The sequence below is a fragment of the Mycetocola sp. TRD_SC_2 genome (genome assembly GCF_055361225.1).
Genome location: NZ_CM143954.1, coordinates 565857 through 621649, shown reverse-complemented (window position 1 = coordinate 621649; position 55793 = coordinate 565857). Strand labels below are relative to the sequence as shown.

Genomic DNA, 55793 nt, shown 5'->3' with positions numbered 1-55793 from the left:
GACTCGAACAGCCCGGTCAGCTTCGATGCGGGCGGGACCTGTGCGTCGCCCTGCCCGCCGGAGCGGAGGAAATACCAGAATTCGCGTGTGACGGTCACCCAGCCGCCGAACCCGAGGGCGACGACCTTCCACAGTTCGACGAGAACGATGGGAACGAGCGCGAACATCCCGCAGAGCAGCACCCGCCAGAACCGGCGCCAGAGCGCGGAGCCGCGAACGGTGAAGAACACTCCGACCGCGATGGCCGGCACGGCGAGAAGCCCGATCGCCTTCGACTCGAGCGCGAGACCGACGAAGAGTCCGGCGAGCCACGGCCTGGACCGGTGGACGTACAGCGCCCAGACGATGAACGCCGCCGTCGGGACCTCGCCGAGGATGTCGATCGGTGTCTGGACCGGCGATGCCGAATCCCATGTATTCAGCCCGAGAGGAACGATGACGGCGGCGAGACCCGCCCAGCGCCCGCCGATCCGGCGGCCGAGCAGCCACAATCCCACGAGGAGCGCCGCATAGAAGAGCAGCATCACGGCTCGTCCCCCGGTCACCGGGTCGACGCCGAGCGCGAGCACAGCGGCGATCGGCAGGAGCACGACGGGACCTGTCGAGATCCGCGGGTCGAACGGAGCGAGCTGGCTGCCCGAGAGGGTGCCGTCGCTCGTGTAGCCGAGTCCGTGAAGCAGATTGATCGGCACGGTGAGGTTGAAGGCCTCGTCTTCCCACAGCCGCATCACCGTGAAACCAGGAACGATCACCCAGAGCTGGGCGACGACGACGAGGCCGAACACGACCCAGAAGAGGGCGGATGCCGCGATTCCGCTCCGCGAAGATCGGCCCACGTCCGCCGTCGCGGTTGCGGGTGCATCCGGGGCCGTCACGACGGTGCCGCTCATGGCCGCGCGCGACCGGGCTTGAGGCTCACCCGCCACACTTCTGCGATCGCGCGCCGGCTGAATTCGCGCAGTCGCTTCGGCGGGAGTTTCGGGATGGCGAGCGCCTCGCCCCACATGGTTCCGGCTGCGGTGGATCCACGGCGGGGAATGCTGAGCACCTTCACATAGCGCACGACGAAACCGAGCCGGCGTTCGGCGAGCGAGAAGTGCACATGGGGAACGAGGGCGTCCTCGGGGACGACGTTGAGAAGTTGCGCGATCGCAGCCGGCCGGTATGCGCGCAGCGGGGTGTTGACGTCCGGAATCCGGGAGCCGACGACCAGGGCGGCGAGGGCGCCGACACATCCGGTCAGCGCCGCGCGGTACCAGGGGTCGGTGCGCTTCTGTCGCACTCCGTGCACGACCTCAACGCCGGGCAGCTGCAACGCCTTGAGGATTCGGGGAAAATCGGTGCCGAGGAACTGGCCGTCCCCGTCGACGTGAACGAGAGCATCCGGAGCGAGCGCCAGCCCCGCGCGATACGCGGCGAGCGCTGTCGGCCCGTGCCCGCGGTTGTTTTCGGCGTTCACGACGACGAGTTGGGGAAGCTCCTTCTCGAGCGAGCTGAGAACGGATGCCGTCTGGTCCGTCGAGCGGTCATTGACGACGATGAGGCTGACCCGGTCCGCGAGCGGAGTGATGTGTTCGAGAATCTCGTCGAGGAATCCGGGCAGGCCCTCAGCCTCGTTGTAGGCGGGCATGACCACGGCGAGATGTTGCAGCGACACGGGACTCCCGGGCTTCGAGGAAAATGGGCTGTCGCTAAGCGTAGTCCAGCGGATGAGCAGGGTCAGCGACGTGTGCGCGCGAAGAATCTGAAGCGGTCCCCTCTGAACACCGACCGTGTCCACTCGACCGGAACTCCTTCAGCGTTCAGGCCGCGGCGAAGGATCAGGAGCAGGGGCGCGCCCATCTCGATCCCGAGGAGACGGGCGTCTTCTGGACCGGCGACCATGGTCCCGACCGTATCTTCGGCTTCGAAGACCTCGATGCCGTAGTCCGTGCTGAGCACCGCATACAGCGAGCCGTTCTCTTCGAGCTGACCCGGCAGGCTCGGGAGCAGCCCGGGGATATAGGCCGCCTCGTGCGCGAGGGGTTCTCCGTAAATGAGACGGACCCGGTCGATGCGGGTGACGTCCGAGTCGACCGGTACGCGAAGTTGTGCCGCCAGGTGGGCATCAGCGACGACACGTGTGATCCCGAGCGTGCGTGATGCGATCTCGAGGTCCTGCGCCCTGGCATCCTCGGTAAAGGACGTGAGCTGACGCAGATACGTGGGTCGAGACGGAGAGACAAACGTGCCCTTACCCTGTCTCCTGAAAAGGACGCCCTCGGCCACGAGTTCCGCAATGGCTTGCCGGACGGTCGTGCGCGAGGTTTCATGCCGAGTGGCGAGCGCTCGTTCGGTGGGCAGCAGTGCGTCGGGGCCTGCCTCGGCGGCCAGCCGCCGCAACTCTTCCTTGACCGCATAGTACTTCGGTGTGGGCGACACCGGATGAGGCATCCTCCGATCGTATCGCCGGCCCATTGGTTGGTCTAGTCCAATCCATTGACACCGGATTCGGATGAGTGCAAGAATGTCGAATCGATTCGACTCGAATCGATTCGACTCACATTCCCTCGGGAACCGGAAGGAACTATCGCGATGCTTGCACCACAGAGGTCCCGGCCGCTGGCCGTGACGATCGGCGCGGGACTCTCCCTCGCACTCATGTTGTCCGCATGTTCAGGGAGCCCGGAGGGCGGGGATTCCGCCGACGGCACGATCGATGTCTGGGCCCACAGCGGCCAGGCGTCAGAAGCGGCAGCCCTGGAGACCCTCGTCGAGGAGTTCAACTCCTCGCAGGAAGACGTCACGGCGAAGCTGACGCTCATCCCCGAGGCCGACTACACCAGCACGATCCAGGCAACGTCGCCGGACGAACTGCCCGACGTCATGGAAATGGATGCGCCGACCATGGCCGCGTTCGCGTATGACCGCAAGCTCATTCCGCTCGAGGATGTCGTGTCGTCCGAGACGCTCGACAACCGCATCAGCGGTGTCAAGGAAAGCGGCACGTACAACGATGCCACCTACGCCGTTGGCCTGTTCGATGTCGGACTGGGTCTCTGGGGGAACAAGGCGCTCCTCGCCGAAGCGGGCATCGAAGCCCCCACCACAGCAGACGAAGCATGGACCGTCGAGGAATTCCGCACAAACCTCGCGAAGCTGGCTGAGGTCTCTCCGTCCGGCAAGGCAATCGACCTCGGGGAAGCCAACGGCTTCGCTGCCGAGTGGGGAACCTTCACGACCACACCGAACATCTGGTCGGCGGGCGGCACCCTGATGAAGGACGGCCAGGCTGATGGCGTGCTCAACAGCCAGGAGAACGTCGAAGCGCTCGAAGAATGGGCGTCGTGGAAAGAATTCGCTGACCCCAACACCAGCGGTAGCGCGTTCCCCGATGGCCAGACCGCGCTGACCTGGACGGGGAACTGGATGTATCCCACGTTCAGCGAGGCGCTGGGCGAGGACCTCGCTCTCATGCCGCTTCCTGACTTCGGCAACGGCACAAAGGCCGGCCACGGATCGTGGCAGTGGGGAGTCACGCCCGCGGCCGAGGGAAACACGGAAGCTGCCGGATCATTCCTCGACTTCCTCCTCACCGATGAGAGCATCTCCGCAATGGTCGAGGCGAACGCTGCGGTTCCTGGCAGCACCACCGCCCTCGAGCAGAGTGAACTCTACGGACCGGGCAAGCCGCTTGAGCTGTTCGCGACCAACCTCGAGGCAGCTTGCAGCTCGGACGACGTCTCGGCGGACTGCATCGCCGTCGCACGCCCGGTGACGCCCGGTTACCCCACGGTGACGAGCTCCTTCGGAAGTGCCCTCCTTGCCATCTGGGGAGGAGCGGACGTGCAGGGTGAACTCGATTCAGCTGCCCGCGCGATCGACTCCGACTTCTCGGACAACAACGGATACCAGGACGAGTAACCAAATGGGAAGCGGGGCCTCACCGGCCCCGCTTCCACGTCAGAGGAGCACCTCATCGCTACCACAACAGGCCTCATTCCCCCGAAGGCACCGACCGTAACCCGGCGGCCCCGAAAGAAGAACCGATCCGGGCGCTTCGCGGGACCTCTCATGGCCTCGCCCGCCCTGCTCCTTCTGGCACTCTTCGTTGCCGTGCCGTTCGTGGCAGCGATCTGGTTCTCGCTCCACAACGTCCGGCTGGGGGACCCCCGGGCTCCATCGTTCATGGGAGTCACGCAGTATCTGCGGATCCTGACCGACCCGGACGTCTCCCGGCAGTTCATCGACGCGCTGCTGCACAACCTGATCTTTGCCGCGGTTGTTGTGCCGGTGCAGACCGCCCTCGCGCTCTCGTTGGCCCTCCTGGTCAAGAAGAGCATCCCCGGGGTCGGCATCTTCCGCTCGCTGTACTTCCTGCCGGTGGTCTTCCCGATCGCTTTGGTGGCCATCATCTGGCGCCTGATCCTCGCTCGCGGCGACCAGGGGTTGCTCAACTCGGCACTGTCGTTCTTCTCGGGTGGAGCCTTCGGCTCCCAGGACTGGCTGGGGTCCGAGCTCACCGCACTGGCATCGGTGATCGTCCTGTCAATCTGGCAGGGCTGCGGGTTCCAGATGGTCATTCTCCTCGCGGCATTGCAGCAGGTTCCTGCCGAACTCTACGAAGCAGCCGAACTCGATCGCGCCAGCGCGTGGCAACGCTTCGTCAACGTCACCGTCCCCGGCATCAAGCCCACCCTGGTTTTCGTTGCGCTTTACACAATGATTTTGTCGTTGCGCGTCTTCGACCAGATCTACGTGCTCGCCAAATCCGGCGGGGGGCTGAACGAGGGTGCCACGCGCACCGTCATGTATGAGGCCGTCACCGCCGCCTTTGACGAGAACAACATCGGCCGGGCGAGCGCCATCTCCGTGGTCTTCTTCGTCATCGTCGTGATCCTGTCCGTGATTCAGCGCCGCGCCACCAGAGATAAGGACAGCTGAGATGACCCAGCCCCAGACCCCGACCCGCGTCGAAACGAAGCCACGGAAGATCAGCCGGAGGACTCTGGCGTCCCGAGTACCGCATTACGTTGCGCTGCTCGTCACCGGAGTCCTGTTCCTCGCACCCGTCGCATACATGATCGCGGCGTCTCTCGCGCCAGCGAGCGACACCCTGGCCGGTTTTGCCGTTTTCGACGTGACCCAGTGGGGGTTCCATAACTACTCGGGCGTTGCATCGAGTCTGTCCACGGACAGCACCGGGCACCTGTGGCGGTTCTTCGCCGTTTCGTTCACGGTGACCGTCGCCGTCGTCGGGCTGGGCCTCATCGTCAACTCGATGGCAGCATACGCGTTGTCTCGATTGACCTGGCGCGGGCGCGGACAGGCACTTTTCGTCATCCTGCTGCTCCTGATCGTGCCGTTCGAGGCCGTCGCCGTGCCGATGTTCTACCTGTACAACGATGCCCGCAACACCCTGTGGATCCAGATCGTGCCGTTCATCGGCAACGCTCTTTCCATCTTTATTTTCTACTCGTTCTTCAACGGAATTCCGCGGAGCATCGACGAGGCAGCGAGGATGGACGGCGCAAATCCGTGGGGAATTTTCTGGCGGATCATCGCCCCGATGAGCAAACCGGCTTACGCCTCCGTGGCCATCCTCACCTTCCTCACCCAGTGGGGATCGTTCCTCTGGCCGGTGCTGATGATTTCGGATCCGAACCTCAGGCCGTTGCCGCTGCAGATCAGCGTGTTCGCGGGCCAGCTGCCGCCGGCATGGGGCCAGGTGATGGCGTTCGGCGTCCTGCTCGTCCTGCCGGTGATCGTGGTCTTCCTCATCTTCCAGCGCTGGTTCATCGAGGGTGTGGCGAGCTCGGCCGTCAAAGGCTGAGCGAGCCCTGCCCCATCTGCCCCACCACAAGCTCCCAGAAGGATCAATCTTGACTGTAGTTTTCCCCCGCGGTTCCACCTGGAAGGCACTGTGACGTTCCGACTTCCTGACCACTGGGTGTGGGACAGTTGGCTCGCCGACGACGGAAAGAACTACCACCTGTTCTTTCTGCGCGCGAGCAGAGCACTCCTCGACCCACACAAACGTCACTTCCGCGCCTCGATCGGGCACGCGATGTCCCCGGACCTCGAAACGTGGACACTCCTCCCCGATGCCCTGGCCGCAGGCGATACGCCGGGGTTTGACGACCTCGCGACGTGGACGGGATGCACCGTCCAGGGAGCGGATGGAACCTGGCACCTGTTCTACACCGGTGTGAGCCGCACCGAGAACGGGCTGCAACAGCGAATCGGATCCGCTGTCTCCGACGACCTCATCACCTGGAAGCGATCCGAGATGCCCGCGCTCGAGGCGGACCCGCGATGGTACGAGAAGCTGGGCGAGGGCACGTGGGCGGACGAGGCATGGCGAGACCCGTTCGTGTTCTTCGACCACGACACCCAGCTGTGGCAGATGGTGATCACGGCCCGCAGCCGAGTGGGCGACCCGGACCAACGCGCCGTCGTCGGGCACGCCGTCAGCGCGGATCTCACGACCTGGAACATCCGCCCCCCGTTATCCCAACCCGCAGGGTTCGGAGAGATGGAAGTAATTCAGTCACGGTACGTCGACGGCGAAGCCACGCTGCTGTTCTCGTGCCTTCCCGACAAGGCGCCCGGCATCCCCTTCCATACTTCGAGCACCGGCACATGGATCGCGCAAGGAGAGAGCCTCCTGGGCCCGTGGGACATCACCGGCAGTTCCAGCTTCTTCGTGCCGGGGGTCTATGCGGCTCAGCTCTTCCAAAAACGCGACGGAGAGTGGGTCGTTTTCGGCTTCCAGAACAGCGTGGACGGACGCTTCGTCGGAGAAATCGCGAACCCCGTCCCGCTCACCGAGATCCTGGCCGGCGAGACGCTTTTTCCCCTCATCCCGGTCACGGCCATGTAACACCTGATCCACCAACAACAAGGAGGAACCATCATGATGAAACAACTGATCGCAACCGGCTCGGCTGCGGCGCTCATCCTCGGAAGCGCCGTTCTCGGAGCAGGACCCGCCGTCGCCGCGCCAGGAGCGGTTAAAACCAAAACCACCGAAGTGACAGTGATGTCCTTCAACATTCACTACGGCGCTGACAGCGACAACGTCTTCGACCTCGAACGCACCGCCTCCGTCATCGAAGACTCCGGCGCAGAGATCATCGGTCTGCAGGAAGTCGACAATCACTGGGGAACACGCAGCGACTTCATTGACGAGGCAGCCTGGCTCGCGGATCGGCTCGACATGCACGTCGTGTACGGAGCGAACCTGAACGAGCCTCCGCTGCCCGGCGACGCCGAGAACCGCCAGTACGGAAACGCGATCCTCAGCGAATACCCCATCATCGCGTCGGAGAACCACCTGCTCACGAACATCGAGTACGACGAGCGGCCAACCGAACAGCGGGGGCTTCTCGAAGCCATCGTGAACATCCGTGGCAACCACGTCGCTTTCTACAGCACCCACCTCGACTTCCAGCGTGAGGAACAGCGCGCACTGCAGGTTGAGGAGATTCTCGAGATCACCGGCACGAGCAAGCGGCCCGCTGTCATCGTCGGCGACCTCAACGCGACACCGGATGCTCCGGAACTGCAGCCTCTCTTCTCGACCTTCACCGACACGTTCGCTGCGCTCGGTCAGAACGAGGACTACACCTTCGGTCCCGACCTTGAAGGACTTCCCGGCAGCGGATCGGTCGAGAACCCGACGCTGCGCATCGATTACATCCTGACCGCGCGCGGCGCTACTGCGACCTCGGCGGAGGTCATCCGCACGACGGCGTCGGACCACCTGCCGATCGTCGCCGAGCTGTCGATCGCCAAGACACCCAACGGCAAGGTCAAGTAGCGGCCACCGGCACTCTGGAGCACGTCGCGGTCCTCGCGGGGCATCAGCCTCGCGAGGACCGCGCTTGTTCCGGCAGGGACCGCTGCGCTCCTGCCGGGCATGCTCCGCGCCGAAAATCAAGTACGGTTGAGCTCAGAATGCCCTCACAGACCCGGTTCCGCCGCCTCGCCGTCCTCGGCACGCGCTTTCTCACCGTCGGTGCGATCTCCACCCTCATCGAGATCGCGGTGTTCAATCTGCTTCACTTCGGGCTCGGCACCGATCTGATTCTTGCGAAGGTCGTGGCGTCGCTCGTCGCTCTCGTCAACGCCTACTTCGGCAACCGGGAGTGGACATTCCGGCATCGGGGCCAGCACGGTCGGGTGCTCGAACTTGTGTTGTTCCTTGCGGTCAACGCGATCTGCACCGGGCTCGGTGCGGGCATCGTTGCGGTCGGCGTTGGCATGCTCGACTCCCCCGGACCGGTTCTCGTCAACGTCGTGAACCTCGTCAGCATCGTGATCGTCGTTTTCGTCCGGTTCCTCTTCTACCACTTCGTCGTGTTTCGCGGCGTTCGACCGAGTGCGACGGTCGAGGCGACCGGCGAGCATCCGGTCCGGTGAACCGCTGCGAACTATCGGGTTCGCGCACCACGGGCGCAACCCCCCGGTCGTTGTCAGGAAGTTCCAGTCTCAGCCGGTAACGTAGGTGACCGTGCCCCGCTCAGGCAGGCCCCGGTAGAGACAGGATTTTTACGTGATCGTTCACAGGCTGACCGTCGATGGTCGAGACTACTTTCTTCCAGACCCCGTCACTGAATTGCGCAACAAGGTCCTCGCGGCGATTCAGGCTGGCGGCGGCTACGTGAACATTCCCCCGCTGCGCGGGGGGCCCGGCATCGATATCCTCTTCTCCCCCGGGATGCCCGTGGTCTGGAGCCAGATCGATGTCGGCGGCGGCGAGAACAACGGCGACTCGTCGGTACCCGCAAACGGTGCGCTCGAGGACGACGCGTTCGGTATCTGACCTCGGTCAGCCTTCAGTTCTGTTGAACGCCGCGCGTTCAGCAGGGCTTTGTCGTGCCTCAGCCGACCTGAGCCGCGAGCATCGTGTCGATCTGGTCAGCGGGCATCGGGCGACCGAAGAGGTAACCCTGTGCGCGGTCGCAGCGCATCCAGCGAACCCGTGCGAGGTGCTCCTCGTTCTCGACGCCCTCGGCGACCACACGGACTCCTCGCTCCTGCAGAAGTGCAACGGCGACAGCCATCAACGCTCCCCCGGTGCTCGAGCTGTCCTGGATCAGCGAGCGGTCAATTTTCAGTTCCGTGATCGGAAGATCCTGGAGCTGGGACAGGGACGAGTGTCCGGTACCGAAATCGTCGAGTGAAATGCCCAACCCCGAGGACTGAAGTCGCATGAGACGCTCGGCGACAGCGTTCAGATCGGCGATCAACTGGGATTCGGTGATCTCGATCGTGAGAGTGCCTTCGGGCAAAGTGAATTCCGTGAGCAATTCGTGAAGCAGTTCGAACACCCCGGGCGTCGAGAGTTGCACGGCCGAGACGTTCACGGACACATCGAGCTGGAAGCCGGCCTCCCGCCACATGGCCGAGTGACGGCATCCTTCCCGCAGCATGAAGTCACCGATTTCATGAATGGCACCGGACTCCTCAGCCTCGGGTATGAAGCCTCCGGGCATAACGAGCCCTCGCTCGGGATGCTGCCAGCGGCACAACGCTTCGACGGCGACGATTCGGCCGGTCGCCATGTCGATTTGCGGCTGGAACCACGCCTGGATCTCCCCCCGGTCCACCGCGCCTCGCAGGTCGGTTGCGACGCTCACGAAGGGCTACCGTCTGCCGGTATGCGCGCAGATCGAAGGGTGGCCAGGAGGTGATGCCTGAAGGTGGACATACCTCATGGTCGTTCGGATACACGTCGAAATCTACGCACCCGACCTCCCGGCGAATGTGCGTATAATCCTCGTCACACTTTTCGGACACGCCGTGCGGAAAGCGCTGGAGCACCTGCGACGGTGGACAAAAACACTGAGATCCCGCGGGATCCTGATCCCGTTCTCGATCGCTTACACGGTTTCGGCGCCGGTGTGAAGCCCCTTGCTAAAATTGCTCGGTCAAATCCGCTCGGATACGCTTCTCAAGACAGCCGCGGTTCGGCTGACCGATTGGCTTCAGCCCAGTGATCAGGAGTCGCCGTGCCCACCGAGCAACTGTCGCCCGTTCGACGACGCAATAATGTCACCGTCTCCGGCAACAAGACGGGCCGGCCGATGGTCTTCGCTCACGGATTCGGTTGCAGCCAGGAGATGTGGAGTGCGGTAGCACCCGCGTTCGAAGAGGACTACCTCGTCGTCCGCTACGACCAGGTCGGCGCCGGTGGTTCTGATCTCTCCGCATATGACGCGGGTAAGTACGATTCACTGCACGGATACGCCGATGATCTGCTTGACATCCTCGACGACCTCGACCTGTCCGACGCAATCTTTGTGGGCCATTCGGTGAGCGCGATGATCGGCGTGCTGGCCGCAGCTCGCCGCCCGGAACGATTCGGCGCTCTCATCCTCGTCGGGCCGTCGCCCCGGTACATCAACACCGACGGCTATGTCGGCGGCTTCGAACAGCAGGACATCGATTCGCTCCTCGACGCACTCGATGCGAACTATCTCGGCTGGTCGGCGACCATCGCCCCGCTGATCATGGGAAACAGCGACCGCCCCGAGCTCGGCGACACCCTCACCGCGAGCTTCTGCAACGTCGACCCCACGATCGCAAGGCACTTTGCCCGGGTCACGTTCCTCTCTGACAACCGCCGTGACCTTCGCAAGGTTGCGACCCCGACGCTCGTGCTGCAGTGCCAGGAAGACATCATTGCCCCGACGGCAGTTGGCCAGTTCGTCGCCGACGAGATACCCGACAGCACTTTCATTCTAATGGACGCGACCGGTCACTGCCCCAACCTGTCCGCTCCTGCAGAGTTGTGCGATGAGATCCGTGCTTACCTCGGATAGTTCGCACACAGGACCGGCGCCGCTCGCCGGGGCGGAACATCCGTTCGCCGATTTCGAAGACCTCTTTCGCAACGCTCCCTGTGGGTACGTCGTCACCTCGATCGACGGGCTGATCCTCACCGCGAATACGACATTTGCGACGATGACCGGGCACGACTGCGGGGAACTCGTCGGGAGGCGGTTCGCCGACTTGCTGACCCCCGGCAGCCAGTTGTTTCACGAGACCCGTCATTTTCCCGTTCTGCACCTGCGCGGGCGGGCCGACGAAATCGCGCTGGTGCTGCAACGCGCGGACGGCACGCACCTGCCGACGCTGGTGAACTCCTTCGTCGTACCGGAGAGCGATGGCGCGCCCGGCCAGATCCGCATTGCCGTCTTCGATTCAACTGAACGTCGCGACTACGAGCAGGATCTGCTCGAGGCACGGCGGGCCGCTGAATCATCGGAATCGTACGTCCGGGCGCTGCAGCAGGCGTCAAGCGCTTTCACGCTCGCCGACACCGAAGAAGAACTGACTACGGCGATCGCCGCAAGCATCCGTGAGGCGTTCTCTGCCACTCATGCTTCGGTGCTTCTGATCAACAGCGCCGGAGAACTCCAGTTGGCGGCCGGCTCGAACCCCTTGAGAAATGCTGCGGCCACGATCGAGGATGCCGCGCTCCAGCTGGGCCGGACGGTCGCGGTCTCCAACTCAGACATGGCCGACAGCGTCGTACCCGGTCTCACCGAGGCGCTGAGGGACGCCCGGCTCGAAGCGGCCTGCGCCACCCCTCTCCTCGACAAGGGCAAGCCTGCCGGTGTCGTCGTCTGTTACTTCGGGCGCGAGCGTCACCTCGCCGACAACGCCGTCGAGTTGATGGAGACCCTCGCGCGCCAGTCAGCACACGTGCTCGCGCGCCTTCGCCTGCAGGAGCAACTCGCCGAACTCGCGCTGAACGACCAGCTGACCGGGCTCGCCAACCGCAAGTTGCTCGAGGAACGTCTCGACCAGACACTCGCAACCGTCATCAGGACACAGCGCGCGGTCGCCGTCCTGTTTCTCGATCTCGACGGCTTCAAAGTCGTCAACGACGTGTGCGGCCACGTCGTCGGGGACTCCGTGCTTCAGCAGGTGTCTGAACGCCTGCGTTCTGTCGTTCGTACGGCTGACACGATCGGACGGTACGGCGGAGACGAGTTCGTCATCATCTGTGACGACACCGACGCGGACTCCGCAATGATCATCGCCGATCGCATCCGGGCCGTCGTTCGCGAGCCTCTGGTCGGAGTGCCTGACAGCTGCCCGATTTCGGCCAGCGTCGGCGTCGCGTTGCTCGGTGCGGGCACGAATCCCGCCGTTTCGAGCGACAACGTGCTGCAGTTGGCGGATGCCGCGATGTACACCTCGAAGAACGCGGGCAAGGACCGCGTCACGATGGTGTCTGTGTAGTTTCCCGGCACCGTGTCGTCGATGCCGGTACCGGTCACATCCGTGGATAGAATTACCTTCGCCGCTCATTCGATGGGCGGCATCAATCTGATGCGTGGAGGACTGCCCGGTGGGAACGCTGACTTATGACTCGAAGGTCACCGCGAGCATTGATGACCGCATCCTTGCGCATCTGCAGGTCGTCATGCTGGCCAAACTGCGCAGGGGCGAGCCGTTCGCTTTCACCTGGAACGAGAACGCCAACGGTCTCGGCCGCACAACGATCTGGATCCACAACGCGATCTCGCTGACGTTCCAGTACTACGGCGGCAAGGTTCCCCCGATCAACGCCCGCTGGGTTCAGGCTCTCGTGCGCTCGTCGAACTCCGTCGGTGGGCTCGAGATCCTGCCAGAGCCACCCGCACTGCCGCCCGCCGCTCCCGACGCGGGCACCGCAGCGCTCCTGTAACGCGCTGCGGCGGTGCTACCGCTGTGAGGCCGCCCTCGTCGGCTTCGACTCGACGACCACCCGCGGCAGATCTTTCACGGGGATGATCACGATGTCGTCGACCTTCCAGTCGAGGGCGATCGCACCCTCTCGCGCTGCCGCGAGGTCGGCGAGACTCACCTTGCGACGCGAGCGCGGCACAACGAACGATTCGATATGGAAGACGTGACCCTGGTCGCGAGCGCGCGAACCGGCATCCGCCACCCAGGGCAGTGACCGCAAATACTCGTCGACGTCGTGCACGATCGGGTGGGGCTCGGCGTCGTCGAATGTCATGGCCCTCGTGTCCATGAGGTCTTCGACGGCGGCCCGGCTGTTCTTCAGCCCGTCCCAGAGGATGCTGCCGGAGATGAAGAGGGCTGCCGCTGAGTCCGCCCACCACAGGCCGAGTCCGATGCCGCCCACCCCGACGATGGAGCCCACCGCGGTCATCCAGTCCGCCTTGTTCATGTCGGCGTCGGCATACAGCAACTTGTCGTGCAGCTCTCGCGCGAGTTTCATCTTGGCCCGGCCGATGAACACGGGCGGAAGCGCGATGAGCGCCATGACACCCATCATCAACCAGCCCAGCCAGAACACCTGGCCGAAGAGTTCGACCGATCCGATGCTCGGGTGTTCGCCCCGAATCAGCCCGGAGCCGGACTCGACGAAGAGAACCGTGCCCATGGTGAGCAGTGCGACAGCGGCGACGAGGTGTCCGACGCCGACGGAGCGGTGAAACCCATACGGATGCTTCGGGTTGGGTCTCCGCCGCGCCAGTCGCACGGCGATGAGGAACACGATCGGTGGGATGAACGACAGGATGTCCTCGATCCACGCCGCCTTCATCGCTTGCGAGTTGCCGAGCACGAGATAGACGAGGGTGACGGTGACCAGGAGAAAGGCGATGGTGATCCACTCGAGCCTGATCGCCTTCGCGAGGATCTGCTTCTGCCTCTCCGGGAGCTCGGTCTCGCCAAACGATACGTCGCTCACGGCGCCCCCTCCGAGTTCAGCAGGAATCGTTCGAGCTCGAGCAGGAACGCGTTCTCGCCCATGGGTGCGGCCATCACGTGCCGCTCCAGCCCCGTGCTCGTCGTCACTTCGGTGAACGGCTTCGTAATCGCGGCGCGGTCGCTCCACGGCGACTGGTCGGTGAATCCGCCGATCACGAGGTCGAGCGCGCCTTCCTCCAGCTGGGTCATGAGGTGCTCCTCGCTGCCCTCGACCCAGGCGATGTCTGCGTCGATCGAATCGGCGAAGCCCTCGACGAGATCCACCTCGATTCCGGATGCCTCTCCTTCGTCGGTCATGTCTGTCCACTCCTCGTTCGGCGAGATGCCGACCCGCAGGGTTCCGCCGCTCACCCGGTCGAGAGTTTCCTCCGGATCAGCGGGAAACGTCGTCGCACACCCGGCCAGGCCGAGTGCGAGTGCGAGCACTGCGACAGCTACACGGGAACGGATCCGGGACATCATGAGGCAACCATAGCGACGAAGCGCGGGCGGCGGAGCGACTTGCACGGGGTCCGCTTCTGTGTCCCAGTGCCCGCGGTTGCGGTAAAAGAATGCCGGTCCTGGCCGGCGCGCGGGTGTCCGCGCGTGGCGCGGGCGAAGTTGCACCCGCGCGACGCCGATGCACCCGCGCGACACGCGGCATCCGCTCGCGGACAGCGCTGTCGTAGATCGGGGCGCTTGGCAAGGGCCTTGCGACGCCCCGTCGCCGAGCGGGACAGTTGGACAATGGCACTATCCCAGACCCTGATGGGCCCCAGCACCTTTTCCGATCCCACGTTCAGCGCCCGCGGGCCGCTGAGCGCCCGACTCCTCGAGCTTCTCCGCTCGGCGCCAGGCGACGACGTCAACCTCGTGCCTCTCGCCAGCGAAGCTCTCGACCGCGCCAGCCAGCTCGTTCACGACGACGATGTACAGCTGACTCTCTTCATCCTCTACGGGCTGCACTACGGAGCTGTCGTCGACTCCGATGACGCGTGGGAATGGCATCCGTCGCTCATTGCGCTGCGTCGCAGGCTTGAGGCCGCGTTCGAAGCCGAACTGCGGGAGACGGTGCCGATGCCGGAGCTCCCCGAGTCGACGTCGAGTGCCGTGGCATCCGCCCTGTTCTCTCTCACCGGCGAAGAGCCCGGGCCAAGCCTGTCGCGATACGTTGCCGCGAAGGCGACCCGCGAGCAGCTCGCCGAGTTTCTCGTGCACCGCTCGATCTACACACTCAAGGAGGCCGACCCGCACTCGTGGGCAATACCGCGGCTGAGCGGCCGGGCGAAGGCGGCGATGGTCGAAATTCAGTCGGACGAGTACGGCGGTGGTCGCCCCGAGCGGATGCATGCCGCCATTTTCGCGGGCACGATGCGCGGCCTCGGACTGGATGACCGTTACGGCATATACGTCGATCACGTGCCGGCCGTGACCCTCGCGTCGCTCAACATGATGTCGATGTTCGGGCTCAACCGGCGCCTGCGCGGCGCGATTGCCGGGCACCTCGCGGCATTCGAGATGACGTCGTCGATCCCCAACGGGCTGTATGCGCGCGGGTTCCGCCGCAATGGATTCGGTGAGGATGTCACGTGGTACTTCGACGAACACGTCGAGGCAGATGCCGTGCACGAGCAGATCGCCGGTCGGGACCTCGCCGGGTCCCTCGCCGAGGACGAACCGGCGCTGCTCGCCGACATCATGTTCGGTGCGGCAGCGTGCCTCACCGTCGACGGCTGGGCCGGGCAACACATCCTCGACGCGTGGACCGCCGGTGAGTCGGCGCTGCGGGTGCCGCTCGAGCCGGGAACCGGGACGTCTGTGCCCGGTGGACACGTGGCATCCGGATCGGAGTCGTGAGCGTGGAGGCAGATATGAGTGACCTCAACCGGGCAGCGCCGCAGATCGTCGCGTGCCCCAACGGACCGCTGCTCGTGCGCGGCGAACTCGACCTCGTCACGCCCGAGGGTGAGCCGATCGAGCGCAAGCGCCGCACGATTGCGTTGTGCCGCTGCGGAGTGTCGGCGATCAAGCCGTTCTGCGATGGAACGCACAAGGCGATCGGGTTCACGACCGACCCGTAGGTTTCGCCGGAGATCGCACGGTTTGCAGGAGCCTCTCGGGGCTTTTTTCCTGCGAATCGTGCGATCTCCTGTCTTGCGTGCGACGAGCGGATGCCGCGCTGCCCCTACGCTGGACGGGTGACCTCGACCCAGCCGGCATCCCGCGTGCCGATCGGTGCGACCGGCCTGGTTCTCGGCGGTCTGCTGTGCCAGGAGGTCGGTGCGTCCTTCGCGGTGCTGCTGTTCCCGACCGTTGGCGCGGTCGGGATGGTCACGCTGCGGCTCGTGTTCTCGGCGATCGTGCTGTTGCTGATCTGCCGCCCGCGGCTGCGCGGATACTCCCGCAGTGACTGGCTGACCGTCGCCGCATTCGGGCTCGTGCTCGCCGGGATGAACGCGCTGTTCTACGAGGCACTCGCCCGGCTCCCGCTCGGGCCAGCCGTCACCATCGAGGTGCTCGGTCCGCTGCTGCTCTCGGTGATCGTCAGCCGGCGGGCGTCGAGCTGGCTCTGGGCGGTGCTCGCGTTCATCGGCGTAGCCCTCCTCAGCCGGGGTGGACTCGAAGCGCTCGACCCGATCGGCGTGCTTTTCGCCGCGGGCGCAGGCGCACTGTGGGCCGGCTACATCCTCATGTCGGCGCGGACCGGAGCGCGGTTCCCCAAGCTCGACGGACTCGCGATCGCCATGTCGATCGGCGCACTCGTGACGCTGCCGCTCGGCCTCGGCACGGCGGGCTCGACCCTCTTCAGCCCCACCATCCTGCTGCTCGGGCTCGCGGTAGCGGTGCTGTCGTCCGCGATCCCCTACGCCCTCGAGTTGCTCGCACTGAGGCGCCTCGCTGCGTCGACGTTCTCGATCCTGATGAGCCTCGCCCCGGCAATGGCCGCCATCGTGGGTGCACTGGTACTCGGCCAGGGTCTCACCCTCATCAGCGGGCTCGCGATCCTGCTCGTCGTCGTTGCCAGTGCCGGGGCGGTGCGGTCGGCATCCGTTCACGCGCGCAAGCAGGCGGGGCTCGCCGAGCCGGTGGCCTGAGGGGCGGATGCTGTCGCGCACGATTTACAGGAGATCGCACGCTTCACAGGACGAAAGTCGCGCAAACCTCCTGTAAACCGTGCGATCTCCTGTTATGCGCGCGACCGCGGCGGAGCATCCGCCCGCCATCGCGCTGAGAGTAGGACATCGCGCTGGGGGAAGGACAACGCGCCGAGAGAAGGACGAACGCAGCCCCGCCGTCCTTATCTCGCGCCGATCTCCTTCTCCCGGAGCGAAGGCCGGGTACCAGCGGCGACGGGAGCCGCGCCCGCGCCCGGCCGCAGGTCGAGCCGACGCAACAACTGCGCGTTGAGCGCGACGATGATCGTCGAGAGCGACATGAGCAGAGCACCCACCGCCATCGGCAGCACGAACCCGACCGGGGCGAGGATACCCGCGGCGAGCGGCACCGACAGCAGGTTGTAGCCCGCCGCCCACCACAGGTTCTGCTTCATCTTGCGGTAGCTGGCCTCCGAAAGCTCGATCACCGAGAGCACCGAGCGCGGGTCGTCGCTCGCGAGGATCACGCCGGCAGACGCGATTGCGACATCGGTCCCCGCGCTGATGGCGAGGCCCACGTCGGCTTGCGCCAGAGCGGGCGCGTCATTCACGCCGTCGCCGACCATCGCGACCCGCCGACCCTCGGACTGCAACAGGGCCACGCGCGCGGACTTGTCCTCGGGCCGGACGCCGGCGAACACGCGGTCGATGCCGACGGCATCCGCCACGGTTTGGGCCACGGGTTCCGCGTCTCCGGTGATCATCACGACCTCGACGCCACGGTCGTGGAGCGCGCGCACGGCAGCGACCGACTCTGGCCGCACCTCGTCAGTGAGCGTGAGCGCACCGACAACCTCATCGTCGACGATCACGTGCAGCACGGTGCCGCCGTCGGTATCCCCGGACGCGGGCAGCGGGGCGAGCCCACGCCGCTCGAGCAGGTAGGGTCCGCCAACGGCAACGGATGCTCCGCCCACCGTCGCCGAGACCCCCTCAGCCGGCGACGACCGGAAGTCCGTCGCCGGCGACAACTCGAGGTGCGAGGCGGCACGCACGATTGCGCGGGCCAGGGGGTGTTCACTGTCCGACTCCGCCGCGGCGGCGAGCGCCAGCACGCGATCCGGAGTCCAGCCGTCGGCAGGTGACGCGGAAGAGACGACGGGTTCACCGCGGGTAAGCGTTCCGGTCTTGTCGAACAGCACGGTGTCGACGGTGCGCATGCTTTCGAGCGCGAGGCGATCCTTGACGAGAACGCCGGCGCGGGCGGCCCGCTCGGTCGCGATCGACACCACGAGTGGGATCGCGAGGCCCAGCGCGTGCGGGCACGCGATCACGAGCACGGTGATCGTGCGGATGACGGCGTCGTCCGGCGTGCCGAGCAGCGTCCAGACGATGGCGGTGATCGCGGCAGCACCGAGCGCGAACCAGAACAGCCAGCCGGCGGCGGTGTCGGCGAGCCGTTGCGCGCGCGACGACGAGTTCTGCGCGTCGGCGACAAGCTTGCGGATGCCGGCGAGCGCGGTCTGCTCCCCCACCGCGGTGACCCGGATGCGCAGGCCGCTGTCTGTGGCGACTGTCCCGGCCACGACGGGGTCGCCGGTGGAGCGACGCACGGGCATCGACTCACCGGTGACCATGGATTCGTCGACGTCAGCGGCACCCTCGGCGATCTCACCGTCGGCCGGGATGCGACCGCCCGGTCGCACGACCACGACATCACCGATGACGAGCTCGGCCGGAGGAACGGAAACGACTGTGTCGCCCTCGACCCGCTCCGCCTCATCCGGGATCAGCGCGGCAAGCGAGTCGAGCGCCGACGACGTCTGCGCGAGCGACCGCATCTCGATCCAGTGGCCGAGCAGCATGATGACGATGAGCAGCGCGAGCTCCCACCAGAAATCGAGAGCATGGTCGAGGATGCCGCTACTCGCGCCCCACGACGCGACGAACGCGACCGAGATGGCGAGTCCGATGAGCAGCATCATTCCCGGTTTTCGCGCCTTGATTTCGTCGACCGCCCCGACAAGGAACGGTTTGCCGCCCCAGACGAACATCACGGTGCCGAGGATCGGGGACACCCAGCGCACCCACGGCTGATCCGGGAGGGAGTATCCGAGAATGTCGGCGAACATCATGCTGAGGCCCACCACCGGTATCGCGAGCACGAGCATGATCCAGAACAGGCGGCGGAACTGGCCAGCGTGGTCGCCGTGACCGGCATGACCGGCATGACCGGCGTGACCGGCATGACCGGCGTGCTCAGCGTGAGCCGAGTGCTCGGCGTGGTCAGCGTGATCGCCGTGGTCAGCGTGATCGCTATGCCCGACCGTCGCTTGGTCGAGCGCCATTTCTTCGTGACTGGCGTGCCCGGAGTGCCCATCGGGACCGGTGGGATCCGGCCCGCCCGTGGCATCCGCATCGTGTTCGTGGAATCCGCGCGAAGTTCTCATGGTCGCCATGCTATACCCCCTAGGGGTATATGTGAAGGGGTTCATGTCATACCCCCTCTGGGTATACTTGATGGAGTTCACCCGAGGAGGACCCATGCACGGCTACGTCGACAACAAGGCGGATCTGACCAAGCGCCTGCGTCGCGCCGAGGGCCAGGTGCGCGGAATCCAGCGCATGGTCGACGACGACGTGTACTGCATCGACATCCTCACGCAGGTGTCTGCGGTTACCAAAGCCCTCGAAACCGTTGCGCTGCAGCTGCTCGACGACCACCTCAACCACTGCGTCGCCGAGGCCACCCGCGAGGGCGGCCCGGTCGCCGACGAGAAGCTTCGCGAAGCATCCGCCGCCATTGCGCGGCTCGTGCGTTCCTGAAAATTTGCACCCCTGACATCCGCCCGCACACATCACGCACCAAGGAGTAACGCCATGTCCACCGGACCCCTCAACGACCTCGGCCTGACCGAAAAGCGCGATGCAGCTTCAGCCCCGACCGGCGGCGGATGCTGCGGTGGCGGTGGCGGTTGCATGTGCGGCGGGCACGGGGGCGGTGCAAGCGCAGCCTCGGCGGCGGCGTCAGCCTCGGCTTCGGCGACCTCGGTCGTCACCGAGCTCTCGGTCTCGGGCATGACGTGCGAGCACTGCGTGAAGAGTGTCACCGAGGAGCTCGCAGAAATCTACGGCGTCAACGGTGTCGACGTGAAGCTCAACCCTGAGGGAGTGTCCTCCGTTGTTGTTCTGAGTGAGGCGCCGCTCGAGAAGGCGCACGTCGCTGCCGCGATCGAAGAGGCCGGCTATGCGCTCGTAAGCGCACCCCTCTCCGCCGACTAGATCACCGAGCCGACGAGACACTGAGGAGTTCGCGCATGTCGACAGGTCCTGACAACGATCTCGGTCTCACCGCCAGGAGCAGCGCTTCTGCTGCCCCGGGGGGCGGATGCTGCGGCGGCGGCGGCGGTGACGGATGCGGCAGCGCAGGTGGTTGCGGTGGGGCGTGCGGAAGCGAGCCCAGCGGAGGCTGCGGGAGCGGCGGCGGGTGCGCCTGCCAGGCCGCACCGGCGCCGACCGTACGCACAGACTCCGTGATCGGGGCGCCCCGGGTGTCGAGCGCGCCCCAAGCATCGTCGACGTTGTTCGAGGTGTTGGGCATGACGCGTGCCCGGTGCATCGTCACCGTGATGAACGCACTCGAGCGGCTGCCGGGCGTCGAGTCGGTCGACGTCGATCTCAACAGCGGTGGTGTCTCGCGCGTCACCGTGGTGAGCTCGCGGGAACTGGATCGAGATGCCGTGCACTCTGCGTTGATCGAGTCCGGTTACAACGTCGCGAGCGGCGCAGTTCCGATCGCGCAGTAGCGGCTGGGGTCACGCTCGCCGCGCTCGTGGTGCAACCGTGCACGGGTTCACCCAAGGAAAAAGCGCCGAGATAAGGACGAACCGCGGGGTTCCGTCCTTATCTGGCGCTTATTTCCTTCTACCGGCACGAGTCGCCAGGCGCGAGGCGCACGAAGCAGTCAGTTCAGGCCGCTGAACTCGTCCCAGGCCCGCTCGAAGGAGGAACGGACCTCGGCGACCGTGTTGTCGGCGCTGAAATAGCCGTCAAAGATCGCCTTGTCGCCGTGCTCGGGGAACAGTTCGTCATCGGCGACGGATCTGGCCAGCTCACCGACGACATCCTCACGGTCACGCTGCTGCGAGAGCCAGGTAGCGAAAGTCTCCGTCATCGTCAGCTCTCAATCGTCTTGTCGTCGCTCGGGTGGTCGGGGTCTTCCTCGGGTTCCATCGTCGATGGCTCCCCCGTGTAGCCCACGGCGATACCGGTGTCGCTGTCTGGAATGGTCGAGTCGGGGCCAGGCTCGCCCGGTTCTCCGAGTGACCCTGGTTCTCCCTTTCGCATCGGGTCTTCGTGTTCCTTCGGTTCGCCCAACTGGCGGTCAGTGTCATCAGTGTTCGACATGTCGCTCCCCCTTCGTGCATGGATGGTGGTTCCCATCCACCCTACGTTTCGCCGGGTGCTTCAGGACAGGGGGTTGCGTTCCGCCCGGGTGCGCGCGGGCGTGCCCGCGATTGACGGATGCCGCCGCCTGCGCCCATCGACGGCTGTCGTCCGCCAGACGGAGACTCCGGGCAGACGGGTCAGGCCACGTTCACGCGGGCGGTAACATCGGCAGGACCATGACTGATCCCATTGTTGTCACCGCCCTCTTCGTGCCCGCCGACGGAGCGTTCGACGCCGTCCACGAGGCACTCCTCCCCGCGATCGCCGCTGTGCACGAGGAGCCCGGCTGCATCCTCTACGCGATTCACCGCACGCCCGAGAACACCATCCTGATGATCGAAAAGTGGGAGTCAGTCGAGTTGCTCGACAGCCACGGCGCTGGGCCGGCGGTCGGCGCCCTCAACGCCTCGCTCAAGGGCAAGCTTGCCCGGCCCGTCGAAGTCACCCGGCTTGTGCCGCTGCCCGCCGGTACCGAAATTCAGGGCTCGCTCTAGCCCGTCGGATGCTCCGCCTCGCGTCGTCAGTGTCATTTCGCCGATGTGACGCCGCCGAGGTCGCGTCAGCGCGTCGACGTCTCGCGCACTGTCGGCGCTTCGAGGGTCACCCGGTTCGCGTGCGTCGCGAGCACGATCGCGAGGACGCCGAGGAAGATCGTCCCACCGATCCGAATCATTGTGTCAATGCTGACCACGAACGAGATGGTGGTCTGTACGTTCTGCATCACGCCCGTGAGGGCGAGCTGCATCAGCCAGGACACCGTGAGGGCCGCCACGACCGCTGCCGGCGCCCAGTTCCACGGTTTCGGCACAACACCAGCGCGAGCGATCTGGACTACGGCGATCACCGCGAGCGCGAACTGCACGGCCGTGTCGATGTAGCCGAAGGTCACGAGGACGTCGAAGGGGATCTCCCCGGGAACCGCACCTGCAAGGTCAAGCACGAGGTCCACCAGCGACCAGGCGGCGAGCGCCACGAGCGCTCCCGTCCCAAGCGGACGACGCGCCGTCACGCTCCCGGCTCTCGAAAAGCCGAACGCGAAGACGAAGAGGGCGGCCGCGTAGAGCACCGCCCCGATGGCACCCCGCTGAACGCGATGGATTCGGCCGGTGCCAGTCCAGTGCCTACGACATGGGCTGCAAGCAGCAGGGTTCCGCCGACAAACCACGTGCGCCGCGGGTCGAGTGATGCCGAGGTGGCCCCTTGCGCGTCTTCAGTGAACATGGTGCTGAGCGTAGTGTTCGGGCCCCCCGATGTCACGGATTCGCCCGATCACCGCACGCGAGCGGTCTCGATACCCGCGGCTCGCTCCGCTCGCTGCGCTACTCGACCAGCGGCGGAGGTCGAAGCGCGACCAGCGGGAGCGTACTAACCCCGGAGTTGCGGCGACGCCTCCACATTTGCGTGATCGCCGACGCCGTGCACGATCTCGACGAGGGCATCCGTCGCCGGCACCGTCGGAGCCCAGCCGAGCTCATCGCGTGCCCGCGCGGTCGACATCATCGGCACCATCGCGCCCGCGTCGATCCAGCCGGGATCCGAGCCCTGGAGCCGCAGCTTCCAGGTCAGGTCAGCGAGCGCGCGCACCACGCGCAGCCGCACGGGCACCCACCGGATTCCGAATGCAGCCGCCACGGTCGGCGGATCGATGATCGGCTCCGCAGCGATATTGAACGCGCCCGCCGCGCTGCGATCGAGCGCGCGCCAGAAGGCATCAGCCACATCATCGGAATGCACGACCTGAGCGATCATCTGCCTGGGCAAAGGGAGGACCGGCGTCCGCAGCCAGCGCAGCACGCTCACCGGAATGAGGTGCCCGACAAAGAGCCCGGTGATTTCGGTCGCCGCCGCCCGCTGGAACACGAAGCCGGGGCGCAGCCTGCTCACGATGATCGCGGGGTGGTCCTCCTCGAACCGGTCGAGCGCCCGCTCGTTGATCGCCTTGTGCCTGCTGTAGTGAGACGAGGGGATGCCGCCGGTCGGCCAATGCTCGTCAACGCGCGTCGTCTTCGGGCCGGGGCTGTACGCGGCGATCGATGATGCGTACGAGAACTGGGGCACTCTCGCCGCAGCGACCGCCGCCAGCACGTTCTTCGTGCCGACCACGTTCGTGCGCCACAACTGCGCCTCATCATGGTTCGGCTGGAGCTGCCAACCGAGGTGGACGACGGCATCCGCCCCCGCGAAAATCTGGGCCAGCTTCCTCGGTGCCGACGGTGAACCGATGTCGAGCGTGTGCCACGCCACCCCGCTGTACGGCGCAACGGCAAGGTCCGGCTCTCGACGACTGATACCGACAAGTTCTGCCGCTGTGGGCTCCGTGTGCAGTCGACGGAGAAGAGCTGTTCCAAGGTTGCCGGATGCTCCGACGATGACAATGCGCATGGGGGTCCTCAGTGTCCGGGGAATTCATCCCAGTGGTCTTGGAATTGGGAACGTTCGTCGTCAGACATCGTCTGGGCCTGGGTTGTCCGCTGCCCCGTGCCCGCGCCGGGGACTTCCGTCTCGTCGGGTTCCGCAGGCACAGCCTCTTCAGGCGCGAACGCGGCCGATTCGACCGGGGAATCTGCGGCATCCGCACCGGCGCGTTCGGATTCCGGGTGTTCGGTCTGTTCTGACATGAAGCTTCCTTGGTCACGATTCACGGTGCCCGCCATGTCGCATGCAGTCTGTGGGCAACCGGCTCGAACCGGCATTCCGCCTGTGACTGGGCCAGCGTACAACCGCAACATGCGGGAATGGGCACCCTTGCGCAAATCGAATTTCGCGCTAGAGCACACAACACCAATGCTCCCGCCCAACCCACAAGGAACTTCCCCTCACAAGGGGTGGTCCACGGAGCTCGCGGCGTTAATATGGAAACGACGCCGCCACGGCGCCACGGTCGTCGAAGGAGGTTGCTGTGCCCGATGCCTTTGCCGAGGCCATGGACGCGTTGACGAGGGCGACTCCGCCCGACTCGGCGCTCGCCGCGCCCATCGCCAACGCGCTCCCCGTGTCTGGTGTGGCGATCTCGATGCTCGGCGCATTCCTCGGCAATGAAACCGTTTCAGCGACCGACCACACCGCCGCCCGGCTCGACGAATTACAGTTCGACCTCGGCGAGGGCCCGTGCTGGGACGCCATCGGCAAAGGCAAGCCGGTCCTGGAGCCGAACATCCGGCAACATCCGCTCGGCCGCTGGCCGGCATTCCTCGACGCGATTCGTCACGAAGACGTCGGCGCAATCTATGCCTTTCCCCTCTTCGTCGGTCCCCTGCAACTGGGCGCGATGGACCTGTACTCCGTCGAACCGAATGCACTCAGCGACAAGCACACTCGGCAGAGCGCGGCGTTCGCATCCGTCGTCAGCCGCCTCGTGCTGCACAAGGCGCTGGAGCGGGCAGGTGAAGACCCGGAAGCCCAGCCCGAGACGCCGTACTCGCGCCGCACCGTTCATCAGGCAACGGGAATGGTTCTCGCTCAACTCGACCTCCCCCCGAACGAGGCCAGACTCGTCATCCAGGCCCATGCTTTCGCAACGGGTCGCTCCATGCAGGAAATCGCAGAAGACATCGTGGACAGGCGACTCAACTTCTCGGTGAGAGACAGCGGAATCGAGGACTCCCGATGAGAACGGAGATCACACGGGAAGGAAAGCTCGTGGATGCGTTCGCGACTCTGGCAGACACTTTGGTCGCCGACTACGACGCGGTGGAGTTGCTCCAGACGCTCGTGGAGAACTGCCGCGACCTTCTCGACATCACGGCCGCCGGCATCCTGCTCGCTGACCTCGACGGAGAACTCGACGTCGTCGCGTCGACGAGCGAGGCCTCACGCCTGGTCGAGGTGATGCAGCTCGGCGCGCAGGCCGGGCCATGCATCGAGTGTTTCACCACGGGCGAGCCTGTCTCGATTCCGGACATCAGCGCGGCTCCCGACAAGTGGGCTCGATTCCGCGACGGCGCTGCCCAGCAGGGCTTCGGATCGGTGTACGCCCTTCCCCTGCGCCTGCGCGAGACCACGATCGGGGCGCTCAACCTGCTGCGTGCCGAAACCGGGGAACTGAACGAACGCGATGTTCGGGCGGCGCAAGCGCTGGCGGATGTCGCGACAATCGGCATTCTGCACGCCCGGTACCTGCGCGAAAGCGACGCGGTGCGGGACCAACTGCAGTTCGCGCTGAATTCGCGGGTCGTCATCGAGCAGGCGAAGGGCGTTGTCTCGCAGACGCAGAACGTGTCCACCGATGATGCATTCGGCATGATGCGGCAGTACGCCCGCAATCACGGAATGTTGCTGTCGATCGTTGCGGAGCAGCTGGTTTCGCGAACCCTGATAATCAGCAGCTAACTTTTTTGTTACCGTTTGCTCCGGTGTAGCGTGACTAGACGGGTTGATTGAACCCGCACAATTGCGTCCCCCAGACCCCGGGACTGCCTTCGCACCGCGAGGGCGTTATACCAAAGGGGCACTGCCATGGAACGGATCCATTACGCGGGCAGTCCGTTTGTAACTGGGGACCGCATCGCACAAGCGCTGATCAACTATGCACACTTCCTGACCGCGCACAACACGACCGCGGCAGTCGACATTCCGATTCGCAAGGATGATGGCACGGTGGGGCGCGCCAACTTCCTGCTCGGGCCGATGAGCCAACTCGTGTCCGAATCGGAGGGTAGCCGTTTCGGTGAGCTGCTCGATGACGAACTCGTGCTTCTGCTGCACGATCGCGCCGTAGGCCGACACGACTCTCATCCGCGCCCCATCACGACCACCGCAGACACGTCGAACGACGCGTTCTTCCTCTACAGCGATCTCGCCGAGTACGCCTGAGTCGCTCCATAGCTGTCGCTGGCCCGAGAGTTTCTCCTCTTGGCGGCCGCCCCGCCTGCCACTGGTGCCGGGCCAGCGACGCCCTCTTCTGCTGATTGCATCCCGACACGCTCAGCCATCAGCGCCGGGAAGCGCGTATCGAGATCCCGCAATCACCGCTTCATCGGGATGCCGCGTTGCCAGCAAGCCCGAGCGCACGCCCTGCGACGACTGCGTCCTCGCGAGTCGAAACACCGAGTTTGCGGTACAAGCCCTTGAGCTGAGATTTCACCGTGTTCGGGGAGACGAACAGCTCGGCTGCGATATCGGAGACGGAGCCATTTCGCGCAAGGGCCTGCAGCACCACCGTCTCACGTTCGGTGAGCACGACATCAGTCGCCGACTCGGGAATCACCCCAGCCACGTCGCGGAGCGAAGCGAGCATTTCTGGACGGTCTTGTGCGAGGTGACGAAGCGCTTCCAGGTCACGTTCGGGGATCAGCGACAGAGCCAGCCGGAGTCCACTCGCGCTGAGCACAGCACACACATTCTCCAGTGATCGCATTGCCTGGGTGTGCTGGCCTCGACGGCTCAGCGCCGCCGCCTCAATAACACCGGCCTCCGCCCGCATCCGTGTGCTGAGGTGGTGCCTGGACGCCCATTCGAGGCGGCGCAGCGCAACACCGGGTTCATTCCGCACGAGGGCGACACGAGCCAGGGAAATATCACCACGCGCGTCCTTCGACGCGTGAGGGGCCAACGTCTTCTCGGCGGCGCTCGCGTTGCCTGCGGCCAGCTCGAGCAGCGACCGGGTAGCCGCCACACGCCTTGTAATCGGTGCGGCAGCCGATGCCCGGTTGGAGTGCCGCCGAACCGTCGCGTCAAACGCCGCGAGCCCTGCAACCGGCCTGCCCTCCAGGATGGCAATCGTGGCTTCGATATCGGCAAGCAGAGGCCAGTGCTCGATCGTGTCTCGGTGCCGGTCGAGCCGGCGGAGGCGACGGGTGGCCTCCGCCGAATCCCCTTCCTCGAGTGCGAGAAGCGCTTCGGCGAGTTGCCAGAAACTGGCGATGTACCCCGTCTCCCACCCATCGGGCCATGATCGACGGCGAGCGTCGTCGCAGTAGGTTCGGGCGTCGATGAGATCACCGGAGAGCGCGAGAGAGCCCGCGGTGTTGCTGAGCCCGCCAAGTCCTGAGACGGAACTCAGCGCGTCTCCGATCGCGACCGACGCCTGGAACGCCTCAAGTGCTTCCTCTTCCCGCCCGCTGTAAAAAAGGGAAACTCCGGCGTGTGAGTACAGCGCCGGAACCAGAGTCCCGAGAGATTCGCGATCGGCAATGCTGAGTTCGTTCAGAGAGGCAATGGTTTTCTGCGCTGCTGCGAGCGCCTGATCAAAGTGGCCCAGGACCCGCAAGGACGCGCTTTCCATGCCGCTGAGAAGAGCCCGATCGGGCGGAGAGGCACTCCGGCGCTGAATTCTGGATGACATGATCGACAGCGCGAAAAGTTCGACGGCTTTGACTCGATGCAGCTTCGCCGCGTTGTACACGATGGCGAGAAGCATGGTGATGATGGGGTACCGGCGCAAGGCGGTCAGCGGAACGCCGGTGAAGATCCGACGCACTTCCCTGCCGTGCGCGAGCAAGAACGACGACCACGACGCCCTGACGACATCGCTCGCAAGCTGAAAATCCCCGATCTCGACCGATGTTTCGAGGGCGGTCAGCGGCCTCTGGTTCTCCACAGACCATCGCGCGACTCGCGTCCGCAACTCGCGCACATCCTCTGCGGCGGCCTTCTCGATCGCGCGCCGCAGGATTTCGCGCACGATGGTTGTGTATGTGAAGACCCGCTGCTGCCCATCGCCGCTCCACATTCCCAGGCCGTCGGATTCGGCCCGGTCGAGGAGTTCTCTTACCGCGTCCTCACCGGACAACGAGGCCGCGAGTTCACTCGTGAGTATCTCGGCGAGCGACGTCCGCTGCAGAAAGCGCGTATACCGAGGGTCGACGGTCTCACCTCCGTGGGGTTGCAGCGCGACGTAACTTTCGATGGCGTCGATGGCGCGATCCACACCGACCTTCGACGTTTCCGAGCCGACGGCATCCGCCTGAAGGAGCAGCGCCCGCACGGCAAGAGGAAGGCCGCCAGCCGCGCGAACGAACTCGGCAACATCGGTTTCAATTCCGGCGGCCTGCAGAGCAGCCGCAACTTCCTCGTCTGACATTCGCAAAGCGGATGCCGGGATCACCGTTGAGTCGACGGCGAGGGCTGTTGCAGCAGAATCGAGTACCCCGGTGCGGCGGGTGGCGACCCGCATGCGCAGGCGCGGAGAGTTCGACAGGAGACGCACCAGCCGGTGCAGGACCTCATCGCTGAGTCGATGGCTATCATCGAGAACCAGCATGATGTCACGGTCGAGCTGAGCAAAACCGCGGCGAAGAATACTCCACGGTTCTTCGCCGCTTTCGATCGCGGCCTCTCCCATCGAGAGAATCGTACCCGGCCGGACCAGGCCCGCATCGTTCAGACTCCGCGCGAGCAGGGCGGCGAAAGTCGCTTCATCGGACTCCCCGGGTTCGAGGGCGAGCCAGATTCCAGCGACCTGCGTTCGACGCACCCATTGAGCGAGCAGCGCAGTCTTGCCGTAGCCCGCCGGGCCTTTGACAACAACGAGTGCCGCGGGGCCGTCGAGCAGATCGAGCAGCCGAGACCGTTCCAGCAGCGCGGCCGGGGTGCGCGGAGCACCGGAGATGCGATCTGAGGGGCGGGGTGTGTCGTCCATTTCTTCACAGACTATCGGGGCGAACGTTCAGCGACTCAGCCCGCCCAACCGGTCGGCGACGGATCACATCGTCGCGCGCGGATTCAGCGGCACGACTCGCTGTACGCCGGCGCGCAGCAACGCGAACTCCAGCCACACGGCCACTCGTCCGGCCAGGCCATACGAAATGATGCGGCACGCGAACGTCGCCCCGAAAACAAAGGGCGTCAACACCGTCGCGTCGATGATCGGCAGCGACAGGGCGAAGATCGTTACTCCAGCAGCCGCGGCCGCGAGATACCAGAGTCGTTTGCGTTCGAATCGATACCGCCCGGCGATCAAAACCGCTTCAAAAACGAGAGCGGGCACAACGAGCGCGACGATGATCAGAAGGCCGAGCCCGTTGAACGGCGACGCCAACAGACCGGCAAAGGCAGCCGAGAGGATCGCGGCGCCCGGCTTCCGCGTCCACCGGGAGGCGAGCATCGGACCGATCCCGTGCACTCCGGCGACAAATGCATAGATGACAGGGGAAGTCACGGCGAGCACCCCTGTCAGCGGGCCGAGCGCGACAATGAAGATGGCGGAGATGGAGGCGATGGCGGCGATCTGCAGAAGCGCGACGCTGCTGGTCCACACGTTTCGCTTCGCTCCCCCGGACTCCACCCGGCAACTGTACCGGAAAGCGGTTCCGGGGCACCACACGCCCAGCCGCAGGTGAAACAATGGCATCGTGACCGAATCCCACCCCGAGCTCGACGGCTACGAGCCCAGCAACGGCAAGCCGCTTGCCTCACAGCGAATGCTGAAACCCGCCCGCATCCTCATCGTTCTGGGGATTCTCGGGCTCGTGCTCCCCGGCATCCTCGTCACGATGTCGACCGCCACACAGACCGCTGAACGCAGCTGCAGCATTGTGGTCGCGCGCGACGCCCCGTATGCGATGGGGTACGACGCCCGGTTCGAGCTCGTCGGGCCGGAAGGGCCGTCCTGGTACTGCTACGCGCTGGTGCAGGGCGAAAGCGACGAGCGCATCGGGTCGCTCGGCCCGATCCCGGGTCCGCCGCCGGCCCCAAACCCGGACTTCATCGACGCGTAGCCCCGACTCAGGACTCGAGCGAACCGACGCTACGCCCGGCTGCGTATCCCAGCCCGATCGCCGTGGACAGCCCGTTTCCTGACGCGTAGCCGTCGGCGCCCGTCTGTCCGGAGATTCCTGCAGCAACGCCGCCGCCCGCGTAGAGACCACGAATCGGCTGCCCCTGTTGGGTGAGTACGCGCGCGTGAGTGTCAATGGCGACTCCACCCTGCGTGTGGAACATCGCCGGGTGGGTTTTGCAGACGAAGTACGGCGCCTCGAGCGGGCCCTGACCGAAGTCGGTGCGCCCGAAGGGGTCAGCCGAGGTGCCTTCGGCAGCGGCTCTCGCGGTGTCGAGCGTCGCCTCCACCGTATCGCTGTCGCAACCGATGACGCCCGCGACGGCAGCGGCATCGACAGCAGGATGCACACGGTCGAGGTTGATGAGCTTCACGAAACGCGGCTCGTTGCGAGCGACGTAGTCGTAGATGCGCTGGTCCATGATCGTGTAGCTGTGCGGCGTCTGTCGCGCGATGACCTCCGCGAAAGCCGAATATCCGACGGATTCGTCACCGAGACGCTCGCCGTTGGGGCCGACGATGATCGCGCCCAGTTCGATGGTCGTCCACGACAGGATGTCACCGGCATCCGTGGCGACAGACGCGTACGCCTGGTAGGCGCTCACGTTGGCCAGGCGGGCGCCGAGCTCTTCGGCCCATTCGATGCCCTCCCCCGTCGACCCGGGAGCGCCGTGGTAGAGCGTGCCGACCATCTCCGGGATCCAGCGCTCGAGCATCGCCCGGTTCGCACCGAAGCCGTTGGAGGCAAGTAGCACAGCGCCGGAACCGATGTCACGACGCTCACCATCGGAAACGACGGCGCTGACGCCGGTCACAACGCCGTCGGTCTGCAGAAGTCTCACCACCGGTGTGCGCGTGAGGATGGTGACGCCCGCCCGCTCACACGCGCGCTGCAGGTCGGCCGTGAGGTTCGCACCGTTGCGATCGGCCGGCGCGTGCAACCGGGGAACGGAGTGCCCGACATGCTTGTAGTCCGTGATCAGGTAGAGCCCGATGTCGTGGCGATCCACCAGCCATTCGACGATCTCGGCCGACGACTCGGCCATGAGCCGCACGAGATCCTCCGCTTCGTGGGGCCCGCTGGTTTCCAGCAGGTCCTCGACCATCTTGTCGGGGGTGTCGTCGATTCCGGCTTCACGCTGGAACCGGGTATTGGCGCCAGGCACCGATCCGGTGCTGAGGGTGCTGTTGCCTCCTGGTGTGTCGAGTTTCTCGAGAACCAGCACCGACTTTCCGGCTTCGCTGGCCGCGAGGGCGGCCACCATTCCACAGGCACCGGCGCCGACCACGATGAGGTCGTAGGAGGACTCGAGCGGTGAAGATGTTGACGTCGCAGTCACGACTGTTCCTTTCGTGTGCGCGTTAGCGCTGAACCAGGGTTGTGAGTTGCGAAATGACGTCGTCTGTCGTTGCGACATCCGCGTACTTCTGAGCCATGTCGAAGAGGTTCACCTTGTGCACCGTTGGCGTGCGGTCGTACACGGCGTCGTGCGGCACGAGAACCCGGAAGTTGTACGAGAAGCCGTCGACGACCGTGCCGCGAACGCAACCGCTTGTCGTCGCGCCGGTGACGACGAGAGTGTCGATCTGGCGCTCGATCAGAAAGCTGAGCAGCGGCGTGCCGAAGAAGGCGCTCGGGTGGCGCTTCGGCAGCAGGATCTCGCCGTCCTCCGGCGCGATGATGTCGACGAACTTGTAACCCTCCTCGGCGATGTTCATGATCCCGGGGACCTTCGCGCCGAGCCGGCCCTGGTCGGATGCCTGCTTGGGAGCGACATACGGATAGATCACCGGCCAGTCGTTGCCGCGGAAAAGTGGCAGGATCTTCGCGACGTTGCCGAGGGCATCCCACCCCGTCTCTCCGCAGCTCGTCGTGAATTCTTCTTCGACCGACTGGAAGAACGGTTTGGGTGTCATCCCGACCGTCCGGTACTGCGCGTCGATGATCAGGAGCGCGGGTCGCGAGCCGATCCCGACGGGCTGGCCGAAGCCCGCCGCCTCGTAGCGGCGCTCATCGTCGTCGGTGATCACTCCAGACCAGGGCGTGCTCGAGTCGGAAGTCATTTGTTCTCTCCTTCTGCGGGATCCGTCGCGGCGAGGGCGTTGAGTGCGCAACGGCCGCTGTGACGACGGGGTACGTATTCGCCGGTCACGTCAGTGAGTTCGCCGTTCCGGACGCTGAAGTGCCCCCGAACGATCGTGTGTTCGATGGTGACGTCGGACTGCCAGCCCTCCCAGACGCTGTACTGGGCGCCGGAGTGCTGCTTGTCGGCCGAGATCTCGAACGGGGTGGATGGGTCGATGACGACGAGGTCGGCATCGAATCCGGGCCGGAGGGCGCCCTTTCGCTCTCCCAGCCCGAACAGCTGCGCCGGGCGGGTCGATGTCATGCTCACAACCGTCTCCAGCGGGATGCCACGGCGGATCGCCTCGGAGAGGAAGAGCGGGAACATCGTGCCGGTGCCGGGGAATCCGGCCGACGCGCTCCAGATGTCTTTGTCCTTCGCACCGAAGTGACGCGGCACGTGGTCCGATCCGAGCACGTCGATCTGGCCATCGGCGATCGCGGCCCAGAGCGCCTCGTTCGCGTCGGAGGTTCGCAACGGTGGGTTCACCTTGCCACGGGAGCCGATGTCGGATGCCTCGTGGAGCGTGAGGTAGTGAGGGCAGGTCTCCACGTAGAGGTTGGGGTAGTGGGTCTTCTGGCGGCGGATCGCACCGAGGGACTCCGGGCTCGTGACGTGCACTGCGTACGCGGATGCGCCGGTGACGCTGGCGAGGTAACCGACGCGACCCTCTGCTTCTGCTTCGACATAGGGCGGACGAATGGCGTTCCAGCCCGGCAGGCCGGCATCCGGCTTCTGTTCCGTCTTCTCGCGCAGCCGCCAGACCAATTCGATGTTCTCGGCGTGCTGGGCGATCATGCCGCCGGTGGCCGCCGCTGCCTCGAGGGCGTCGAACAGGAAGGCGTCGTCGTTGCCTGGCAGACCGAGGTACGCACCTTCATTCCCGCGAAAGTTGGTGAAGACCTTGAAGCTCGAGACACCCAGATCTTCTGCGTAGGAGTGCATGCTCGTGACCTGGGCGGGCGTCACAACGCAGAAGTGGAATCCGAAGTCGGTGTGGGAGTTCGCTTCCATCACCGATCGGGCATCAGGGAACACTTCCTCATACGGCTTCGGGCTCATCAGGTAGGCGATCATCGTCGTCACGCCGCCGGCCGCAGCCGATGCGGTTTCTTTCTCAGCGTCGTCGACGGTCTTCGGTGCCGAGATGTCCTGGCCGAGGTGCACGTGCGCGTCGATGATGCCGGGGAAGATCCAGCGCCCCGTGGCATCCACCACCTCATCGGCGTCCATCGGCGAATTGGGCGAGCCGATCGCGGCGATCTTGCCGTCGTGAACGTAGATGTCGGCATCCGTCAGTCCGATGCCCGGGAGCATGGCTTTGCCGCCGCGGAGACACAGTTCGAAGTTCGACATGGTTACACCTCGGTTTTCAGCAGGTTCGTGGAGGCATGCACGGTTGGTCCGTGGCCCTGGGGGTAGTCGAGCGGGTCGAGGCCAAGCACGGTGAGAGTGTTCTGCATCGACATCTCGAGGTGCTCTTCAAGGAGGGCCGTCGCCGCCGCGGCATCGCGTCGGCAGACAGCCGCGAGCACGTCCTGATGCTCGCCGGTCGAGTGCTCGCGGCGAGCTTGCGAGCGCTCCGTGTGGGTCAGGGCGAGGTAGAGCCGGTGATTGACTTCGAGCGAAGCGGCAGCGATCGCCGAGTTCGCCGCGAGGCTCACGAGCCGCTGGTGGAAGTCCAGCTCAGCGACATAGGGGCCGGACGCTCGGCTCGTGTCAGCCTCGCCTGCGTCCTCCGTCGCTGCGGAACTTTCAGCGAGCAGGATGCCGAGAGCGGCCAGGTCATCATCGCTCGCTCGTTCGATCACCAGGCGAATCGCATAGAGCTCGAGCGCGATGCGCATCTCGTAGGTCTCGATGATCTCGCGAGGCTCGTACTTGCGCACGAAGGCACCGCGATGGCTCTTGAGCTGGAGCAGGCCCTCCCCCGCGAGCTTCTGGATGGCCTCGCGGAGCGGACCGCGGCTGACGCCGAGACCTTCGGCGATGGTGACCTCGTTGAGGCGATCGCCGGGAGCGAGGGTTCCGTTGAGGACCATCTCGCGGAGAATCGACTCCGTCTGGCGTGACACCGTCGCGCCGCGGCTCACGACGCCGGAGGCGCCGCCCCCGTCAAGGTCGCTCATTTGACGCTGCTCAGGTCGATGCCCCTGGTCTCTTTCAGGCGCAGGGCCGGAACCAGGGTGATGAGCGCCGTGCCGATGAGGAAGAAGGCCGGAGCGAGAGGGTTACCTGTCACATCCACGAGCCAGGTGCAGATGTACGGTGCTGTTCCGCCGGCGAGGGCTGCACCGACGCTGAACCCGAAGGCGATTCCGGTGTAACGGATCTCGGTGGGGAACATCTCGGCGTAGGTCGAGAGCGCGACACCCATGAGAGCGGAGTCGACCAGCCCGAGAACGATGTGCGCGGTGACGGCGATCGCTCCACCCTGTTCGAAGAGCAGGAACGCGGGCACAGCGAGAACGAGTGCGGCGATGCTTGCGCCGACGAAGAGAGGCTTGCGCCCGATCTTGTCGGAGAGTGCCCCGAAGAACGGCATCGCGATGACGGAAACGAGCAGCGTGAGCGTCGTCGACATGTACGTGAAGTTCGAGTCGAAGCCGAGGACGGTCAGCATGTGAATGTTCACGTAGACGTAAGCGACGTAGTACGCGGAGAAGAGAAGGATGGAGAGTGCGACCACACGGAGCAGCGCCCCGGGGTGCTCTGCGAACATGATCCGGACCGGTGCCTTCTTGAGCTTCGCGGTCGTTGCCCGTGCAGCCTGGAACTCTTCTGACTCCTCAAGGCCGTTCCGGATCCATAGGCCGAACAGTCCGATCGGGATGGCGATGAGGAACGGCAGGCGCCAGCCCCAGTCGGTCATCGCTTCGCTTCCGAGCGCCAGGTTCAGCAGTCCGACCGTGAGGGAGGCGAGGAGAGAACCGGCGAGAGCGCCCATCTGGGTCGTGGAGGTGAGGAGGCCGCGCTTGGCGTTCGGCGACTTCTCTGCGACGAAGGATGCAGCACCGCCGAGCTCACCACCGGCAGCGAGCCCCTGCAAAGAACGGGCGAGAACCAGGAGGAGCGTCGCGCCCACACCGATCGCGGCGTAGGTGGGGAGGATTCCGATGAGCCCGCTGGCAATGGCCATGAGGATGATCGTCGCGGCGAGGGCATTCTTGCGGCCGAGGCGGTCACCGAAGTGGCCGAAGAGGAGAGCGCCGACCGGACGCAGCACGAAGGCGACCGCGAAGGTGGCGAGGGTTGCGAGCAACGCGGTAATCGGATCGCCACTGGCGAAGAAATGCACGGCCAGAATCGTGGCGACGTATCCGTACACGGCGAAGTCGAAGTACTCGACGATCGAGCCGACGGCCCCAGCGACGATGACCCGAGGGGAGATCTTTTCGATGGGCTCCGCTACTCGGGCGGGGGTGGTCTGGTTCATGAGTCTTTCCTTCTTCGTTGAAGTGGGCTGACATCAGTGAACCCCGCTTTTTTCAAACTGTCAACAGTTTGCAGCAAACATTCTTTGGTGGAATTGTGGCTCGCGAGGGTCGATCGAAGCGGATGGCGGCGCTCGCAGGCGAGACAGGCAAGAATGGACCCATGCCTGAAACCCGCCTGGTCGCGTTCGACCTCGACGACACCCTTGCCCCCTCGAAATCCCCGATGGACCCGCGAATGTCGCAGCTCCTCGCCGACCTCCTCAAGGTCGTTCCGGTGTGCATCATCTCGGGCGGCCAGTTCGCGCAATTCAAGATGCAGGCCATCGATAACCTGCCCGATGCTGGCTCGACAAACCTCGACCGGCTTCACCTTATGCCCACGTGTGGCACGAAGTACTTCCGGTTCGAGAACGACGAGTGGACCCAGATCTACGCCGAAAACCTCACCGAAGACGAGAAGGCCCGCGCGCTCGCATCGGTCGAGGCCCGCGCCAAGGAGCTGGGCTTGTGGGAGAACGAGACCTGGGGAGACATCCTCGAGGACCGTGGCTCGCAGATCACCTTCTCGGCGCTCGGGCAGTCGGCTCCCGTTCCGGCGAAGCAGGCGTGGGATCCGACCGGCGAGAAGAAGAACCGGCTTCGCGAGGCCGTCGCAGGTGACATCCCGGATCTGGAGGTGCGCTCGGGTGGCTCGACCTCTGTCGACATCACCCGCAAGGGCATCGACAAGGCCTACGGCATGAAGAAGCTCGCTGAACTGACCGGTATCTCGCTCGACGACATGCTTTTCATCGGCGACCGGCTCGATGAGACCGGCAACGACTACCCGGTGAAGGCACTCGGCGTGCGCTGCCTCGCAGTGGAGGACTGGGAAGACACCGCTCGCCTCGTTGCGGACCTGATTCCCAAGCTCGCGGCCGCCGCGGTCTGATCGCGTTCGAACCAAACCGTGGCGATCTCTGAGGGCAGCGACGCGCTCGCCCAACGTGCGCTCAACCTGATCGGTTCCGAGCGCCGCGTGCTCCTCGGCATCACCGGAAGCCCGGGTGCCGGCAAGACGACCATCGCCCGGTCACTCGTCGATCGCATCAACGAGCTGAGCGGGGCGGATGCCACCGCTCCGGTCGCCTCCTACCTCCCGATGGACGGCTTCCACCTCGCCAACGCGACCCTCGATCGGCTCGGCCTCCGAGACCGCAAAGGCGCAATCGACACCTTCGACGGCTGGGGTTTCGTCTCCCTGCTGCGTCGGGTGCTAACCGAAACCGATCACGACGTCTACGCGCCGAGCTTCGATCGCCGTGTCGATGAAGGGATTGCGGCTGAGATCGTCGTACCGGCATCCGCCCGCATTGTGGTTGCGGAAGGGAACTACCTCCTCATCGACCGGGAGCCGTGGTCGCGGATCGGTTCGTTACTTGCCGAGTGCTGGTTCTGTGAGACTTCGGAGGCGGAACGCCTGCGGCGTCTGGTCGACCGCCATGAACGACATGGCCGGTCCGCAGAAGCAGCGGAAGCATGGGCCCGCACGGTGGATGGCACCAACGCCGCTCTTATTGAGCCCTCGCGAGCGCGGGCTACTCTCACGATCTCGGGAGTACGTTCGACCGTCATCTGACGGTCCTCCTCCATTGCCACACGCGCGCACCCGCATTACGCTCGCGATCGCCCACGTTTTTTCGGCGACGATGTCGATCTGGCCCTCTCCCGTTCGACGCGTTAGTGAAGGGACGCAGCGGGCGCCCCTCGGCAACGGAGGAAACATCATGAAGTACATGCTGATCATGCGATCGACGGATGCCGCCAAAAAGGCATACGAGAAGGCAAATTTCGAGCAAATCATCAACGCGATGGGCGCGTACAACGAGTCACTGATGAAGGCTGGCGTGCTGCTCGGCGGCGAGGGGCTCGCCGACGACCTCAGTGACGCGTTCGTCATCGATTTTTCCAGCGACACGCCCATCGTCACGGACGGCCCCTACGGTGAAACCCACGAGCTGTTCAACGGGTTCTGGATCCTGCAAGTGGGCAGCAAGGAAGAAGCCATCGAGTGGGCAAGCCGGTGCCCACTCGGTCCGGGGTCGAAGCTCGAAGTTCGCCGGGTCACCGACGAGAGCGACTTCGCGGACTACGCCGACAACGAGTACGTGAAGAAAGAAGAGGGCTGGTGGCAGGAGCTCGGTACGGCGTGAGACCGGGGGATCCCGCGTGATGGGCCGGAGGCATCCGTGACCGAGATCGACAGCATCCGACGCACGATCGACGCCGTCTGGCGCATCGAGGGCGCGCGCATCGTTGCGACGCTCACGAGGATGACGGGCGACGTCGGCCTTGCGGAGGATCTCGCCCAGGAGGCCGTCATCGACGCGCTCAAGCAGTGGCCGGAGTCGGGCGTCCCGCGTAACGCGGGCGCCTGGCTCACGGCTGTCGCGAAACGCACGGCGATCGACGGCTGGCGGCGGCGAGCCCGGCTCGATGAGCGGTACCGGGCAATCGCCCACAACCTCGAGCAGGCAAGAGAGGAGGAGTGGCAGCCGATCGACGACGACGTGCTGCGGCTCATCTTCACCGCGTGTCACCCCGTTCTCTCGCGAGAAGCGCAGGTCGCGCTGACCCTCAGGGTGGTCGGCGGTCTCACGACGGAGGAAATCGCACGGATGTTGCTCGTCCCGGTCGCGACGGTGCAGCAGCGCATCGTGCGGGCGAAGAAGACCCTGTCGGCGGCGAGAGTGCCGTTCGAGGCGCCGGAGCCGTCCGAGTGGCCGGTGCGGCTCGGTGCTGCGCTCGGGGTGGTCTACCTGCTCTTCACCGAAGGATATGTGGCCACGAGTGGCGATCGCTGGATCCGCACCGAGCTCGCGAACGAAGCACTCCGGCTGGGCCGCGTGCTCGCCGCGCTGCTCCCCCGCGAACCCGAGGTGCATGGGCTCGTGGCGCTGATGGAGTTTCAGGCATCCCGATTCGCTGCCCGCACCGCCCGGGACGGCACCCCGATCCTGCTCACCGATCAGGACCGCTCCCGCTGGGACCGCGCCCAGATCGAGCGTGGTCGTGCTGCTCTTCGACGAGCGGATGCCCTCGGTCGCGGGCGAGGAAGCTACGGCCTTCAGGCGGCGATTGCGGAGCAGCATGCGGTCGCGCCGAGTCTCGACGACACCGACTGGGACCACATCGTCCTGCTCTACGAAGCGCTCGGCCGGCTGGCTCCGAACCCGGTGGTAGACCTCAACCGGGCGGTTGCGGTGTCGATGGCGACAGGCCCGGCGAATGCGTTGCGGATCGTAGACCAGCTGGTGGCGGATGGCGCGCTGCACGGCTCGCACCTGCTGCCGAGCGTACGGGGTGAGCTGCTCGCACGGCTGGGTCGTACCGAGGAGGCGCGGACGGAGTTCCATGCAGCGGCGGCGCTGACCGCGAACGAGCAACAGAGTGCGGTGCTGCGTGCGAAGGCGGAGACGCTGGTCAGTCCTGAGTCGTGAGTTGTGGTTCGAGAGGGGCTAGCGGCTCTCCAACAGGAGCAGCCGCCGCACTATCGACCCGCGGCCGCCGCGGACTGGTCAGACGATAGCTCACCAGAACCGCCCCCACCAGACCCAGTGCCCACCACGGAAAACCGGGGTCGGTGATGTCATCGGCCAGAGCAAGGCGGTCCGCCGCCTCGTGAGCTGGAGGTGCGATCCGCTCGCCGCGAACGAGAAGCCGATGCGAGTTCACACCGGTGGGTGTGCAGGTGACGAGGGTGACGTAATCACCACCCTCGATCTGACGCAGGGCGTCAGTCCGGTTCGGCTCCACGGTGAGCACCTGGTCCACGGAGTAGTACATCACCTCGTTCAAGACAGTGACAGTGAAAACGTCGCCGATCGCCACGCGATGCAGATCGGTGAACAGGGTCGAGTTCACCAGCCCGGAGTGAGCGGTCAACACGCTGTGTGTGCCTTCGCCTCCGACCGGGAGGCCCGACCCGTAGAGATGGCCCGCGCCTCGGGCGAGGGTGTCGTCGTCAGTGCCATGGAAGACGGGCAGGTCGACGTCTATCGTGGGGATCCGGATGCGCGCCATCACGTCGCCCGGAAGACCTCCGAGCAGCTCGTCGTACGCCTCACGCCCGGTTGCTATCTCGGTCCGCTCGCCGTTGGCGTTCAGCGCATAGGGATCCCGCAGCGGCCCGTCCGGCAGGATCCGGTTGTACTCCTCCGCCGCCGCGAGCATCTCTTGTGCGGTGTCGTCATCGAGCGCGGCCACCTCGTGCACGTAGCCGTTCACCGCTGTGGCGTGGACCTTCGCAGAGAACCAGGATGCTGCTGACGGGTAGAGCAACACCGCCGCTCCCACGATCGCCAGCACCATGATCACCACTCGCCGCGAGGTCCAGGGGGACGTCGCGGAGGCTCCGTGCGAGAGAGCCCGAGCGCGGCGGGTGGCGAGTGGCAATGGGGGCACCTGGGTTCAATTCGATGAAAGGGATGGAACGGGGGGGGTAGAGCGATGAATGCGGGTAGAGAGGATGCCACAAGGGCACCCTTTCTACCCGCACGGTCACGAGGTCATCGCCTCATGTAGCCGGACCGATGGAGGATCAGTTCTCGACCTTGCGACGCGAACGCACCAGCATCAGGACCGCGCCGGCCAGCAGCAGGGCGCCAGCGGCGTAGATGAGTGTGGTGCCTGCGCCACCGGTCTGCGGCAGCGTGAATCCTGCGTTCGAGCGGACGTTCTCCACCGTGAGGTCGATTCCCGCGGAGGTGGTCGTTGCCGTGACGCTGAACTCGATGGGGGCAGCCAGCAGTTCATAGCCTTCCGGTGCCTTCGTCTCTACCAGCCAGTAGCTCTGGTACCCAGCGTCGGTTGCGGCGACCTGCACGCCGTTGGAGAAGTCCGAGTAGCGCAGACCGGCAAGGGTCACAACACCACTGCTGTCCACGACGTGGACGGTCTTGCCGCCCAGCTCGATCGGGTTGGTTCCGGCGCGTGCGTTGGCCTCCGAGGTGAAGACCGAGAACTCGGCGCCTGCGAGCTGCGCGCCGGATTCGTCGATTTTCTGGATGTCGAAGCTGCCCCACTTGGTCACGACCGGAGGCGTCGTTTCGGGTCCACCCGGCTGGCCGGGGTCGACGTCGAAGCTCGGAGCGTTCGGGTAGACATAGGCCTGGTTGGAGATCTCGTCGACGGCATTCGCGGACGCGGTGATCTCGACGATCACCTGTGCAGTGTGGTTTGCCGCGAGAATGGCGCGGCCGGCCTCGGTGAAGTCGACCGTGACGACGTTTGACGTGGAGTTGTGGGTCACTGTGAAGTGCGCGCCCTCCGTGAGGGTGGCGTCATTCGACAGTGTGACTGAGGTGCCGACGTAGTCGAGCGCGTCGCTCAGCACGTCGACGACACGGTAGCCGTCGATGATGGTCTCGTTCGGGATGTCAGCAGTGATCGTGAACTCGATCTCGTCGCCGAGCGCGATGTCACCGGCATCCGCCACTGTCTTCTGCGCCGTCGTTACCGAGTTCTTCGGGTAGACGTGCACGTCGTACAGCCAGTTGTCCAGATTGTTCGGGTCGGTCAGCGGAACAGTTACCAGGAACGGCGCCGACGGGGTCACACCGGTCGGATACGAGGTCTCCGTCACCAGGTAGAGGCCGAGATCCAGGTTTCCGAAGGATGCTTCGCCCAGAGCGCCTGTGGTGTCGCTGGTGGCATCCGAGAGGGTCTCACCCTGATTGATGATGGCTGACTCTGCCTGGTCGGCGTATCGAGGCGCCGCCGCGGTGAAGCCTGCTGTCACCGCATTCGCGTCAGCCCAGCCGTCATTGGTGCTCAGGTCAATGCCCTCCACCCGCTGAATGCTGAACTCGACGCCCGCAAGCGGCTGATAGCCGGTGACGTCGATTTCAGTGCCGTTGTTCGGCAGACCGCTCGGAGCGTCCTGCTTCTCGAACTTGTGCACGGTGAGCGAGCCTCGCTCGGCGCCGTCGATAGGTGCGGCGTACGCGGGGGTCGCGATGCTGCCGACGGCGAACATGGCGCCCAACGCGGCGATGGTCGTCAGCCTGTGGCGGCGACGGTTGGATGTGGGCATTTCTCTCTCCTTGGGAGTGATGTGGGTCAGGATCTCGGGCTGGGTTGGAATTGTTAAGCGGATGGTGTGAGCGCCTCACTGCGGCGACGGGAAGTGACTGTCAGTCCGACAGCGGCGGCCGTCAGCAACCCGCCGAGGAGAAGGAACCCGGCGCTTCCTGGCCCACCCGACTCAGGCAGCTCGAGGGCGGGGACGTCACGAACAGTGATCACGGACATGCCGGTGACTTCGTCCGTCGAAACGGCGGTGGTTCGTTCATCGGCGTCAGCGGCCAGTGTCACGGTGCCGTCGGCGGCCACGGCGAACGGCACGCGCTCGGCCAGCAGGCTGAAGCCGTCGGGCGCCTGGGTTTCTTCCAGCCAGTAAGAACCCGCTGGCAGATTCTGCAGACGAATCATGGTGGGGTCAACCGAGGTGATGGACGTCTCGTCGAGAGATTCGCCGGGCGAACCATTCACGTCGGTGTAGACAGCCCACTCGGAGCCCTCCATCGGCACGATCTCGGCCTCAGCGGACTCGCCGACCTTCTGCACGAGCACGCCGAGTGCCGTATGTACCGTGGCGCACCCATTGCAGTCGATGATCGAACGGTCAGCGCCCCACACGCCGGCGACCACGTTGCCGACGCTGGCGTTCCACGCGTCGTCGTTCACCGTCACCGAGTAGGTGAGGGTCGCGGTGCCACCGGCCGGAAGGGTGAAGGGCTGCGTCTGCAGGGTGGTGTCCGAAGGATCCGCCAGCGTGATCGGATCGGCATTTCCCACCGTCAGCTGAGCGGACCCGGGAGTGAAGGTGGCGTCGTCGAGGACGTCGGACAGGTCGTCACTGATAACTGTTCCGTGGCCTGGCCCGCCTGTGTTCGCGGCCGTCACTGTGTATGTGATGGTTTGGCCAGGAACCACGGGGCTGCCTGAGGTTGGATCAGCGACCTTCGCCAGGTTCGGGATGGCGCTCACCGGGTGCTCGGTGCACCGCATTTCTGCGGGAATGCACTCGGCGGGTGGCTCGCCCGCGCCGGGCACGACCACGTTACGGAGCACGGCGTCTCCGAATCCGGTCTGCTTCGCCTTCACCGCGTACGTCACTCGATTCGTTGACTGGGCGGGAACGAATCCCTGGATCCGCAGCGATTCCTCTCCGACCGTGACAGTGAGCCCATCGCTGGCCTCGACGGTGTCCGCGATCAACTCCGCGTCGTCCAGTACCCCGGTCAGGTGGTCGGTGTAGTCGACAACGAGTTCCTGATTCCCTGGGTTCGGAAAACTCAGGGTGTACGCCACCGTGCTGCCGGGCAGGATTTCTGTCCCGCTGACGGGCGATGAGGTCTTTTCGACGTTCGCGGCCCGGGTGACGGGCAGCAGGTAGTCTTCGACTTCTCCGTCGATAGCGAGTCCCGTGGGTTCAGCGATCAGCGCTGCGTCGGAGGCGACTCGGAAGCGGGCGCCGAGCGAACCGGTGTCGGTCGCTGTCACCTGGGACCAGCTCAGGAGGGCTTTGCCTCCGGTGGCCACGGCCTCGGTGCGCTCGCCCTGGTCGAAGGATCCATTGTTGTTCCAGTCGATCCAGGCGGCGACGGTTTTGCCTTCGGCGGATGCACTGGTCAGGACCTCTACGGAGTAGTCCTGCGTCTGCCCGGCGAAGATTCGCGGTGGTGTCGTTGTGCCCGTGAGCTGTTCCCAGCCTTCATCGGCAGGATTGCCCGTCGGATCCTGGTCGTCGCCGGTCCAGTTGCCAAGCGATCCGTCGTCGGCGTCAGCGGGGACCGAACCCAGATAAGGGCTCTTGTCCCACGCGTATGCCACGCGGGGAGCGTTGACACTCCCTGGTAAAGCCATCGGGTCGCCCGCGGCGGTCCAGTCGATCAGATGTGATGCGGAGCCGTAGCTGGCCGGTGCGTCACCGTAGTCGACGGGCAGCATCACACCCACCATAACGTTCTGCATGCCACTGGCGGTGATGGTGACATCCACGGTGCTCGCGGAGCGCGATACACCGATGGGCGCCATTCCCTGACCCGTGGAAAGTTCGGTGGCCCACGGACCCATCACCGTGGTACCGAACCCACCATTGGTTTTCGAGGACTTCCACATTCTGGCGCCGGTCCGCGTGGTGTTGTCGATATTTCTCCAGACCTCACCGTCGGTCGTGAAGGTGGTGAGCTCGGCGGCTCCAGCGCTCTCCCCATCGGTGGCGATGACGTTGAGCGGGATCGTGACACCGTTCAGGGTCGCAACGAAGTTGAGAGAGAACGACACTGTGGATGCATTCGCGTTCGGCGTGATGACGCTGTACTGGTTCCCGGTGTCATAGCCGTTGAGTTTGACCTCCGACCAACTGGGGTCCTGGCGCGTTACGTGAAGTTCCCGGGTGCCGCTGCCGGACTGTGGTGCAGCGGCCACCTTGGAGAACGTCGTTGTGATCCGGAATCCGGGCAGCGGTTCCTGCACGAGAGACGTTCCGTTCTGCACCCGGGAATAGGGTCGGCCATTGTTGGTGCCCTGACTGACCGTGTTCTGCGCTGTCGACCAATCCAGCCAGTAGATGTCGCTCGCGTACCGACCGGTGCCGGTGGCTGGAGCGGCAACGGCCGCTTGCTCTTGTGAGCCCGGCAGGAGAACCAACGCCCCGAAGATCATCGAGCCCGCGAGTGTGGCTGAGGCCAACTTGCGGATGCCGCGCGTCGCCGCCCGGCCCAACCGTGAGGCGGTCTTCGAGCGGTCGCGTGAGTCAGCAGTTGCGGCGCGGTGTCTGAAGGCGGTACTCATAGCGGTGCTGTCCTCGTTCTCTCCGATGACGCTGCGCGAGCGGGAAGGCTCGCCGGCTAGCGCTCACGGACGCATAGTCGGCGCGTCTCTCGGGTTGGACGCGCCGACTGGATGTGGCTGTGGGGGCAGATGCCAGAGTGGCGGGTTGCGGGCACTTCGATCGGCCGTTCCGGCGGGTTTCACCCTGCAATTCACCCTGCGCGAGTTCGCGCCTCGCCTGCGTTCTCAGAGCGGGCCACTACTGGCTTCTCGATGAAGCTCAACGGCGTGTTCCGCGCAGGGGCTAGAGTCCCTGGACCAGATCCATCACCGCGAATGTGATCGGCACCAGCACCGTTACAAAAAGTGCGGCCAGAACCATGCCGACAACCGCGAAGGCTCCGGCAACGGGTTCGGTCGCGTTGATTCTGGCTGTTCCGATGGCGTGCGCAGAGACACCCATCGCGAGGCCTCGGGATCGAGCGTCGTCGAACCGCAGGAGTCGCAGCATCCCAGGGCCTGCGGTCGCCCCGAGAATACCGGTCAGGACAGCGAGCACCGCGGCGAGCTCCCCCGATCCACCCGAAAGCGTCGCAACGCCGAGCGCCACAGGTGAGGTTGCCTGCTTCGGCGCGACCGAGAGAATGGTCTGCTCACTCCCGCCGAGGCCCCACGCCAACGCGACGGTCACCACGACACCGGCGAGAGACCCGAGTCCGACGGCGAGGATGATCGCGCCAGACGTGCCCTTGAGCAGCCGCCGGTGCCGGAACGGCGGCGCCGCGAGAGCGACAACGGCGACCCCGAGCACGGGCGCGAAGAACGCGCCGCCGACCATGTACTGCTCGTAGTCGATACGCGCGAGCAGCAACAAAGTCACGATGGCAGCCGAGGCCCACAGGATCGGGTTCGCCCAGGCGGGGTCACGCAGGGCTCGCGAGAACAACACCGCGAGGATGAAACCGACGACCGTCACCGAGATGCCGAACGCCGGCGAAGCGAGAAACTGCTCCCACACGCCCGTCACCCCCGCTTTCTGATTCGTCCGAGCAAGTACTTCGCGGCGAGCGCTGTGACGAGGATCGTCGCGAGCCAGCCGCCGACCACCGCGGTGATCAGGGCCGGAGCATCGCGCACGACCTCGGGAATGTGGGCGACAACCCCGACGGCGGCCGGCACCAGCAGGAAGGGAATGAGTGACACAAATCTCTCGGAGATCGGCACCACGAAACGGTCCGAGATCCGGGCGGGCTGAAGGCAGAGGATTGCGAACATGACCACCATGCCGATCACCGACCCCGGCACAGGCAGGCCCAGCCACCGGGCGAGGAACTCGCCCAACGCGTAGCACGTGACAAGGAGCAGGATGCCGACTACCGCACGGGCGACAGCGCGGTACCGTTCGCGCGGTGGTCGACGATCCTGCCCCTGTGACGTCGGTGTCTCGGGTTCTGTCGGCGCAGCAACCTGCCGCCGCACCCCTCCCCCAGTCACCCTTAACTTTCGTCGTTGATCAGGAGATCGTCAGGGTGGTCCAGGACACAGCCGGCAGAGTGATGGTCACGCGACCATCTTCAACCGTCAGCTCTTCGTTCGCCCGCGGGACGACACGCTCCGGGGCCTCGAGGCTGTTCGCTGCATAGACGTCGTCATCCGACAGCGTCGACGCGGTCACGGATTTGCCGTCCACCAGCGCACCGAGGTCGATCGTCACGGTAGCCGACTCGTCGGCGCCACGGTTGACGAGGAAGACAGCGGCTGCGCCGGTCTCGGCGTCGTGGGTCGCGATGGCATCCACGCGGTTGACTGTTCCGTACTTCTCGGTCTCGTAGGTGTCGCTGCTGAGGTTCAAGCGCAGGACCTCCCCGGTGGCCAGGCGGGATGCCTCGGCGAACGGGTAGAAGATCGTCTGGCGCCAGGCTGCTCCACCCGGTTCGGTCATGATCGGAGCGATCACGTTGACCAGTTGGGCAAGGCTGGCGGATGTCACGCGGTCGGCGTGCTTCAGAAGCGAGATGAGCAGGCTACCGAATACGACGGCATCCGCCACCGAGTACTGGTCCTCGAGCAACCGGGGTGCGTAGTGCCAGTCGGTCGCATTTCTCGGCTTGTCCTCGGTGTGCCAGCGCTTGTTGTACCAAACGTTCCACTCGTCGAACGAGATATTGATCGTCTTGTCGCTCTTCAGCGCGGCCTTGACGTGGTCGATGGTGGCGATCAGCGACTCGATGAACTCGTCCATGTTCGCGCCGGATGCGAGGAAGCTGTCGAGGTCTCCGTCAAGTTCTTCGTAGTAGGCGTGGGCAGAAATGTAGTCGACGTGCTGGTAGGTGTGGTGAAGAACGACACGCTCCCACTCGGCGAACGTCGGCATGATCGGCTTCGAACTACCGCACGCGACGAGCTCGAGAGTGGGGTCCATCTGGCGCATCGCGCTCGCAGTCTTCGCCGCGATCTTGCCGTAGTCATCTGCACTCACGTGGCCGAGCTGCCACGGACCGTCCATCTCGTTACCGAGGCACCACATCCGGATGTTGTGCGGTTCGGGGGTTCCGTTCTCGACGCGCTGGTCAGACAGCGTCGTGCCCGACTTGATGTTGGAGTATTCGAGCACGTCCAATGCTTCCTGCACACCGCGGGTTCCGAGGTTCACCGCGTACATCACTTCACTGCCGGCCTTGTCAGCCCAGCGGGCGAACTCGTCGAGACCGAATTCGTTGGTCTCGAGGGAGTGCCAGGCCAGGTCCACGCGCCGGGGCCGGTCCTCCTTCGGGCCGACGCCATCCTCCCAGCGGTAACCGGAGACGAAGTTACCGCCCGGGTAACGGATGGCGCTCACGCCCAGTTCCTTCACCAGCTCGAGCACGTCGCCACGGAAACCGTCCTCGTCCGCGGTGGGGTGCCCCGGCTCGTAGATCCCGGTGTAGACGCAGCGGCCCAGGTGCTCGACGAACGAGCCGAAGAGGCGGCGTTGAACGGGACCAATGGTGAATCGCGGATCGAGGTCGATGTGGGCGTGCGCCATGAAGGAGTCCTTACGTGAGGGTGCGAGAAGAAGAGAGAAGGTGAAGGTGGGCGCTACTTGAGGCTGCCGAGCGAGAGCCCGCCCTGCCAGTAGCGCTGGAGGAAGACGAAGGCCAGGATCAGCGGAATGACCGACACGAGTGCTCCGATGACGATGAGGTTCCACAGCTGTTGGCCACCACCCGCAGCAGCGGAGAGCTGGAGCCACTGGCCGAGGCCAACGGTCACGGGGAACAGCTTCGGGTCGGAGAGCACGGCGAGCGGGAGGAAGTAGTTGTTCCAGGTCGCGACGATCGACAGGAGCAACACCGTTGCGATGGCCGGTCGCAGCAAGGGCAGAGCGATGCTGAAGAAGATCTTTCCGTCGCCGGCGCCGTCGATACGAGCCGCCTCGATAAGCTCATCGGGCACGGCATCCTGAGCGTAAACCCGCATGAGGTACACACCGAACGGGCTGAGCAGCGACGGGAGGATGACCGCCCAGATCGTGTTGTTGAGTCCGATCGCGCTGAAGAGCACGAAGGTCGGCAGCACCAGAGCTGTCACGGGAACCATGACGGAACCCAGCAGGAGCGCGAAGCTGACGTTGCGGCCTCGGAAGGCATACTTTGCGAACCCGTAGCCTGCCAGAACGGCGAGCACGGTTGCCCCGACTCCGCCCGTGAGCGCGTAGAGGAACGAGTTTCCGAGCCACTGCAGGTAGATGCCGCCGCTTTGATTGAAGAGCTGGGCCAGGTTGCCGAAGAAGTCGATGTTCTTGTCGAACCAGAGTGAGCCCGCCGAGCCGTTGAACAGCCCGTTGACCGTTTTGGTGCTTGCAACCACGAGCCACCACAGAGGAACGAGGAAGTAGAAGCACATTCCGATCAGCACGATGCTGCGGAAGAGCGGGCGTCGTTCGCCGACTTCCCGGGTGGAGCGAGGCGCAGCCGCCCGGCCCGCCTTCGGCGTAGGAACCAGTGTTGTAGCCATGATTACAGTCCGCTCCTCTTGCGAGTGGAAACAAGGAAGATGTACGACCCGATGAACACGATGATTCCCAGGGCGAAGGAGATCGCAGACGCGTAGTTGAACTGGGTGTACGAGAACGCGAGGTTGTACGCGTAGATGTTCGGGGTGAACGACGCGTCGATCGCTCCGGAGGCGATGCTCTTGAGGATGTGCGGTTCGGTGAAGAACTGCAACGTGTGGATCAGCGCGAAGACGAGGATCAGCACGAGCGAGGATGCGACCATCGGTACCTTGATGCGGAGGGCGATCTGCAGCTTGCTGGCACCGTCGAGCTTGGCCGCTTCGTACAACGCCGGATCGATACCCTGAAGCGCGGAATAGATGATGATCATGTAGTAGCCGGCCCACTGCCAGCTCACAATGTTGATGAGCCCGAAGAAGATGCCATCGTTCGAGAGCAGGTTGGGCGCGATCAGGCCGAAGAGGCCGAAGATGTCAGAACCGGGGCCGAAGCTGGGGCTGTAGAGGAAGCCCCACATCAGGGCACCGATGACGACGGGCACAGCGTATGGGATGAAGATCAGGACTCGCGATATCCGCGCCAGGCGGGTCGTCAGGCTGTCGATGATCAGTGCGGCGAGCAGAGAAATGAGCATCTGCACCGGGATGACGACGAGAGAGAAGAGAACAACGAACCGTGCACCCTCGAGGAACAGCGGATCTGAGAACGCCCGAACATAGTTGTCGAACCAGGTGAAGGTGTTCCCCTGAGCGAGAGTTTCGGTCTGAAGGCTCAGCCAGAAGGCGTAGGCGAGAGGAAGGATGAGGAGGGCGACGAACACCACACCAAACGGTGCGACGAAGGACCATCCGATGATGTTGCGCCGACGTGCGACGGTTGGGCGCTTTCGGGGCTTCCGGACCTGGGCCGTTGCGGCACCCGGAGGGGTCGAAGCTTCAAGAGTGTGAGACACGATGAGCGTTCCTAGCGTGGGGGTCGGGGCGGCGTTGCGCCGCCCCGACCGGGTACGGATAACTAGCGGACCGTGAAGCCCTGCTGGGTGGCGTAGTCACCAAGGAGCGACTCGAGAGACTTCGCGGTTTCTTCCGCGGTTGCCTTGCCCTGAACCATGGATGCCAGTTCTTCGTTGGTCTTGTCATAGACGAAGTTCTGGAAGGGCGTGTTGCTGAAGCCCTTGTATCCAGCAGCCGCGTCGACGAAGACATCCTTGTAGATCTTCTGTCCGCCGAAGAACGGGTGCTCGTATTCAGTGAAGTAGTCGGCTTCGAGAGCGGGCTTCCACAGGGGGAAGAGAGTCGCTTCTTCGATTCCGATCTTCCACGCCTCGTCGGTGCCGAAGATCTCCATGGCTACCTTTGCAGCGAGTTCGGGGTTGGCTGCCTGCTTGGTAACAGCGAAGGTCGAACCTCCCCAGTTCACTTCGATCGGCTTTGACGCGTCCCACTGCGGGAGCGGGGCTGCCTGCCATGTGCCCTCGGGCACGCCACCGTCGAGGAGCCCCTGAAGGTAACCCGGGCCCCAGGCCGCAGACAGGTAGGTCGCGTACGTACCGTCGAGCATGCGAGCGTTGTCTTCAGGAGTCGTTCGGTCGTTGCTGCTCACCAGTCCCTCTTCGATGAGAGTGTTCCAGTAATCCAGAACCTCGATGACCTCCGGAGAGTCAAGGTTGATACCGATCGACTCGGGGTTGGCCGCGTCGTACTCATAAGGCTCAGCACCGTTCTGAGCGAACAGCGACTGGATGTATGCCTTGCCGTTCGTCGGGAAGTTGGTGATGTAGCCCTCGTACCCGTTGTCGCGGAGCTGGCGTCCTGCTTCAGCGAACTCGGCCCATGTGGTGGGGACGGCGACGCCGTACTGCTCGAAGATGTCGGCACGGAAGAGCATGCCCATCGGGCCACCATCGACGGGGATGGCGAAGACGCCGTTGTCGTTCGACACGTCGGACCAGGCGCCCTCGGTGTAGTTCTTCTCGACGTCACCCGCACCGTATTCGTTCAGGTCGAGGAAAGAATCCTGCAGCGTGTAGCTCGGCACGATTGCTGCTTCGATCATGACGACGTCGGGTGCTCCGCTGCCCGCTTTGAGAGCGGTGTTGAGCTTGGTGTACTGGTCGATGTTGACGCCGGCGTTGTTCCAGCAGACCTGGACATCGTCATGCGTGTTGTTGAACTCATCAACGACGGATTCGAAGGCCGGGTACCAGGCCCAGAGGAGGACCTGCTCCGCCTCGTCGTTGACGATCGTGTTGGTGCACGAGAGGTTTCGGTCAGCGGTGCTTGCTCCTCCTTCTCCTGCGGTGGAAGCACAGCCCCCGAGCCCGAGTGCGAGGGCGGAGATTGCTGTGAGAGCGGCGACTTTGCGTTTCACAAGATGTCCTTTCAGCGACATTGCCGATGGTGCGAGGGTGAACTCATCCTGCCGGAGATTGCGAAAGTATTGCAAGCAAATACTTTAGATATTGCAGTTTCCCCGATATGTTCGACCGCATGCCTTCCTTTTCTGACTCGTCATCGATCTCTGCGGTCGAACGGGTCTATCAACAAATTCGCAACCGAATCCTTGAGGGCACCCTCGAGGAAGGCTTCCCCGTGCGCGAGCGGGATCTCGCGGCTGATTTGGGCGTGAGCGTTACGCCGGTGCACGAAGCGCTGGTGCGTCTCGCCGCTCAGGGACTGGTGGTTTTGCACCCCCGCCGCGGTGCAGTCATCACACCGATCACCGTCGCTGAGGCTGATGCCGTTCTCGAGACACGAAACCTCGTGGAGGGCTACGCCGGCGAACGCATTGCTGCACTCGCCGATGTGCGTCTTACAGACCTTGACTCGCGGCTACAGAAGAACCTCGACGAGCAGCGTGCGACATTCAATCCGTTGGATCCGGCCAGATTCCTCGAACTCGATGCGGAGTTCCATGGAATCATCGTCGGCGAGACCCACAACCCGATTCTGTCGAACCTACTGTGGACATCAGGTGACAGGCTGCACCGCGTGCGCGTCCGGGCTCTCCGCCGTAACGCCACCCTGCAGGAGAAGTGGTTCGACGATCACCGCCTCATGCATGAGCATCTGGCGAAGCGTGACACCGATGCCTATCGCGAACAGCTCCGTCAGCACCTCGACATCACCGGGCGGTGGGCGAGCGTCTGACGTGAACTTGGGAGTCCGTTCGTAAATCCATCAAGGCATCTTCACCGAAAGTACGGCTTCCGCTTCACCCACGGCGGTGGGATGCTGACCGGCTTACCGTTCACCATCTCGATCTTCCATTCCGAAGCGTGCATCTTGTGATGGTCGTACCAGCAGAGGATCACCCCGTTCGACACATCCGTCTCGCCACCCTTCGAATACGGGACGACGTGATGCACTTCGCAGGCACTCGCTGGGATGTCACATTCGAAACACGTGGGTCCGTCGCGCGCGATGATCGCCAGCTTCTGCCGCCTGGTGAACGGGTACCGCTTGTGACCCAGGTAGCGGACCTCTCCATCGACACCAACCCCGACCGGCTGGATGCCGCCATCACACAGAATCTGCTCGATCGAGGAGTAGGGAATCCGATCCGCGACGCCGACAACGGCGCCCGTTCCCTCCTTGTTCGCGAGCACCTCTGCCGAAACCGTGACCACCACGGTCGGCGCCGCCCCACTGATCGTCGGTACATCATCCGATCGGGCCAGCGAGTCGATCATCGAAGCGAAGATATCCGCTCGCTGCTGGCCAGGAGTCCGGGAATCCTTTGGCCGACCAGGAGCATCCGCTTGCCTTCTCTGCTCCTCCTCGGTCAGGCACTGAGGCGCAGTCCGCGGGGTGAGCATCGCATCGAAGAGGGCGTGCAGTTTGGCAGCGACCTCGACGGTCAACTTGCCGCCGAACGGCACGACACCGTTCTGCGCGACACGAGACACCCAGAGATCGCGCTTCGAAAAGGCCTCTTCGGCCCGAGGTTCAATTCCGTTCGGGTCGAGGGCATCGCGCCACAACCGCGCCTGCCCGGCAACGAGATCCGTGGGCAACGCCAGGCCTTCGGGCACCGCCTCACCGGTGGCCTGCCCCACCAGCGACTCTTCGGCAGCGGCGAAAAGATCGAGGTCGGCGCGTGGCGCAGCCAGATTGAGTTCGCGAGTAATCACCTCAGCCGCATCCAGCCCGATCAGACCCGTGGCGAGCGCCTCACTGACCCGCGGGAACAACGCAGGCAGCGGCAACCCGGTCTCGGCCACTCGCTGCCCGGTCAGCGCACCCACCCGAATGAACCGCGACGCCGAACGCGCCGACACCCCGGTCACCTGCTCGAGCAATTGCGACGCCCGGCCATACCCGTGCCGGGCGGCGAGACCGCCCGAGCCGAGCGCACGATCCGACCGGGCCGCAACCTCGTTGCTGCAGGCGATCAGAACGGCCTCGGCTCGCCGCAATACTCCCGCTGCATCCGCAGTGAGCGTCAGCAGTTCGTCGGCGCTGAGACCAGCCAGTGCGGTGAGGTCGGCATCCAACGGTGACGCACCCGGACCGCCCGCGCGCGACGTGGCACTCGGGGAGATCGTCTCCGGAAATCCACCGCTCGTCTGGCTGTTCATACTCCCAGTGAACACCCCACCACCGACATTTCCGGATGCCAAAATAGCCGAGAAAAGCCCGATGGGGATAACTATCTGAAAAATCCCACCTGTGGAGGAATCCCCGTTCGCGACCGCACGACAGGCACCCGACGGCACCTCCCCGGTGAACCTCTCCCGACGCCCGAGTGAACTCTCAGTCTCACGCGGCACGTCGAAACCGGAGCATCCGTAGGTTGTGGGGACAGCTACCATCGAAGACAGGATCACGTTGACCCCGCACCACCGCACTCACAACCGCAACCGCCGCCGCACACGCGCGCTCACTCTCACTCTCGCGCTCGGAACCGCGCTTTCGATTGGAGCTGTACCGATGGCATCCGCAGCCGGAGAGCAGCCGTCACTCGAGTCCCCGGCCCTCGCGTCGATCAACACCAGCCCCACGGTCGTCGATGGACGGACCGTTGCACCTGACCCGCGTGCCGGATTCCGCATTCTGCCGTATCTGCAGAAGCCGGCAGCGACCGAGATGACGATCAACTGGTTCACCGAGCTCGGTACGGACGCAGAGATCACGGTGACAGGCCCCGGCCTCGCGGGCGGCACGGCCACAGCAACCGTTCGCGGCGTGCAGAACCCGGTGAACGGATACCAGGAGTCGGAGCTCACACAGGGAGCCTTCGACAACGGGCGCGGAACCGTCGTTCCGCAGGGTGAGTGGATCCGCGCAGACGAGCCATTCAAGTACAGCCACACCATCACAGGCCTCACCCCCGGCGCCGAGTACGAGTACCGCGTCGTTGTCGACGGATACGCCCACGACGCCACGTTCTCCGCCTCACCGTCATTCGGCGAAGGATTCACCGAACCGATCCACGTCATCGCGTACGCCGACTCCGAAACAGACCCCAAGGGCCGGGTCACGAACCGCGAGTGGGAGCAGACAATCACGCTTGCCCCCGGTTCCGAGGAGAGACCAGAGGCGGGTTCGGCGTGGGATGCCACGTTTGGCGGCGGCACCCGCAACGGTGCCTACGCGCTCAACTACATGCTCACCGAAGACGTGGCGATGCGGCTCAACAACGAGATCATCGCGGAGCAGAAACCGGACCTCCTCCTTCTCGCGGGCGACCTCGTCGAGCGGGGTTCGAGCCAGACGCACTGGGACGAGTTCTTCCGCTACTTCGCCGGCGACAACGGCAACCTGCTCGACTCCGTTCCGCTGATCACCTCGCTGGGCAACCATGAGGTCTATGGCTACGGCACTCCGGATGACCGCTCCCTGGTCGTGCGCTCGCGCATGGAGTACAACCAGTACTTCGACACGTTCGGATCAGACAACCCGCACGCCCTCGACGCCTACCACCGGGTCGACTACGGCCCGGTGACCGTGATCTCGGTGGATGCCACGAACGGCTCACCCGACGCGACGGTCGACACGGCACCCGACTCTGAGGCCTCTGTCGGCGACGACTCGACCCTCACACCCGACCAGTACGGCACAGACACGCAGGGGTCATTCACGCTTGCGGAGTACCAGCGCGACTTCCCCGTCGCGATCGAGAACGGCTGGATCGCGGAGGGCGCGCAGCCAGACCAGCCCGCGTTCCACCCGGGCTCTGAGCAATATGTCTGGCTCGAAGAGCAGCTGAAGGATGCCCGGTCGAAGGGGCAGACCATCGTCGTGCAGTGGCATCACGTCGCCTATTCGAATGGCGTGCACGGCACCACCATGGGTAACGACCACCCGGACGACCAGCCGGGCACCCCGATGCGCATCGTCACTCCGATGCTCGAGAAGTACGGTGTCTCGACCGTGATCTCCGGCCACGATGAGATGTTCGAAGCGTCGTACGTCGACGAAGCCGGTGACGGAACGGGCGTCTGGCACTGGGACGTCGGTGTGGCATCCGACGGCCTCCGCGGCGAGAAGATGATTGAGCTCGAAGACGGCACCTTCGCGCCGTACCGCTTCAACACTGCCTCCGACTGGATGGCGCACCTCGACGAGCCCGAGATGTGGAAGACGGATGCCAACGGCGTCAAGCAGCTGGTATCCGGTGGCAAGCACTACGGTCACCTCGACATCTGGATCGAGCCGTACTCCGGTGACGCCCTCGCATCCGGTGAGATCCCGGCAGCAACGATGACCATGACCCCGGTCGCTGTGTTCCCGGTTCTCGATGCCGACTACGAGTTGGCGAGCGTCGAGCGGCGCGAGATGACCTCGGGTGAGCGTGTCGTCTACCTCGACGCCGACGGCCAGGTGATGGACGCGAACGCCGCTCCCGCACCGGCACCGTCGCCCGAGCCCTCGCCCGAACCGACCGAGCAGCCCGAGCCGGCACCGTCACCCGAGCCGACGACGCCTGCTCTGCCCGACGGCACCGACGGTACGGACGGTTCCAATGACGACCCGACGGATGCCACAGATCCCGCGAACTCCGCAGACGATCTCGCCAACACCGGTTCGAACACCAACGTTCTCGGCATGATCGGCGCCGCACTCGCCGCAGTGGCCGCTGGTGCCGGCCTCTGGTGGTGGCGTCGCCCGCGGGCGAAGGCCTAGAGCTTCACGATGACGCCCCCACGAGCACGGTCTCGCGGGGGCGTCATCGTGCGCAGCGAGATGCCAGTAGTGGCCCAAAAAACGTGATTTTTAGGGCCTCTACTGCAAGTTCGATCGGCCATCGAGGCGCCCGGCCACACTCAGTGAGCTGAAGCACCCATTAAGCAGTAGATGCTCAAAAAACCCAGATTCAAGAGCATCTACTGCTTAATCGATGCCCCCCAACTCTGAACCACGGATGCCGCGCCAGAGCTAGCTGAGCAGCCCTGATGCCACGTACACCGTGTTCGCAGACGTGCCGCCGGTGAGCGGGTTGGCGAACGACACCACA

57 protein-coding genes (2 of these 57 cut by a window edge) are annotated in these 55793 nt (G+C 64.8%); 27 read left to right on the top strand and 30 right to left on the bottom strand.

Translation table 11 applies throughout. The annotated features are described in order from the left end of the window. The 3 genes from ACWA1Q_RS02985 to ACWA1Q_RS02975 all read right to left on the bottom strand — a co-directional run. A protein-coding gene (locus ACWA1Q_RS02985; protein WP_463759400.1) for an ArnT family glycosyltransferase crosses the window boundary here: on the bottom strand, nt 1-890 show its 5' portion. It extends 748 nt beyond the left edge of the window; the window shows 890 of its 1638 coding nt (coding positions 1-890); its start codon is at nt 888-890; its stop codon lies beyond the left edge, outside the window. Next, the gene (locus ACWA1Q_RS02980) at nt 887-1657 is read right to left on the bottom strand and encodes a glycosyltransferase family 2 protein (protein WP_463759398.1); all 771 of its coding nucleotides are present in this window, start codon (nt 1655-1657) and stop codon (nt 887-889) included. Before ACWA1Q_RS02980 ends, ACWA1Q_RS02985 begins: the two co-directional genes overlap by 4 nt. A 62-nt stretch (nt 1658-1719) precedes the next feature. Further along, nucleotides 1720-2433: a GntR family transcriptional regulator gene (locus ACWA1Q_RS02975; RefSeq protein WP_463759397.1), complete on the bottom strand. Its 714-nt coding sequence runs from the start codon at nt 2431-2433 to the stop codon at nt 1720-1722. A 141-nt stretch (nt 2434-2574) separates the two neighbouring features. On the opposite strand from ACWA1Q_RS02975, the gene ACWA1Q_RS02970 reads away from it, so the two are divergent. From ACWA1Q_RS02970 to ACWA1Q_RS02940, 7 genes are all read left to right on the top strand, one after another. Next, nucleotides 2575-3903, top strand: coding sequence for an ABC transporter substrate-binding protein (locus ACWA1Q_RS02970; RefSeq protein WP_463759395.1), 1329 nt, complete (start codon nt 2575-2577; stop codon nt 3901-3903). A gap of 150 nt (nt 3904-4053) precedes the next feature. Beyond that, nucleotides 4054-4923: a carbohydrate ABC transporter permease gene (locus ACWA1Q_RS02965; RefSeq protein ID WP_463759394.1), complete on the top strand. Its 870-nt coding sequence runs from the start codon at nt 4054-4056 to the stop codon at nt 4921-4923. A gap of 1 nt (nt 4924) precedes the next feature. Then, complete coding sequence (locus ACWA1Q_RS02960; RefSeq protein WP_463759392.1) at nt 4925-5812, top strand: carbohydrate ABC transporter permease; 888 nt, start codon at nt 4925-4927, stop codon at nt 5810-5812. 90 nt (nt 5813-5902) lie between these two features. Beyond that, the gene (locus tag ACWA1Q_RS02955; protein WP_463759391.1) at nt 5903-6862 is read left to right on the top strand and encodes a glycosyl hydrolase family 32; all 960 of its coding nucleotides are present in this window, start codon (nt 5903-5905) and stop codon (nt 6860-6862) included. Nucleotides 6863-6895: 33 nt separating this feature from the next. Continuing rightward, nucleotides 6896-7801, top strand: a complete 906-nt coding sequence (locus ACWA1Q_RS02950) for an endonuclease/exonuclease/phosphatase family protein (RefSeq protein ID WP_463759390.1) — start codon at nt 6896-6898, stop codon at nt 7799-7801. Between the two features lie 137 nt (nt 7802-7938). Further along, a complete protein-coding gene (locus tag ACWA1Q_RS02945) occupies nt 7939-8403 on the top strand; it encodes a GtrA family protein (RefSeq protein ID WP_463759388.1) in 465 nt (154 codons plus the stop codon). A 133-nt stretch (nt 8404-8536) separates the two neighbouring features. Continuing rightward, nucleotides 8537-8806: a hypothetical protein gene (locus ACWA1Q_RS02940; RefSeq protein ID WP_463759386.1), complete on the top strand. Its 270-nt coding sequence runs from the start codon at nt 8537-8539 to the stop codon at nt 8804-8806. A 58-nt stretch (nt 8807-8864) separates the two neighbouring features. On the opposite strand, the gene ACWA1Q_RS02935 is transcribed toward ACWA1Q_RS02940, so the two are convergent. Beyond that, the gene (locus tag ACWA1Q_RS02935; RefSeq protein ID WP_463759384.1) at nt 8865-9623 is read right to left on the bottom strand and encodes an EAL domain-containing protein; all 759 of its coding nucleotides are present in this window, start codon (nt 9621-9623) and stop codon (nt 8865-8867) included. Between the two features lie 372 nt (nt 9624-9995). Between ACWA1Q_RS02935 and ACWA1Q_RS02930 the strand changes: the two genes are divergently transcribed. The 3 genes from ACWA1Q_RS02930 (at nt 9996) to ACWA1Q_RS02920 (ending at nt 12685) form a co-directional block, all read left to right on the top strand. Continuing rightward, entirely contained in the window at nt 9996-10808 is an 813-nt protein-coding gene (locus ACWA1Q_RS02930) for an alpha/beta fold hydrolase (protein ID WP_463759382.1), read from the top strand. Further along, nucleotides 10783-12237, top strand: coding sequence for a sensor domain-containing protein (locus ACWA1Q_RS02925; protein WP_463759380.1), 1455 nt, complete (start codon nt 10783-10785; stop codon nt 12235-12237). Before ACWA1Q_RS02930 ends, ACWA1Q_RS02925 begins: the two co-directional genes overlap by 26 nt. A 109-nt stretch (nt 12238-12346) precedes the next feature. Continuing rightward, nucleotides 12347-12685 (top strand): DUF7882 family protein, encoded by a 339-nt coding sequence (locus ACWA1Q_RS02920; RefSeq protein ID WP_463759378.1) that lies wholly within the window; start codon nt 12347-12349, stop codon nt 12683-12685. Between the two features lie 15 nt (nt 12686-12700). On the opposite strand, the gene ACWA1Q_RS02915 is transcribed toward ACWA1Q_RS02920, so the two are convergent. Then, nucleotides 12701-13699: a cation efflux transmembrane domain-containing protein gene (locus tag ACWA1Q_RS02915; RefSeq protein WP_463759376.1), complete on the bottom strand. Its 999-nt coding sequence runs from the start codon at nt 13697-13699 to the stop codon at nt 12701-12703. Next, nucleotides 13696-14181: a transporter substrate-binding domain-containing protein gene (locus ACWA1Q_RS02910; RefSeq protein ID WP_463759375.1), complete on the bottom strand. Its 486-nt coding sequence runs from the start codon at nt 14179-14181 to the stop codon at nt 13696-13698. The genes ACWA1Q_RS02915 and ACWA1Q_RS02910 overlap by 4 nt, the downstream gene beginning before the upstream one ends. Nucleotides 14182-14445: 264 nt before the next feature. Between ACWA1Q_RS02910 and ACWA1Q_RS02905 the strand changes: the two genes are divergently transcribed. The 3 genes from ACWA1Q_RS02905 (at nt 14446) to ACWA1Q_RS02895 (ending at nt 16793) form a co-directional block, all read left to right on the top strand. Continuing rightward, entirely contained in the window at nt 14446-15555 is a 1110-nt protein-coding gene (locus ACWA1Q_RS02905) for an iron-containing redox enzyme family protein (RefSeq protein ID WP_463759373.1), read from the top strand. A gap of 14 nt (nt 15556-15569) precedes the next feature. After that, nucleotides 15570-15779 (top strand): CDGSH iron-sulfur domain-containing protein, encoded by a 210-nt coding sequence (locus ACWA1Q_RS02900; RefSeq protein WP_463759372.1) that lies wholly within the window; start codon nt 15570-15572, stop codon nt 15777-15779. A gap of 117 nt (nt 15780-15896) precedes the next feature. Next, nucleotides 15897-16793 (top strand): EamA family transporter, encoded by an 897-nt coding sequence (locus tag ACWA1Q_RS02895; RefSeq protein ID WP_463759370.1) that lies wholly within the window; start codon nt 15897-15899, stop codon nt 16791-16793. A gap of 203 nt (nt 16794-16996) precedes the next feature. Here ACWA1Q_RS02895 and ACWA1Q_RS02890 read toward each other — a convergent pair whose 3' ends face one another. After that, on the bottom strand, nt 16997-19243 hold the full coding sequence (locus ACWA1Q_RS02890) for a heavy metal translocating P-type ATPase (protein WP_463759368.1): 2247 nt from the start codon (nt 19241-19243) through the stop codon (nt 16997-16999). Nucleotides 19244-19337: 94 nt separating this feature from the next. Between ACWA1Q_RS02890 and ACWA1Q_RS02885 the strand changes: the two genes are divergently transcribed. The 3 genes from ACWA1Q_RS02885 (at nt 19338) to ACWA1Q_RS02875 (ending at nt 20599) form a co-directional block, all read left to right on the top strand. Beyond that, entirely contained in the window at nt 19338-19619 is a 282-nt protein-coding gene (locus tag ACWA1Q_RS02885; RefSeq protein WP_121671562.1) for a metal-sensitive transcriptional regulator, read from the top strand. A 54-nt stretch (nt 19620-19673) separates the two neighbouring features. Next, complete coding sequence (locus ACWA1Q_RS02880) at nt 19674-20075, top strand: heavy-metal-associated domain-containing protein (RefSeq protein WP_463759366.1); 402 nt, start codon at nt 19674-19676, stop codon at nt 20073-20075. A gap of 317 nt (nt 20076-20392) precedes the next feature. Then, nucleotides 20393-20599: a heavy-metal-associated domain-containing protein gene (locus ACWA1Q_RS02875; protein ID WP_463759365.1), complete on the top strand. Its 207-nt coding sequence runs from the start codon at nt 20393-20395 to the stop codon at nt 20597-20599. Between the two features lie 158 nt (nt 20600-20757). Here ACWA1Q_RS02875 and ACWA1Q_RS02870 read toward each other — a convergent pair whose 3' ends face one another. Both ACWA1Q_RS02870 and ACWA1Q_RS02865 read right to left on the bottom strand, forming a co-directional pair. Next, nucleotides 20758-20967, bottom strand: coding sequence for a YozE family protein (locus ACWA1Q_RS02870; RefSeq protein WP_463759363.1), 210 nt, complete (start codon nt 20965-20967; stop codon nt 20758-20760). A gap of 2 nt (nt 20968-20969) precedes the next feature. Next, on the bottom strand, nt 20970-21200 hold the full coding sequence (locus tag ACWA1Q_RS02865; RefSeq protein ID WP_463759361.1) for a hypothetical protein: 231 nt from the start codon (nt 21198-21200) through the stop codon (nt 20970-20972). 218 nt (nt 21201-21418) lie between these two features. On the opposite strand from ACWA1Q_RS02865, the gene ACWA1Q_RS02860 reads away from it, so the two are divergent. Further along, nucleotides 21419-21736, top strand: a complete 318-nt coding sequence (locus ACWA1Q_RS02860; RefSeq protein ID WP_463759359.1) for a putative quinol monooxygenase — start codon at nt 21419-21421, stop codon at nt 21734-21736. Nucleotides 21737-21801: 65 nt separating this feature from the next. Here the strand turns inward: ACWA1Q_RS02860 and ACWA1Q_RS02855 are convergent, their stop codons facing one another. From ACWA1Q_RS02855 to ACWA1Q_RS02845, 3 genes are all read right to left on the bottom strand, one after another. Further along, a complete protein-coding gene (locus ACWA1Q_RS02855; RefSeq protein ID WP_463759357.1) occupies nt 21802-22308 on the bottom strand; it encodes a hypothetical protein in 507 nt (168 codons plus the stop codon). 299 nt (nt 22309-22607) lie between these two features. Beyond that, nucleotides 22608-23624, bottom strand: a complete 1017-nt coding sequence (locus ACWA1Q_RS02850; protein WP_463759356.1) for an NAD-dependent epimerase/dehydratase family protein — start codon at nt 23622-23624, stop codon at nt 22608-22610. 8 nt (nt 23625-23632) lie between these two features. After that, nucleotides 23633-23860: a hypothetical protein gene (locus ACWA1Q_RS02845; protein ID WP_463759354.1), complete on the bottom strand. Its 228-nt coding sequence runs from the start codon at nt 23858-23860 to the stop codon at nt 23633-23635. A 281-nt stretch (nt 23861-24141) separates the two neighbouring features. Between ACWA1Q_RS02845 and ACWA1Q_RS02840 the strand changes: the two genes are divergently transcribed. From ACWA1Q_RS02840 to ACWA1Q_RS02830, 3 genes are all read left to right on the top strand, one after another. Next, entirely contained in the window at nt 24142-24852 is a 711-nt protein-coding gene (locus ACWA1Q_RS02840) for a GAF and ANTAR domain-containing protein (protein ID WP_463759353.1), read from the top strand. Then, nucleotides 24849-25571 carry a GAF domain-containing protein gene (locus ACWA1Q_RS02835; RefSeq protein ID WP_463759351.1) on the top strand — a complete coding sequence of 241 codons (723 nt, stop codon included), beginning with the start codon at nt 24849-24851 and terminating at the stop codon, nt 25569-25571. Before ACWA1Q_RS02840 ends, ACWA1Q_RS02835 begins: the two co-directional genes overlap by 4 nt. Nucleotides 25572-25697: 126 nt before the next feature. Further along, nucleotides 25698-26054: a hypothetical protein gene (locus tag ACWA1Q_RS02830; protein WP_463759350.1), complete on the top strand. Its 357-nt coding sequence runs from the start codon at nt 25698-25700 to the stop codon at nt 26052-26054. A gap of 160 nt (nt 26055-26214) precedes the next feature. Here ACWA1Q_RS02830 and ACWA1Q_RS02825 read toward each other — a convergent pair whose 3' ends face one another. Together ACWA1Q_RS02825 and ACWA1Q_RS02820 are read right to left on the bottom strand one after the other, a co-directional pair. Further along, nucleotides 26215-28821 carry a helix-turn-helix transcriptional regulator gene (locus ACWA1Q_RS02825; protein ID WP_463759348.1) on the bottom strand — a complete coding sequence of 869 codons (2607 nt, stop codon included), beginning with the start codon at nt 28819-28821 and terminating at the stop codon, nt 26215-26217. A gap of 63 nt (nt 28822-28884) precedes the next feature. Next, on the bottom strand, nt 28885-29466 hold the full coding sequence (locus tag ACWA1Q_RS02820) for an ECF transporter S component (protein WP_463759347.1): 582 nt from the start codon (nt 29464-29466) through the stop codon (nt 28885-28887). A gap of 67 nt (nt 29467-29533) precedes the next feature. On the opposite strand from ACWA1Q_RS02820, the gene ACWA1Q_RS02815 reads away from it, so the two are divergent. Beyond that, the gene (locus ACWA1Q_RS02815) at nt 29534-29899 is read left to right on the top strand and encodes a hypothetical protein (protein WP_463759345.1); all 366 of its coding nucleotides are present in this window, start codon (nt 29534-29536) and stop codon (nt 29897-29899) included. 7 nt (nt 29900-29906) lie between these two features. Here the strand turns inward: ACWA1Q_RS02815 and ACWA1Q_RS02810 are convergent, their stop codons facing one another. Genes ACWA1Q_RS02810 through ACWA1Q_RS02790 form a run of 5 tightly spaced genes read right to left on the bottom strand, consistent with a single transcriptional unit; the run spans nt 29907 to nt 35520 of the window. Continuing rightward, entirely contained in the window at nt 29907-31298 is a 1392-nt protein-coding gene (locus ACWA1Q_RS02810) for an FAD-dependent oxidoreductase (protein WP_463759344.1), read from the bottom strand. Nucleotides 31299-31320: 22 nt separating this feature from the next. Further along, nucleotides 31321-32022, bottom strand: coding sequence for an isochorismatase family protein (locus tag ACWA1Q_RS02805; RefSeq protein WP_463759342.1), 702 nt, complete (start codon nt 32020-32022; stop codon nt 31321-31323). Beyond that, nucleotides 32019-33440: a dihydroorotase gene (locus ACWA1Q_RS02800; RefSeq protein ID WP_463759340.1), complete on the bottom strand. Its 1422-nt coding sequence runs from the start codon at nt 33438-33440 to the stop codon at nt 32019-32021. Before ACWA1Q_RS02800 ends, ACWA1Q_RS02805 begins: the two co-directional genes overlap by 4 nt. A 2-nt stretch (nt 33441-33442) precedes the next feature. Then, nucleotides 33443-34213 (bottom strand): GntR family transcriptional regulator, encoded by a 771-nt coding sequence (locus ACWA1Q_RS02795; RefSeq protein ID WP_463759339.1) that lies wholly within the window; start codon nt 34211-34213, stop codon nt 33443-33445. After that, entirely contained in the window at nt 34210-35520 is a 1311-nt protein-coding gene (locus tag ACWA1Q_RS02790) for an MFS transporter (RefSeq protein ID WP_463759338.1), read from the bottom strand. Before ACWA1Q_RS02790 ends, ACWA1Q_RS02795 begins: the two co-directional genes overlap by 4 nt. A gap of 161 nt (nt 35521-35681) precedes the next feature. Here ACWA1Q_RS02790 and ACWA1Q_RS02785 point away from each other — a divergent pair, with 161 nt between their 5' ends. The 4 genes from ACWA1Q_RS02785 (at nt 35682) to ACWA1Q_RS02770 (ending at nt 39000) form a co-directional block, all read left to right on the top strand. Further along, entirely contained in the window at nt 35682-36452 is a 771-nt protein-coding gene (locus ACWA1Q_RS02785; protein ID WP_463759336.1) for an HAD-IIB family hydrolase, read from the top strand. A gap of 18 nt (nt 36453-36470) precedes the next feature. Further along, complete coding sequence (locus tag ACWA1Q_RS02780; protein WP_463759334.1) at nt 36471-37139, top strand: nucleoside/nucleotide kinase family protein; 669 nt, start codon at nt 36471-36473, stop codon at nt 37137-37139. 148 nt (nt 37140-37287) lie between these two features. Next, nucleotides 37288-37713, top strand: coding sequence for a YciI family protein (locus tag ACWA1Q_RS02775; RefSeq protein WP_463759333.1), 426 nt, complete (start codon nt 37288-37290; stop codon nt 37711-37713). A gap of 36 nt (nt 37714-37749) precedes the next feature. After that, nucleotides 37750-39000: an RNA polymerase sigma factor gene (locus ACWA1Q_RS02770; RefSeq protein WP_463759331.1), complete on the top strand. Its 1251-nt coding sequence runs from the start codon at nt 37750-37752 to the stop codon at nt 38998-39000. Here the strand turns inward: ACWA1Q_RS02770 and ACWA1Q_RS02765 are convergent. The 9 genes from ACWA1Q_RS02765 to ACWA1Q_RS02725 form a co-directional block, all read right to left on the bottom strand. Then, on the bottom strand, nt 38984-39871 hold the full coding sequence (locus tag ACWA1Q_RS02765; RefSeq protein ID WP_463759330.1) for a class C sortase: 888 nt from the start codon (nt 39869-39871) through the stop codon (nt 38984-38986). The two genes, ACWA1Q_RS02770 and ACWA1Q_RS02765, sit on opposite strands and share 17 nt — an antisense overlap. A gap of 229 nt (nt 39872-40100) precedes the next feature. Beyond that, entirely contained in the window at nt 40101-41594 is a 1494-nt protein-coding gene (locus ACWA1Q_RS02760) for a SpaH/EbpB family LPXTG-anchored major pilin (RefSeq protein WP_463759327.1), read from the bottom strand. Nucleotides 41595-41647: 53 nt separating this feature from the next. Next, nucleotides 41648-44359 carry a CshA/CshB family fibrillar adhesin-related protein gene (locus ACWA1Q_RS02755; RefSeq protein ID WP_463759326.1) on the bottom strand — a complete coding sequence of 904 codons (2712 nt, stop codon included), beginning with the start codon at nt 44357-44359 and terminating at the stop codon, nt 41648-41650. 283 nt (nt 44360-44642) lie between these two features. Next, on the bottom strand, nt 44643-45365 hold the full coding sequence (locus ACWA1Q_RS02750; protein WP_463759324.1) for an LrgB family protein: 723 nt from the start codon (nt 45363-45365) through the stop codon (nt 44643-44645). Further along, entirely contained in the window at nt 45362-45832 is a 471-nt protein-coding gene (locus ACWA1Q_RS02745; RefSeq protein WP_463759323.1) for a CidA/LrgA family protein, read from the bottom strand. The genes ACWA1Q_RS02750 and ACWA1Q_RS02745 overlap by 4 nt, the downstream gene beginning before the upstream one ends. 19 nt (nt 45833-45851) lie before the next feature. Beyond that, nucleotides 45852-47363 (bottom strand): arabinosylfuranosidase ArfA, encoded by a 1512-nt coding sequence (gene arfA / locus ACWA1Q_RS02740; RefSeq protein ID WP_463759321.1) that lies wholly within the window; start codon nt 47361-47363, stop codon nt 45852-45854. 53 nt (nt 47364-47416) lie between these two features. Then, nucleotides 47417-48334 (bottom strand): carbohydrate ABC transporter permease, encoded by a 918-nt coding sequence (locus ACWA1Q_RS02735; protein ID WP_463759319.1) that lies wholly within the window; start codon nt 48332-48334, stop codon nt 47417-47419. A gap of 2 nt (nt 48335-48336) precedes the next feature. Next, on the bottom strand, nt 48337-49287 hold the full coding sequence (locus tag ACWA1Q_RS02730) for a carbohydrate ABC transporter permease (protein ID WP_463759318.1): 951 nt from the start codon (nt 49285-49287) through the stop codon (nt 48337-48339). Nucleotides 49288-49349: 62 nt separating this feature from the next. Further along, a complete protein-coding gene (locus ACWA1Q_RS02725; RefSeq protein ID WP_463759317.1) occupies nt 49350-50705 on the bottom strand; it encodes an ABC transporter substrate-binding protein in 1356 nt (451 codons plus the stop codon). Nucleotides 50706-50824: 119 nt separating this feature from the next. On the opposite strand from ACWA1Q_RS02725, the gene ACWA1Q_RS02720 reads away from it, so the two are divergent. After that, a complete protein-coding gene (locus ACWA1Q_RS02720; RefSeq protein ID WP_463759315.1) occupies nt 50825-51484 on the top strand; it encodes a GntR family transcriptional regulator in 660 nt (219 codons plus the stop codon). A 41-nt stretch (nt 51485-51525) separates the two neighbouring features. Here the strand turns inward: ACWA1Q_RS02720 and ACWA1Q_RS02715 are convergent, their stop codons facing one another. Further along, entirely contained in the window at nt 51526-52914 is a 1389-nt protein-coding gene (locus ACWA1Q_RS02715) for an HNH endonuclease (RefSeq protein ID WP_463759312.1), read from the bottom strand. Nucleotides 52915-53266: 352 nt separating this feature from the next. Between ACWA1Q_RS02715 and ACWA1Q_RS02710 the strand changes: the two genes are divergently transcribed. Beyond that, a complete protein-coding gene (locus ACWA1Q_RS02710; protein ID WP_463759310.1) occupies nt 53267-55462 on the top strand; it encodes a metallophosphoesterase family protein in 2196 nt (731 codons plus the stop codon). Between the two features lie 252 nt (nt 55463-55714). Here ACWA1Q_RS02710 and ACWA1Q_RS02705 read toward each other — a convergent pair whose 3' ends face one another. Further along, nucleotides 55715-55793, bottom strand: partial view of a spermidine synthase gene (locus ACWA1Q_RS02705; protein WP_463759308.1) — the final stretch only. The gene runs 668 nt beyond the window's last position; 79 of the gene's 747 nt are visible here — the last part of the coding sequence; the start codon falls outside the window, past its right edge — the gene reads right to left on this strand; it ends in the stop codon at nt 55715-55717.

Excerpts from the sequence above, each read along its gene's own strand:
- ACWA1Q_RS02975 (WP_463759397.1), bottom strand. The coding sequence starts at position 2,433 with ATGCCTCATCCGGTGTCGCCCACACCGAAGTACTATGCGGTCAAGGAA.
- ACWA1Q_RS02970 (WP_463759395.1), top strand. The coding sequence starts at position 2,575 with ATGCTTGCACCACAGAGGTCCCGGCCGCTGGCCGTGACGATCGGCGCG.
- ACWA1Q_RS02965 (WP_463759394.1), top strand. The coding sequence starts at position 4,054 with ATGGCCTCGCCCGCCCTGCTCCTTCTGGCACTCTTCGTTGCCGTGCCG.
- ACWA1Q_RS02960 (WP_463759392.1), top strand. The coding sequence starts at position 4,925 with ATGACCCAGCCCCAGACCCCGACCCGCGTCGAAACGAAGCCACGGAAG.
- ACWA1Q_RS02950 (WP_463759390.1), top strand. The coding sequence starts at position 6,896 with ATGATGAAACAACTGATCGCAACCGGCTCGGCTGCGGCGCTCATCCTC.
- ACWA1Q_RS02945 (WP_463759388.1), top strand. The coding sequence starts at position 7,939 with ATGCCCTCACAGACCCGGTTCCGCCGCCTCGCCGTCCTCGGCACGCGC.
- ACWA1Q_RS02925 (WP_463759380.1), top strand. The coding sequence starts at position 10,783 with ATGAGATCCGTGCTTACCTCGGATAGTTCGCACACAGGACCGGCGCCG.
- ACWA1Q_RS02910 (WP_463759375.1), bottom strand. The coding sequence starts at position 14,181 with ATGATGTCCCGGATCCGTTCCCGTGTAGCTGTCGCAGTGCTCGCACTC.
- ACWA1Q_RS02905 (WP_463759373.1), top strand. The coding sequence starts at position 14,446 with ATGGCACTATCCCAGACCCTGATGGGCCCCAGCACCTTTTCCGATCCC.
- ACWA1Q_RS02900 (WP_463759372.1), top strand. The coding sequence starts at position 15,570 with ATGAGTGACCTCAACCGGGCAGCGCCGCAGATCGTCGCGTGCCCCAAC.
- ACWA1Q_RS02890 (WP_463759368.1), bottom strand. The coding sequence starts at position 19,243 with ATGAGAACTTCGCGCGGATTCCACGAACACGATGCGGATGCCACGGGC.
- ACWA1Q_RS02885 (WP_121671562.1), top strand. The coding sequence starts at position 19,338 with ATGCACGGCTACGTCGACAACAAGGCGGATCTGACCAAGCGCCTGCGT.
- ACWA1Q_RS02880 (WP_463759366.1), top strand. The coding sequence starts at position 19,674 with ATGTCCACCGGACCCCTCAACGACCTCGGCCTGACCGAAAAGCGCGAT.
- ACWA1Q_RS02875 (WP_463759365.1), top strand. The coding sequence starts at position 20,393 with ATGACGCGTGCCCGGTGCATCGTCACCGTGATGAACGCACTCGAGCGG.
- ACWA1Q_RS02870 (WP_463759363.1), bottom strand. The coding sequence starts at position 20,967 with ATGACGGAGACTTTCGCTACCTGGCTCTCGCAGCAGCGTGACCGTGAG.
- ACWA1Q_RS02865 (WP_463759361.1), bottom strand. The coding sequence starts at position 21,200 with ATGTCGAACACTGATGACACTGACCGCCAGTTGGGCGAACCGAAGGAA.
- ACWA1Q_RS02860 (WP_463759359.1), top strand. The coding sequence starts at position 21,419 with ATGACTGATCCCATTGTTGTCACCGCCCTCTTCGTGCCCGCCGACGGA.
- ACWA1Q_RS02850 (WP_463759356.1), bottom strand. The coding sequence starts at position 23,624 with ATGCGCATTGTCATCGTCGGAGCATCCGGCAACCTTGGAACAGCTCTT.
- ACWA1Q_RS02845 (WP_463759354.1), bottom strand. The coding sequence starts at position 23,860 with ATGTCAGAACAGACCGAACACCCGGAATCCGAACGCGCCGGTGCGGAT.
- ACWA1Q_RS02835 (WP_463759351.1), top strand. The coding sequence starts at position 24,849 with ATGAGAACGGAGATCACACGGGAAGGAAAGCTCGTGGATGCGTTCGCG.
- ACWA1Q_RS02830 (WP_463759350.1), top strand. The coding sequence starts at position 25,698 with ATGGAACGGATCCATTACGCGGGCAGTCCGTTTGTAACTGGGGACCGC.
- ACWA1Q_RS02825 (WP_463759348.1), bottom strand. The coding sequence starts at position 28,821 with ATGGACGACACACCCCGCCCCTCAGATCGCATCTCCGGTGCTCCGCGC.
- ACWA1Q_RS02805 (WP_463759342.1), bottom strand. The coding sequence starts at position 32,022 with ATGACTTCCGACTCGAGCACGCCCTGGTCTGGAGTGATCACCGACGAC.
- ACWA1Q_RS02800 (WP_463759340.1), bottom strand. The coding sequence starts at position 33,440 with ATGTCGAACTTCGAACTGTGTCTCCGCGGCGGCAAAGCCATGCTCCCG.
- ACWA1Q_RS02795 (WP_463759339.1), bottom strand. The coding sequence starts at position 34,213 with ATGAGCGACCTTGACGGGGGCGGCGCCTCCGGCGTCGTGAGCCGCGGC.
- ACWA1Q_RS02790 (WP_463759338.1), bottom strand. The coding sequence starts at position 35,520 with ATGAACCAGACCACCCCCGCCCGAGTAGCGGAGCCCATCGAAAAGATC.
- ACWA1Q_RS02785 (WP_463759336.1), top strand. The coding sequence starts at position 35,682 with ATGCCTGAAACCCGCCTGGTCGCGTTCGACCTCGACGACACCCTTGCC.
- ACWA1Q_RS02775 (WP_463759333.1), top strand. The coding sequence starts at position 37,288 with ATGAAGTACATGCTGATCATGCGATCGACGGATGCCGCCAAAAAGGCA.
- ACWA1Q_RS02765 (WP_463759330.1), bottom strand. The coding sequence starts at position 39,871 with ATGGTGCTGGCGATCGTGGGAGCGGCGGTGTTGCTCTACCCGTCAGCA.
- ACWA1Q_RS02760 (WP_463759327.1), bottom strand. The coding sequence starts at position 41,594 with ATGCCCACATCCAACCGTCGCCGCCACAGGCTGACGACCATCGCCGCG.
- ACWA1Q_RS02755 (WP_463759326.1), bottom strand. The coding sequence starts at position 44,359 with ATGAGTACCGCCTTCAGACACCGCGCCGCAACTGCTGACTCACGCGAC.
- arfA (WP_463759321.1), bottom strand. The coding sequence starts at position 47,363 with ATGGCGCACGCCCACATCGACCTCGATCCGCGATTCACCATTGGTCCC.
- ACWA1Q_RS02735 (WP_463759319.1), bottom strand. The coding sequence starts at position 48,334 with ATGGCTACAACACTGGTTCCTACGCCGAAGGCGGGCCGGGCGGCTGCG.
- ACWA1Q_RS02720 (WP_463759315.1), top strand. The coding sequence starts at position 50,825 with ATGCCTTCCTTTTCTGACTCGTCATCGATCTCTGCGGTCGAACGGGTC.
- ACWA1Q_RS02715 (WP_463759312.1), bottom strand. The coding sequence starts at position 52,914 with ATGAACAGCCAGACGAGCGGTGGATTTCCGGAGACGATCTCCCCGAGT.
- ACWA1Q_RS02710 (WP_463759310.1), top strand. The coding sequence starts at position 53,267 with ATGGCATCCGCAGCCGGAGAGCAGCCGTCACTCGAGTCCCCGGCCCTC.